The organism is Undibacterium sp. GW821-FHT07F11 (assembly GCF_059418665.1).
In genome coordinates this window covers 1-57,671 of sequence record NZ_JBWKQH010000002.1, presented here as the reverse complement: position 1 = coordinate 57,671, position 57,671 = coordinate 1, and the positions used below count along the sequence as shown (strand labels likewise).

The window sequence follows — 57,671 nt, the reverse complement described above, 5'->3', positions numbered from 1 at the left end:
CTGAGGCCATCGCTCAGGCACAGCAAGATTATACCGACGCGAAAAAACTCATGTACATGTTTGGTGTTGCGGCCTTGCTGGTTGGCATGCTGGCAGCATGGCTCATCGTCAGGAGTTTGCTGAAACAATTGGGTGGCGAGCCACGCCATGCAGTGCAAATAGCCGAAAGAATTGCTGCGGGCGATTTGTCTGTACCCATCAACCTTGCTGATAAGGACACACATAGTCTCATGCATGCCATGCATGAAATGCAAAAAGGATTGGCAGACATTGTTGGTATGGTGCGTTCAGGTACTGATACGATCGCTACCGCGTCCAGGCAAATTGCTTCAGGCAATATGGATTTATCTTCCCGTACCGAGGCACAGGCTGGGTCTCTGGAGGAAACGGCATCCTCAATGGAAGAGCTGACCTCGACCGTCAAACAAAATGCCGACAGTGCCAGGCAGGCCAATCTCCTGGCGCAATCTGCCTCTGACGTTGCTGTCAAGGGCGGTACTGTGGTTTCTGAAGTTGTTCAGACCATGGGTTCCATCAATACTTCTTCCCGCAAGATTGTTGACATTATCGGTGTTATCGATGGCATTGCTTTTCAAACCAATATTCTTGCCTTGAACGCCGCTGTAGAGGCTGCCCGTGCTGGTGAGCAAGGTCGCGGTTTTGCTGTGGTTGCCACCGAGGTCAGGAATCTGGCTCAGCGCTCTGCCGAGGCTGCGCGTGAAATCAAGCATCTGATTGATGACTCGGTCACAAAAGTTGATATCGGGGCCAAATTGGTCGATCAGGCTGGGCTGACCATGGATGAAATTGTGGTCAGCATCAAGCGTGTTACCGGCATCATGAGTGAGATCATGCTGGCAAGCCAGGAGCAAACTGTAGGGATAGAACAAATCAATGAAGCCATCGTGCAGATGGATGACGTCACCCAGCAAAATGCTGCCTTGGTGGAAGAAGCTGCTGCTGCCGCTACGGCTTTGCAAAATCAGGCGGATGACTTGTCTGAACTGGTCAGCACCTTCCAACTGGCGACTGAGAAAAATGCTCAGCCTGCTTGGCGCGAGCCTGTCATGGCTGATAAGAAAATTGTCCCACTCATAAAGAAAGCCGCACCGCAGGATAAAAATAAAAGTGCTGTGAAACAGATTAAGCGTGTGGCGAATGCGAACAGTAATCCTCAACCAGGCAATGCTGATTGGGAAGAGTTTTAATGAACTGAATCAAGTTGGACACCGTAGTAAAACCAGAGGCAGTAACAGTACCAGGAGCAACATATGCAAGCGAATACGAGCATATTGGAAAGCAAGCCTGAAGTTGAGCAGACGACGGTCAGGGTAGAGCGCAGAACGCAATTTGGCCGTTTTGTGCAAAGCCCCCACACTAGTGGAGTGGATATCAAATGGCATTACGGTGTTGTCAATTCCAATGCACGTGAACGCTTGATGCGCCAAAGCCCGGCTACTTTGTGGCTGACCGGCTTGAGTGGAGCAGGAAAATCCACCTTGGCCTATGCTTTGGAAAAAATATTGCTGGAACGTGGTCATTGTTGTTTTGTTGTCGATGGCGATAACCTGAGACATCATTTGAATAGCGACCTGGGGTTTTCTGCCCATGACAGACGCGAAAACATACGCAGGGCCGCTGAGGTCGCGCATCTCATGAATGAGGCAGGGATTATTGCCATCACTGCGTTTATTTCACCGTTTCGCGATGACAGGGCAATGGCGAAAGAAATCATAGGGCAAGAGCGTTTTGTCGAAGTACATGTCAGCACACCAGGAGTTGTCTGCGAAAGGCGCGATCCCAAAGGCCTGTATGCCAAAGCCCGCAGAGGCGAAATACCTGAATTTACCGGCGTTTCAGCTCCATACGAAGCACCGCTGGATCCTGACCTTGAAATCAATTCTGAGCAACACACCATAGAGGAAGCGGCAGAGAAACTCTACAAACACCTGATAGGATTATGCTATATCAAATAGCGATAAATAGTGGAAAATTCATGTCAGCCGAGATCAATTATTCAGTGCAAGCCTATGATGTGTTTAATGGTGACGCCGATGGCATTTGCGCCTTGCACCAACTCAGACTGGCTGAACCCCGTGCTGCAGAACTGATCACTGGTGCCAAGCGGGATATTGATTTGCTGAGTCGCTTCGCTACCAAATCAGGTGACAGAGTGACAGTTCTGGATGTTTCACTTGACAGCAATATTGCAGCATTGCGCAAGCATCTTAATGCCGGTGCAGAAATTACTTACTTCGATCATCACAATGCAGCACAGGCCTTTGAGCATGAACATCTGCATTTGCATTGCGACATGGCTGCCGATGTATGCAGCAGTATTCTGGTCAATCGCCATCTGAACCATCAGCATTGGAAGTGGGCCGTAGTGGCGGCTTATGGTGATAACTTGCCGGCAGTCGCAACTGCGATGGCAAGCGACGCTGGCATGAATGAATCGCAACGCGACCAGTTGCAAGAGCTTGGTACTTTGCTCAACTACAACGCTTATGGCGAATCAGTGGATGATTTGCATTTTCACCCTGCTGCTTTGTACCTGGCTGTACATGAGTATGTTGACCCCTTTGATTTTTTGAATGGGGCTGCGCAATTTGTAGTGCTGCGTAGTGCCTATGCCAGTGATATGGCATTCATGCAAGGTTTGCGGGCTTACAGGCAAAGTGAATTAACGTCCATCTATATCTTGCCTGCACAGGCATGGGCCAGAAGAGTCTCAGGCATTCTGGCAAATCAATTGACGCAAGAGCAGCGCGGAAAATCTTTCGCGGTGCTGACCGCAAAATCAGATGGCAGTTATGTTGTCAGCATACGCTCGGGTGATGCAGATAATTGCCCGGCCAGTCAATTTTGCGCAACGTTCGCTACAGGTGGTGGGCGACGTGGTGCAGGGGGCATCAACAATTTACCCGCATCAGATGTAGATGGTTTTATTCAAGCTTTTATAGCTTATTTCGACAAAATGGAAAAACCTCAGCTCAGTCTGTCCTGATCTGACAGGATAGCAAGCTGGATCTTCCAGATTCGTACCTTCAAGCACGGGGAGAGCATCATGGCAGAATCAGATAGTGTGACAAGTGTAAAAAAAGTGGCTACTGACAGTAAGCGACCGACCCCCGTCCTGATGATACCCTTGCGCCGCTGCGGCAGCCATGCCCTGCGTCTGCGCCTGAATAACAGCAAGGAATTTTATTCGCCTTATCCCTTGCATATTGTCGATTTCATGCCTCTGGTGCCGCGCTATGGCGATTTGAACGATGATGAATCTTACTTCAGGCTCGTCGTTGATGTCATCGGTTTGCAGGCCGCCAGCATGGTGAAATGGAAAGGCATGGTATTTGATCCGGTGGATGTGTTTGAGTCTATCAAGAATGATCAACGCAGTGTCCACAGGATATTGTGGGAATTGTTATTACGCACTGGTGAGCACCATCATGCCAGTATCGTCATGGATAAATCACTCGATAGCGTGCATTATGCTGAGGAGCTTTTGCAGCTTTTCCCAAATATGCTGTTCCTGAATGTGGTCAGGGACCCGAGGGCGCAGGTTGCGTCGATGAACAAGGCAATTATTCATGATTATGATTCGACTTTGAATGCCATGGCCTGGCTGGAAGCTCATCAACTGTCGCGCGATATTGTCAAACTCCACCCAGATAGAGTGCTGACCATACGTTATGAAGATTTTTTAAGTAACCAGGAAACAGTACTAAGGGCGATTTGCGATTTCTTTGGCATACAGTTTTTACCAGAGATGCTGGATGTCACCCATTCCAGCGAGGCACAACAAATTTCTCAAATGTCAGCCTTATGGGCAACCAACCGTTTCCCGCCTGTCATGGCAAACAAGGATAAATTCAAGCAGCAATTGAGCATGCAGGAAATCGAAGTCATAGAAAGCCTGACCAAAGAATTCATGCAACTGTATGGTTATGAAATGATGACGGATGCCAGTCTGGAGTTAAGTCCAGAAGTGCTTGCAGCGGCTAAGGACAAATCCAGCAAAGGCAGGGTAGAAGCCTGGGATAGCCTGAAGCATGACAATTACAAGGACTATGTCTTGCGCCGCTTCAGGGCAGATTACCTGGCAAGTCTGAACCAGCGCCTGCCTGTGCATGCATAGAAATTAAAAACGAAGAGGTTGTTGCGAAATTAAGATGGCTATGCGTTGCTGACGCAGACAGTACTTTAGTACCGGGTTTTACATTTTGGAGGCGCAACAACGCCAGGTTAATTTCGCAACAACCTCTAAACCAGTGCAACCATGATGCCAGCACCTGTCACAAGGGTGCCGGCTATTCTTTCTGTGATCACCGCATACCTTTCCTGGGTTGCCCAGTGACTGGCTTTGCTGGCCAGCATGCCATATCCCAACAGAATAAAAAATTCAGGGATGATGGAGCAGGCTGCCAGTATCAGCATCTGCACACCTACCGGTTCCCTGGGGTCTATGAATTGCGGCAATATCGCCACAAACATCAACAGGGTTTTGGGATTCATCAATTGCAGTATGAGTGCGCTGCTGAATATTTTCCTGCCACTAAGTGCTACGCCATCCAGTTTGGATATGGTCAATGGCGATGGTTTGCCAAAGATGGCAGACAAACCAAGATAGACCAGATAAGCCGCACCCAGGTATTTAATCGCCACAAATACTTGTGGCGAAGCCAGTATCAGTGAACCTATGCCTGTTGCCGATACTGCAAAGTAAATAGCATTACCCGTCAATATACCTAACGTAACAAACAGGGAGGTGCGCCAACCCCTGGCTATGCCATAGGCAACCACCATCATGACTGCCGGGCCGGGTGATAGCGACAAGGCAGCTTCTGTCGCGGTAAACAAGGCCCAGCTTTCCAGATTCATTGCCATCGCTGCTTATGCCTTCACAAAATCGTGAATTGCCGTCAGAACCTGATCGGCCTGTTCTGACATCAGAGAATGACCACAATTGTCTATGATCTTTTGCTGGCTGTTTGCGATGGCTTTGCTCAAGGTCAGGCTGGCCTTTGCTGGTGTCATCATGTCTTTTTTACCGAGTATGAACAAGCTGGGGCAGGTTACTGATTGTGCGGCTGCTTCGCCATTGGCATATGCATTGCACGCAGCAAAATCAGTATAAAAAACCTTGTCAGGATTGATGGCAGAAATACGCTGCATCAGGCGCTGGCTGACACCCATGACATAAAAGCCCGGCCCAGGACAGGATGGTTTGTGCGCGATGGAGGTATGCGACCAGATATTTACCATATCAATTGCGGCCTGCTCTTCATCGCGGGCGGCATTGAGCAAGGTGTCTGATACTTTCATGGGGTAGGCTGTACCAACCATGATGAGTTTGCTGACACGTGAGTTCGCTTTGAAGCAGCTCTCCAGCGCGATCAGGGAACCCATACTATGCCCTATCAGCGTGGCTTGCGCTATGCCTGCTACATCCAGCAAAGTAAGCAGCCAGTTTGCCATTTGTTCTACGCTGGTCAGCGCCTGGCCTTTGCTGCGGCCATGACCGGGCAAGTCGACTGCCAGTACATTAAAACCGTGATGTGCCAGGTAGCGGGTCTGCAAACCCCAGACCGAGTGATCGTTTTGTGCGCCATGGATGAACACCAGCGTCGGCAGGGCAGGGTTGTAAGCCTTGCCACCGGTATAGCAATAGGCTGCATGGCCATTGACTTCGAATAACATCTCAGGCTCCTTTCTGTGCAGCTTTGAGACCACGGGACAGGTCTTCGATCAGGTCTTCGACATTTTCAAGCCCTATCGACAGACGCATGGTTCCCTCGGTAATGCCGGATGCCAGCAATTGTTCTGCTGGTACGCGGAAATGCGTGGTTGAGGCTGGATGGATGGCCAGCGACTTGGCATCACCGACATTGGCCAGGTGAGAGAAGATATTCAGTGATTCAATAAAGCGTTGTCCGGCAGCGCGGTTACCCTTGATATTGAATGAAAATACTGCACCGCAACCTTTGGGTAACAAGGTTTTTGCGAGTTCATAGTCAGGGTGATTTGCCAGTTCAGGGTAAGAGACAGAATCGACTGCAGGATGCGCAACCAAAAATTCGACGACTTTGCGGGTATTAGCCACATGTCTATCCATGCGCATGCCCAGGGTTTCTATGCCTTGCAAGATGGTGAAGGCATTGTGCGGGCTCATGCAGGCACCGAAGTCGCGCAGGCCTTCACGTCTGGCCCTGAGTGAAAATGCGGCGACTGTCGATTCTTCGCTGAATACCATGCCGTGGAAGCCGTCATAAGGCTCACAGAGCTCGGCAAAATGCCCGGTCTTTTCATAGGCTGCCTGCCAGTCAAACGTGCCGCCATCGACCAGCAAGCCGCCTATGGCCGTACCGTGGCCACACAAGAACTTGGTCGCGGAGTGGAACACCAGGTCAGCGCCATGATCAAATGGCTTGAGCAGGTAAGGCGTGGTGAAGGTCGAATCCAGCATCAGTGGCAAATGATGTTCATGCGCAATCTCTGCAACTGCCGGGATGTTCAGTACGTCCAGACCCGGGTTACCCAGGGTTTCGGCAAACAAAACTTTGGTATTAGGGCGTATCGCGGCACGCCAGGCATCCAGGTCACGCGGGTCCACAAAAGTCGTTTCTATGCCAAAACGCTTCATCGTATAGGCAAGCAAATTTTGCGAGCCACCGTATAAGGCGCGCGACGCAACCACATGAGAACCTGCACCAGCTATCGTTGTCAGGCCCAGGTGCATGGCAGCTTGCCCGCTGGCAACTGCGATGCCAGCGACACCACCTTCCAGTGCTGCAATTCTTTCTTCCAGTACTGCATTGGTGGGGTTGGAGATGCGTGAATATACGTGGCCCGCTCTTTCCATATTGAAGAGCGAGGCAGCATGATCTGAATCCTTGAACACAAAAGAGGATGTCAGGTAAATGGGGGTCGCTCGTGCGCCTGTGGCTGGATCAGGCGCAGCGCCCGCATGCAGGGACAAGGTGTCAAAGCCGTGGTATTTAGGGCCGCTCATTGGTCAGAGTCTCCATATTGTGAGGCAGCAATGCTACCATCGCTGACACCGAAGGTGCAAAAGACAGGCAAAATGCACGTGAATTCAAGAATAAAATATTTTACATGCTGGATTTTTTGCAAGGCTTGCGATACATTGCAATGAAGGTTCACATAAATGCATAGAGGAGGGGCATCATGAAAGTTTCAGAGATACTTCAAGTGAAGGGTAATATCCTTTTCACGATCACACCTGATATCCCTATTACCGAAGCTGTCAGCGTCATGGAAGAGAAAGACATAGGTTCTCTGGTCGTGATGGAATATGGCGATCTGGTTGGCATACTGACTTTCCGCGAAGTCATACGTGCAATTCATAAAAACCAGGGCTCACTGGGTACTGGCACCGTACGCAAATACATGGACGACCACCCTCTGACTGTGACACCAGAGACTGAAGTCAATGAAGTGCGCCGCATGATGCTGGAAAAGCATTCACGTTACCTGCCTGTCATGGATGCAAAAACCTTGCTGGGCGTGATCTCATTCTATGACGTAGCCAGGGCCGTACTCGAAGCGCAAAGCTTTGAAAACAAGATGTTGAAAGCCTATATCCGTGACTGGCCTGTTGAAGAAAATGAGCAATGATCGCCAGTGACATCACTTGTGACTGAGGTGATTGAAGTAATGGATTAAATACAGTACGTTGATCTCTATTTCAGGATAGCGAATGAAGCCAGACAGTTGCACAGCAGAGCCAGACTTGTACGGCACCCGTTGCATGGAGGTCATGTCACGTGAGCTGGATTCCAGGGTTTGCAGTGTGTTGCGTCTGGCCAGAGGCAGTATTCCTGACTGCACATCACGCCGCGCCAGCCTGCATGGTCGTGAGAACGCTGTCCCTAAAGTAGATATCAATATGCACTAAACCAATTGACGCCCGCAAGCTTGTATAGCGGGCGTTTTTTATTGTCTGTTTGGACGCTAGATAAGGAAAATAATATGCATATCGCTGTTGTTGGTGCCGGATTAGCAGGTTTGACAGTTGCGCGCCAGTTGCAGGCGCAAGGTCATCATGTCACTGTGTATGAAAAGAGCATGGGCGTCAGTGGCCGCATGAGTACCAGACACACAGAGTTAGGTGGTTTTGATCATGGGGCGCAATACTTCACCGCCAGCTCGGACCGCTTTAAAAAAGAAATTGCAGACTGGAAAAAATTTGGCTGGGTTGTTCCCTGGACGGCCAAGCTGGCAACGCTGGAAGCTGGTAACAGTAAACCGGCAGGGCGCAGCGGCACGCGTTATATTGCCGTACCCGGTATGAGTTCTCTGGGCAAGCAACTGGCGCATGGTCTGGATGTGCGTGCAGAGCAACAGGTCAGTGCTCTCGAAGTGCATGGCAAGCAATGGTTGCTGTCCATCAGATCAGCAACCGTACCTATCGCGGCAACTGCAGGGCCGTTTGATGCAGTGATACTGGCTATTCCAGCCGATCAGGCAGAACCCCTGCTAAGTGTGGCTCCTGCCCTTGCCAAGCAGGCAAAGCAGGCGCACCTGGCGCCATGCTGGACCTTGATGCTGGGCTTCCAGACTTCACTGGACCTGCCATATGATGGTGCCTGGATCAATAATTCCCGCCTTGGCTGGATAGCGCATGATGATGCCAAACCTTTGCATAGAGCTGGTGAACGCTGGGTTTGCCACGCAACCCAGGCATGGAGTGTTGAGCATCTGGAAGATGACGATGAGAGGGTAAAAGAAAAATTGACCAAGGCCTTCCACGAAGCTACGGGTTCATGGATACAGCCCATCCATGCTGTCGTGCATCGCTGGCGTTACGCTGAGGCGGTAAAGCCAGTTGATTCTGATTTCTTATGGAATGGCAAGCAGGGAATAGGTGTCTGCGGTGACTGGTTTGCTGCTGGTCTTGAAGGTGCAGGGAAGGTGGAAAATGCCTTCCTTAGTGCGTTGGCACTGGCGAAGGCAATTTCCTGACCGATTGCCAGCTTATTGCTGGCTTTATTTGAGTAAACTGGCAAGCCCGCGTGCGGGTTTGCCAGCATCATGCAGGGTCCAGCTCTTGCGTATGCCTTTGGGTACATTCCAGAGTGCGGTGGTGCCAGCACGGAAGAGTACGGTATCACCCGGCTTCAGGGAAAACTTTTTCCCTTCATATTCAATGTCCACGCCGCCTTCCAGAACGTAGATACTTTCATCAAGCTGGTAATGCCATTCAAAAGTAGATGGGCCATCGCACTCAAAAATGCCTGAACTGGTGTCGCCATCATGGGATTTGAAAAATTCAGCGGCACGAAAATTCGGCTTTCCTTCCTTGATCCAGGAGGGATCAACCTCAAAGGGTTTGACGGGCAAGTTGACAGCAGTTGCACTTGCGGGCTGTGCCTGCGTGACATAGGCGATAGCCTGGTAGGACGTGACCCCCAGCAAGGTAAGCAAAACTGCTGCTGCGCCTATCGTCAGTGATTTTTTCATGCTCTATACTCTCCTTGCCATAAGAGTAACACTGAGTTTTAATCCAGGATGAAAAACAAGGTTAAATTGCAGTGGATTGCTTAGTATTTTTGCAATTTTTGAATTAACTCAAGTTATACATGAGCACGTTCACCGGTTTGCAAACGCCATAATGCCGCATACCCTGCATCCAATGCCAGCAATTCGTCATGCGTGCCACTCTCCATGATCTTGCCAGCTTCCAGCAAATGTATGCAATCTGCCTGACGTACCGTGGATAAGCGATGGGCGATGACGATGGTGGTGCGGTTGCGGCTGACGACATCCAGACTGCGTTGTATCGCTGCTTCAGTCTCGTTATCGACGGCACTGGTGGCTTCGTCTAATATCAGTATAGGAGGATTTTTCAAAATTGCCCTTGCCAATGCCAGGCGCTGGCGCTGGCCACCAGACAGTTTTTGCCCGCGCTCACCTATGCGTGTGGCAAAACCCAGCGGTAGTTTTGAAATGAATTCCATAGCTTCTGCTGCCTGCGCTGCATCCCGGATGGCTGCGTCATCAGCAACCTGCATGCCATAGGCGATATTGTCGGCTATCGTGCCATCGGTCAGGAAACTGTCTTGTGCGACATAGCCTATGCAGCGGCGCAGATCTTGCAGGTTGATGTCATTGATTTCTGTGCCGTCCAACGTGATTTTTCCTGCTTGTGCAGAGTAGAAGCGCAAAAGTAGTTTCACCAGCGTCGATTTACCTGAACCGGTGGAACCGACAAAAGCGACAGTCTTGCCGGCTGGTATATGCAAGCTGATTTGCTGCAAGGTTTTCTGGTCATCGTAAGCAAAATCCACTTGATCAAACTGCAGCTCACCTTTGATCTGGGAAGGTGCAACATGTTTGCCTTCGTAAGGGATATTGATCTTGGTATCCAGCAAGCCCATGGCACGGTCTATGGCGGACATCGAACGCTGGTACATGTCTGCAACTTCAGCCAGGCCTGTCATAGGCCACAGCAGGCGTTGCGTCAGGTACACGAGTACAGAATATGCGCCAACTGCCAGGTCGCCCTGCAAAGTCAGCCAGCCACCGTAGACCAGGGTTGCTGTAAAGCCAGCCAGAATCGCCATGCGTATGACAGGTGTGATAGCAGCACTGATGGCAATGGCATTGCTGTTTGCCTCGCGATAAGTATTGCTTGCCTCGGCGATATGATTTTTTTCAAAGGTCTCCGTCGCAAAGGCTTTGATGGTTGCCAAGCCTAGCAGATTATTATTCAAGCGGGCACTGACATCGCCAGCCGCTTCACGTACTTCAGAGTAGCGTGGTGCCAGGCGTTTTTGAAACCAGAATGCACCTATCAATATCAATGGTACTGGCAACAAAGAGATAACTGCCAGAGATGGTTGTAAGGCGAAAAATACTGCACTCACCATGATGGAAGAGCAGATAACCTGGATGATCTGGTTTGCCCCGCCATTGAGGAAGCGCTCCATCTGGTTGATGTCTTCATTGAGGATGGACATCAGATTACCAGTGCGCTGGTTTTCAAAATAAGCCATCTCCAGTTTTTGCACATGGTCGTAAGTATCGAGGCGTAGATCATGTTGCAGGTTTTGTGCCAGTTTGCGCCACTTGATCGACAGCAGATATTCAAACCAGGATTCACCAGCCCAGATCAGTGCATTCACCGCACCAAGGAACATCAGTTGGTGCCAGGTGTCGGTAATGCCAAAACCACCCAGTACCCGCTTGGCCAAAAAGCTCTTGTCGCCATTGATGACGATGTCGACTGCGACACCAATCAAGACCTCTGGCAGGACATCAAAGAATTTGTTCAATATCGAATAAATGGTCGCCAGGCGAAAATCTGTTTTATAGGCCCTGGCATAATTCAGGAGTTTTTTAAGCGGGTGGACTGATGGCATGGCAGAATTTACTTAATGGCAGAAGATGGCAAAAAACAAAAGGGACTGCAAATTCTACAGTCCCTTCGTTATTTATGCTTGACTATGTCAATTATTAATCTTCCCGGCGCAGATGCGGGAACAGGATCACGTCACGGATATTAGGTGAGTCAGTAATCAACATCATCAAACGATCTATACCTATGCCGCAACCACCAGTCGGTGGCAGGCCATATTCCAGGGCGCGGATGTAGTCTGCGTCGTAGTACATGGCTTCTTCATCGCCAGCATCTTTTGCCGCAACCTGTGCCTGGAAGCGTGCTGCCTGGTCTTCTGCGTCATTCAATTCCGAGAAACCATTGGCGATTTCACGGCCTGTCATGAACAGCTCGAAACGCTCGGTGATGCCTGCAACTGTGTCAGAGGCACGCGCCAGTGGTGAAACTTCGACCGGATAATCGATGATATAGGTCGGGTCCCACAATTGTGCTTCTGCGGTTTCCTCAAACAAGGCCAGTTGCAATGCACCCAGACCAGCTGTAGCGAAAGGTTTGACGCCAAACTTCAACAGTTCTTTTTTGATGAACTCAGCATCATGCAGTTGTTCGTCGGTGTAACCCGGTGCATATTTATTGATGGCACCAACGATAGTCAGACGCTGGAAAGGCTTGCTCAAATCCAGTTCGCGACCCTGGTAAGTCAGTACGGCTGTGCCGTGCGCATCTTCAGCGGCTTTGCGGATGACTTGTTCAGTAAAGTCCATGAGCCATTTGTAATCGACATAGGCTGCATAGAATTCCATCATCGTGAATTCTGGATTGTGGCGTGGTGACACACCTTCATTGCGGAAGTTGCGGTTAACTTCAAACACACGGTCAAAACCACCGACGACCAGACGCTTCAGATACAGCTCAGGCGCGATACGCAGATACATTTGCATGTCCAGCGCATTGTGGTGGGTGATGAAAGGCTTGGCTGCCGCACCGCCAGGTATGACATGCAACATTGGCGTTTCCACTTCCATGAAATCATTACTGTTCATGAATGTGCGGATAGAGTTCATGGCGGCGGTACGTGCCTTGAACGTACGGCGTGTGTCTTCACTCATGATGAGGTCGACATAGCGCTGGCGGTATTTGGTTTCCTGATTGGCGAGGCCGTGGAATTTGTCCGGCAAAGGGCGCAGGGACTTGGTCAGCATGCGCAAGGTCGTGACCTTGACTGTCAATTCATCAGTTTTTGTTTTGAACAGGACGCCTTCTATGCCCAGGATGTCGCCCAGGTCATAGTGACGGAAGGCTTCCATTTCGGCTTCGCCGGTTTTGTCTGTGGTGACATACAACTGTATGCGGCCATCAGCCTTGATGCCTGAAGCATCTTGCAGTGTCGCGAAGGCTGCTTTTTTGCCAGCTTCACGTTTCAACATCATGCGGCCAGCGACACTGACTTCAACATTCAGTGCTTCCAGTTCTTCGCGGCTCATTGCGCCGTATTTCTCTGCCAGTTCCGCTGCCTTGTGCTGTGGGCGAAAATCATTGGGAAACGCTACGCCTTTGGAGCGTATAGCATCAAGTTTGGCGCGGCGTTCGGCAATAATGGAATTTTCATCAACAGGCAATTCACCTGCTGTCGTGTTATTGATATCAGACATAATTTTCCCTAAGGGAGGGCAGGCATATGGCCTGCGGGTTTTGATTCTTTAAGGCTGCGCAGGCGGTCGCCTGCGCACTGCACAAAATAATTACACGCCTTGCTTTAAGGATGCCGCGATGAATTCATCCAGGTCACCATCCAGAATTGCCTTGGTGTTGCCTGATTCAAAATTCGTGCGTAAATCCTTAATGCGGGATTGATCCAGTACATAAGAACGGATCTGGTGACCCCAGCCTACGTCGGTCTTGGAATCTTCCAGATTTTGTTTTTCACTCATACGCTTGCGCAGCTCGAGTTCAAACAACTTGGCCTTCAACATTTCCCATGCTTCTGCGCGGTTCCTGTGCTGGCTGCGGTCATTCTGACATTGCACGACGATGCCGGAAGGGCCATGTGTCAAACGAACAGCAGAGTCGGTTTTATTAATATGCTGACCACCAGCACCAGAGGCGCGGTAAGTATCGGTACGCACGTCCGCCGGATTGATGTCGATCTCAAACGAGTCATCGACCTCAGGGTAGACAAACAGGCTGGAGAAAGAAGTATGGCGACCATTGTTGGAATCGAATGGAGACTTGCGTACCAGACGGTGTACGCCTGTTTCCGTGCGCAAGAAGCCATAGGCATATTCGCCTTCGACCTTTAAGGTGGCAGTCTTGATGCCGGCGATGTCACCGTCAGACTGTTCCATGATTTCGACTTTGAAGCCCTTGCGCTCGCAATAACGCAAATATTGACGCAACAGCATGGATGCCCAATCCTGCGCTTCTGTACCGCCAGCACCAGCCTGGATATCGATAAAGCAGTTATTCGGGTCCATGGGGTTGTTGAACATGCGGCGGAATTCCATGCCTTCAACCAGCTCACGCAGGCTCTGTGCATCAACTTCTATGGCTTCCAGGGTGTCGTCGTCGTTTTCTTCGCGCGCCATGGCGAACAGGTCATTGGCATCGCGCAGGCCGCTATCCGCTTTGACGAGCGTGTTGACGACATTTTCCAGGGATTTTTTTTCTTTGCCTAATTCCTGGGCGCGTTTTGGATCATTCCAGACGGCGGGGTCTTCCAGCTCGGCGTTGACTTGTTCGAGTTTCTCTGACTTGATATCGAAGTCAAAGATACCTCCGGAGTTCGGCTTCGCGGACTGTCAGGTCGGCGAGCAGGGCGGACAGGCTATTGAGGCGTTCAGCTTCCATGATAGGTATACTTTTCTAATGCAATCAAACCTTGCATTATACCTTGCTGCAGCGCGCTTAATGTAAATTGGGCACCAGGATATGCTCAAATCGGATAAAACCCCGACAAATTTGCCAGGGTTTAATTGATCATTTGCTAAAACAGTGTTTAGTTCGGTACTCAACTCATAAGGCACCAAGGTCAAGCATGGTATTACCAGACCGAATTGGTGATGGTTGGCTTGGATTCCCTGTGGCTTTCCATCCACTTCGCCAGGTGGGTTTTGAAGCAGGATGGACAGATATGGTATTGCGTCTGGGTAGACTGACCACCATGGGGGAAAGATTCTTCCTCTTCAAGTTGAAGGGTGGTGATGGATTTTTCATGCTCTTTGGCTGCCCAGTTCTCATCCCACTTGGATTCCGCACCACAGACATCACAGGTGAGCTTGTCAAAAACCTCTTCAGTATGCTCAAGTATTAATACTGTTTTCATGTGTTTCATACTTCCTCCCTGTAGTGTTGATGACCTGAGTTTGGTGGCAAGTGATGATTTGATTCTACATCAGTGGCAGAGCATGAAAAGAGTCAGATCAAAAAAAAGCTGTGTTGACCGGTGCGGGCCAGCACAGCTTTTATTCTTTTGTCAGATTCCCCTTACTTTATCAGCGTCTGCCGGTCTTGCTGGCGGCAGCTTTAGGCTTTGCTGACTTGTATGTCAGGGCAGGTCGTGCTGGTGTGGTGGCCGATGTTTTGCCTGGTGTCGTTTTGGCATTTGCTGCAGCGCGCGCATATGATTTTTTGCCAAAAGTATCAATTTTGGGCGCAGCTACGCGCTTGCCATTGGCAACACCACTTTCATCTATGGTGATAGGGATATGCGGCTGGCGCAGCGGGATCAGATGTCGTGGTCCGCTACCTATCAAGTCACGCCTGCCCATGCGTACCAGGGCTTCATGAATGATTTCCCAGTTTTCTGGAGCGTGATAGCGCAACAGCGCCTTGTGCAACTTGCGTATCTTGCCTGAACGTGCTGTCTCCACTACTTCAGAATCCGCAGTGACTTTCTTGAGTGGATTCTTGCGTGTGTGGTACATGGTGGTTGCCAGCGCCATAGGAGTAGGCATGAAGGTTTGTACCTGATCCAGCTTGAAATCATTTTTCTTGAGCCACACAGCCAGGTTCACCATGTCTTCATCGGTAGAGCCAGGATGGGCCGCGATAAAGTAAGGGATCAGGTATTGTTCCTTGCCAGCTTCTTTCGAATACTTCTGAAACATGGCTTTGAACTCATCATAGCTGCCTATGCCGGGCTTCATCATCTTGGACAAAGTATCAGCTTCGGTATGTTCAGGTGCGATCTTCAACAAGCCGCCGACGTGATGGGTGACCAGTTCTTTTACATATTCAGGGGAGCGTACTGCCAGATCGTAGCGCAGGCCGGAACTGACCAACACTTTCTTTATGCCGGGAAGGGCGCGCGCCTTGCGGTAAATTGATATCAGCTTGCTGTGGTCGGTGCCCAGATTGGAGCAGATGCTTGGGTACACGCAGGACAGGCGACGGCAGGATTCTTCTATCTTCTTGTCCTTGCAGGCCAGGCGATACATATTCGCTGTCGGGCCGCCCAGATCAGAGATGGTGCCAGTAAAGCCTTTGACCTTGTCGCGGATTTCTTCTATCTCGCGCAAAATCGATGGCTCGGAGCGGCTTTGTATGATGCGACCTTCATGCTCGGTAATCGAGCAGAAAGTACAACCGCCAAAGCAGCCACGCATGATATTCACCGAGAAACGTATCATTTCCCAGGCTGGTATGCGTGCCTTGCCATAAGCAGGGTGGGGCGCACGTGCATAGGCGCGGTCATACACGCCATCCATCTCATCCATAGCCAGTGGCAACGGTGGCGGATTCAGCCAGACATCACGGTCGCCGTGGCCTTGCACCAGTGCCTTGGCATTGCCTGGATTGGCTTCCAGATGGAATACGCGCGAGGCATGGGCGTACAGGACCGCATCTTCCTTGACTTCGTCAAAGGAAGGCAGGCGTATCACGGACTTGTGCTGTTTGTTGCGCAGCATGAGCTGGCGCTCTTCACGACTCATGATGCGTATGGCTTGCAGTTGCACGACGTCAGCCTTGGTTTCGACTTTCACTTCGGGCTTGGCTTCCGCAGAGACGGCAGTAGTTGCAGGCGCATCGCCCGTGGAGCATTTGGCTTCTTTCTCTGGCACCATAGCATACGGATCGGTATGCGCTTCTATCTTACCCGGAGTATCAATTTTGACAGAGTTGATTTCTGTCCATTCTTCGTCTGGCAGCCAGCCTTTTGGTGTCATGAAAGCAGTGCCGCGCAAATCGCGGATGTCCTTGATCGATTCGCCCTGAGCGAGTCGGTGCGTCAGGTCAATGAGGGCGCGTTCGGCATTGCCAAACAACAGGATATCTGCTTTCGAGTCAGGCAGGACGGAGCGCCTTACCTTGTCAGACCAATAATCATAATGGGCAATACGGCGCAAACTGGCTTCGATACTGCCAGCGACGACATTGGCATCAGGATAAGCTTCACGGGCACGTTGCGCATACACCACCAGGGCGCGATCCGGTCGCTTGGTGCGGTCACCATCTGGCGTATAGGCATCTTCTGAGCGTATCTTGCGGTCGGCAGTGTAGCGGTTCACCATGGAATCCATATTGCCGGCGGTAACGCCAAAATACAGATTCGGCTTGCCCAGTGCACGGAAAGCATCGGCAGATTGCCAGTCTGGCTGACTGATGATGCCGACGCGGAAACCATGATGTTCCAGCAAGCGGCCTATCAGGGCCATGCCAAAGCTGGGGTGATCGATATAGGCATCGCCAGTGACGAGGATAACGTCGCAACTATCCCAGCCCAGCGCATCCATTTCGGCGCGTGACATGGGGAGGAAAGGTGCAGTATTTTTCCCGCCAACTTCTGGTCGGAAACGAGGAAAAGAGAAAAGATTTTTAGGCTGAGCGTTCATTGGCGGAATTGTACCGGAAAGCTGCTGGTTTTGCGCGATGATAAGGAAATTCTTCTGAAAAATCAAAAGCTTGCATGCACATGCGATGACATATTTGTTAATAATTTATTTTGGTGATTCAAAGCACTGGCAAGCCTTGGCCGATTTTGGATAATTGCCAGAGTTGCTTTAAAACTGTGCTGCAACCAGTCTGCATAGATGGATTGATGCGTTTTTTTTCGAATTTGTTTATCTTTTTAAGAGCTAATTCCATATTAGATATAGCTGTTTTCGCGTAAAATCGCGCCAATATCAATTTGGCAGGAGAAGTATATGAGCATCAAGTCAGACAAGTGGATACGCCGTATGGCAGAACAAACCGGCATGATAGAGCCGTTTGAACCTGGCCAGGTGCGTGAACGTGATGGCAATCGCATTGTCAGCTATGGTACATCCTCTTATGGTTACGATATACGCTGCGCCGATGAATTTAAGATTTTCACGAACATCAACAGCACTATTGTCGACCCCAAAAATTTCGATGAAAAATCTTTTGTCGATTTCAAGGGCGATGTTTGCATCATTCCTCCAAATTCATTTGCGTTGGCACGCACGATGGAGTATTTCCGTATTCCGCGCAGTGTATTGACAATTTGCCTGGGTAAATCCACTTATGCGCGTTGTGGCATCATCGTCAATGTCACGCCGTTTGAGCCTGAATGGGAAGGTTATGTGACTTTAGAGTTTTCTAATACCACGCCATTGCCAGCCAAGATTTATGCAGGTGAAGGTTGTGCCCAGGTGTTGTTCTTTGAAAGTGATGAAGTTTGCGAAACATCCTATAAAGACCGTGGCGGTAAATATCAGGGACAAGTTGGCGTAACTTTGCCGAAAACCTGAATTCAAGACTGAATACGAGACTCAATACAAGACTCAATACAAGACTCAATACAAGAAATTCATGCAGCCGGATTACGCAGCCATACTTCAGACCATTTTTTCTGAAGTCCAGCCTTTATTGTCTCAGGGGGAAGTGGCTTCTTATATTCCTGAGTTATCCAAAGTGTCGGCCCAGCATTTTGGTATGGCCGTGTATTGCCTGGATGGTAGCACGTACAACATAGGCGACAGCCAGCAAAAGTTTTCTTTGCAAAGCGTCACCAAACTGTTCGCGCTGGCGCTGGCATTTTCCCGTGAAGGTGATGCGATTTGGGAGCGCGTGGGGCGTGAGCCTTCCGGCAATCCCTTCAACTCCCTGGTGCAGCTGGAATATGAACGTGGCAAGCCGCGTAACCCATTTATCAATGCGGGCGCGCTGGTCATTGCTGACATCTTGTCGGCCCGCTTTGTGCAGTCGGATATTGCCGTCCAGCAGTTTGCCAGGACCATATCGGGCGAGCCCACCATTGATTTTGATATAGCAGTCGCGCAGTCTGAGCGCCAGACCGCGCACCGTAATTATGCGATCGCGCATTTGATGAAAGATTTTGGCAATCTGCACAACCCCGTCAAAACCGTTATCGACAGCTATTGCCGTCAATGCTCGCTGACCATGACTTGTGCTGAATTGGCCAAGGCAGGCAGCTTCCTCGCCAATCATGGCAGCGTACCCTGGAGTGGGCAGCAGATTCTGGATGCCAGCTCATCCAAGCGCCTGAATGCACTGATGCTGACTTGCGGCACCTATGACGCAGCAGGTGATTTTGCTTATCGTGTGGGTTTGCCAGCCAAGAGTGGCGTTGGTGGTGGTATTTTGGCGCTGGTGCCAGGAGAGCTTGCTGTAGCTGTCTGGTCACCAGGGCTGGACGCAACAGGCAACTCGCTGGCAGGCACTTATGCGCTGGAACGTTTCACTACCCTGACAGCCAGATCCATCTTTTGATTTGCAGCATTTCATGCTCTTCAGCATGAAGTGCTGCATTGTGGACCAGGCCACATATCAAGCAATAGTATCAGGCCACAGCACTAGGCCATAAACCCCAGATTGCGATTTGAAAAATTCACGATATTCGGGAAAATATCATTGATTTGAGTTGTGCTCAGTCCAAACCAGTTCGCCAGGGTAGCACCATACTGATCGACAGAAATCTGCGGCAGCAAACTTCCTGAACCTACGTCCAGACTATGCTTGAGCCCTGTGACTGGGAATTCACCATAAATACCATTGCCTTTGACTGCGCCACCCACGATAAAATGGTGTGAGCCCCAGCCATGATCCGTGCCATCACCATTGCTGGTAAAGGTTCTGCCAAAATCCGAAGCCGTGAACAAGGTCACCTGCTTGCGCATATCAGTACCCTGCAAGTTACCCATGACACCGTCAAAATAACTGATGGCATGCGCAAGCCTGGCCATCAGATCTGCATGGGCAGTGCGCTGGACATCGTGAGTATCAAATCCGCCCAGACTGACAAAAAATACTTGCCGTTGTGCGCCCAGAGCGCTGCGTCCGGCGATGATCCTGGCAATTGTTTGCAATTGAGATGCCAGGCCATTATTGGCCAGATTGCCATTGTTCGGATTGGTGTATTGTGTGGGGTTGGGGACGCCAGTAGCACCTGCGGGTGCCATCGCAGGACTGAGCAGGCTTTGTGCATTGATGGAGCGATTGGTGACTGCTGCATGTTCTTTCTGGAACAGATTGGCAGTGTCCGATGCAATGATATTTTTTAAGGGATTGCCAGCTGCGCTGGAACCAAACAAGCTGCCGGTCAGGCCCCCGATAGGCACTGCACCTGACGCGCTGACCTGATATTGATTGACAGTACGGCCAGCGAGGAAAACGGCATTGCCAGAAGTCGATATCGCCGTAAACACCGGATAGGCATTGCTGGAAGCCAGCATGTCACCCATACGCCCACCCCAGCCATAGGCTGCACCTTCTGGTGCATAGGCTTGCCACAGTGATTGCTGGTCATTGTGGGAAAACAATTTTGGTGGCAAGGGTACACTGCCAGCCTTGTATTGCGCCAGAGTAGTTGGCACGATCAAAGGACCGACATTGCTGAGTATGGCGGCACGGCCACTGTCAAACAGGCTCTTTAGCGGCCCCAGTTGCGGGTGTAGCCCAAAGCTGCGGCCAGCCTGGGATGTAGTCGGGCTGAGAGGCAAGACACCACCGCTACTGCCGACAGCGGGCAAGGCAATGGAGCCTGCCTCATTGGTCGTGCGTACAGTCAGGTACTGATTCCACGACGTGCTGTCAGTTGCCAATACGGTGTTCGCATGATCGTTGGCACCATACAGGAACAGGCACACCAGAGCCTTGTAGCCGCCGGATGAAGTTTGTGCAGCGGCAGAACCCATGGTCGCCAGGTTAATGGCAAAGGGCAGGCTGGCGCTACCTGCGGCGCCAGCAGCACCGAGGGCAGTAGAGACGCGTAAAAATTCGCGGCGCGAAGCATTCACTTTAGTCATGATGGATCCCGTTCATTTTTGGACCAGATATTCAGGTGAAGCCATAGTCAGGAAAATTGACAGGTAGACGCGATTCTTTTTCGCTGTATCTGCATTGGCTGTGTTGTTGGTCGGTATGGTGACCGAATTTGCCGCTGTCAAAATCTGGCTGCGTAAATTGCTGCTCATCTGATTCGACATCAGTGTCAAATTCAATTGGTCAACTAATTGATCTGGAGTTGCGGCCAAAGCGATCAGACTGCTGTAATCCGCTTTCACGTCACGTGACGAGCCTGTGCCATTCGGAATCACATCGCGCATAAAGTTCAGATAGCCGACGACAGAAGTCTCACCAGTGATTTGCATTTCTGGTGACACCAGACCAGCGTTGGCGATGCCAGAATTTGGCGGTACATAGCCTGGGCGATAGAAATTGAACACCGTAGGCGAACGCATAGGTGTTTCTGATAAGCCGCTTAATGGATCGTCCGTGCTGGTCAACAGGAAGCGACCAGAAGTGGAGTTCACATTAAATGCCCGCATCCAGTTCGCCAGTCGCAATACCGGCTCCCTGAGTTTGCCAGTATTGGCGAATGTCAGGGTTGTGTCATTGCGGGCTTCATTGTCCAGCAAGATCGCCTTGATGACAGCACGCATGTCACCCCGGACACCTGAACCGTTGTTGTTGAAGGCTGCAGCAACCCTCGAAATATATTGTGGACTTGGGTTGCTGGTCACCAGGCGTTGTATCAGTTGCTTGCCTATGAAGGGGCCGACATTTGGATGATTGAAGAGGGTATCCAAAGCGATTTTTAAACTGGCGTCCGGATTGGCTGGAGATTGCGCAGGGATGGTCACGCCCAGGAAGGTCTTGGCAGAAACAGAGTGATACTTGGGGTAGCCTTGCATGGGCAACCAATCGCGGTTGGCATCAGGATTGCCACCAAAAAAGCGGTTGTCATTCTTGTCGGGGCCAGCCCAGCTCCAGCCTGTAAACACTTTGGCCAGGCCCGCAATATCTGCACTGGAATATGTCTCTACTGGTTTGCCACCGTTCAGGACGTAAGTGCCATCCTGATTCAACTGGTACAGGCCAATAGTGAAGAGCTGCATGACTTCACGGGCATAATTTTCGTCGGGAACCTGGGTTCCGGATTCTTTTTGATTGCGCAAAGACGTCAGATAAGTGCCCATCATTGGATGCAGACTGACAGATTCCAGCAAATTGCGGAAGTTGCCAAAGGCATTGGCACCCAGCGTATCGTAATAACCAGCGACACCACGCGGGTAGTTGGCAACATTACTATCCTGGAAGGAAACGACAAATATTTGCGAAAGCGCAAAGGTGACACGTTGCCTTAACTGGTCATCTCCTTTGATGGCCTGCTGCCAGAATGATTCGAAGAAATTATTCTGACTCAAATCACTCAGGCCATTGATGAAGCCGGCGGCTTGCGCATCCATGTAACTGCGATGCAACTTCTGTGGCATCGCCAGTTGTTTGTCTATCCAGGCACTATAGCTGCTGCCGGTCAGACTATTGATTTCTGTTGTGTTAGCGCCAAAGCTGGCTTGCGCCAAAAAGCGTGATGCCTGTGCCGGAGTAGGGGCATTGCTATTGGTGGCCTGAAAGCCCACCAAGGCCTGTATCATGCCATTGGCAATGCTGGAATCTGTAGGCGTGACAGTTGAGGCCAGCGCCATTCCCTTGGTGATGGAATCTTCTTTGCGAAGATAGGTGAAGCCCTGCTGTATCGCAAAATTCTTGGCAACATTGGTTTTATTGTCGAGCAGGCTGCTTACCCAGCCATTGACTGCGTCACCCGCGTAGCCATGGGCGGCAATCAGCATGGAGCGTACTACAATACCACGCGTTACCGTGCCATTGGCCAGGCTATTTACCCAGTAATCCAAGCCAGCCTTGTCGGGTGGTGTGCGGCTCAGTACGTTGCGATAAACATTGGTAACAAAATCAACATTGGTGGCGTTTGGTGAATAGCCTGTCAAGGCCGCATCCTGTATGGCTGCGACATAAAAAGAATCACCTATCTGTTCTATGGTCGCGCCATTTTTGAATTGAGTAATCCAGTAAGCCAGTCCATTCGCATCGGGGACGCGGTTGAAATAGGCAATATACAGCTCAATGATGTTATTCAAATCGTTGGCAGCAATGCTGGTTGACAGGCTGGCGATCTGCAGATTGACTGAGACATCTTTAAAGATCAGTTGCTGAATACTGGTGTCAACACTGGTAGTGCCATCCGTGCCAATATTGTCTTTGACTGAGTAGCCAAAACTGGTTGGCGTAATAGTGTAATTTGAACGATTGCCGCCAAAGCTGATGGTCGTACTGGTTACTACGGGTGCTGGCGCAAACAGTCGTTCTAATACCGTTGGAGGGGCAGCAGCAGGTTCGCCGGTTGTTGAGCTGGTTTTTTGATCGCCACCACAGGAACTCAGTAAGAAAACAGATAAAACAAGCAAGCATTGCCTGATTGCGGGTAGCTTGATGATTGGCATGGTGACTCCTAATTGTCCACACTCAGATAATACATTCTGGAAGGCAATTCTAATCCAAGCCCTTACCACCATTGACCATAAAGTGTAACAAACAGTTAGGCATCACATAAACGACTATTAATGGTAAGCAAATGTAAAGCTACTGCCATTTTTAGTGTCAGTTCTGCAAGCACCAAGATATTTAAAACAAGTTTATTTGGCGTGCTGGATTAATCCATCTCGGCCAGAGTCTGGTGAACAAAGGCGGACAGTATCAATTTGGATTGTGCCGAGACATCAACGAATTCAAACCCGTGCCGGTATTCCAAGCCATTTTCTGTAGGGGCCTGTGAACGTAAGATGACATTCAAAGTCAGGTATTCATCATTTCCTGCTGCACTGACTTTGAATTTTATGACACCCACATCGCCTTTTTTCCCAACTGCTTTTTTCATCACACCAGAAGCGCCGCCCATACTCAAGTCACCCAGTGTGGCTGCAGCGGTTTGTTCCGGGTCACCAATGGTAACGGATGCGATGATCTTCACGCTTGCGCGTGAACCCTGGCGTATGGTTGTACAGCGAACTTGCTTGGGGTAAGAAATATGCAGGTAAGAGTGGGGCGAGTAAACGGATTTGATGGCAGATGCGGTAAACGCATAAGCCTTCTTGCCTGGAAATGCACGTACGATGAAGGTTTGTCCGTCACGAATAATGACTGCCTTGCCATCTATGGTGGGTGCAGTCACCATGATGGACATATTTTTGACGAAGCCGATCAACTTGACCGTGTAGCGTACGGCAGTATGATCGTGGACCTGCAGATACAGGATTTCGCCCACGTTCCAGCGTACGCTGTCTAATTCCATTAATACATCTTTGTGTGCGTCTTGTGCAGCAGGGCCTGAGCTTGTTGCAGTAGATTGCGATGCCTTGGAAATGGGTGTGAGTTTTGATGGTATGGTGTCCCACATGGCATCTGGGTTGCAATAGCCATGTTCAAGCAAGCCTTCGAGCTGATGCTGGCTTTCAATTTTGACGCCGGATGCCATCAGCAAGTGGCCCTGCTCATCATAGATAGGCCAGGGCGCAGTTTGACCTACGCTGATTTCAGCATGCTTGATCGGCATTAGTCCTGTTGCACCACCCATTTCCCGTATCCATAATCTTAATTATCGATCTGATTGTATATCGAAAATTGGAGCAAATTAAGCGACTTGTTGTGCGTTTGTATAATAAAAAGCACTTATTGCCAGCGAATGGCAATAAGTGCTCTGTCAGACTGAAAAAGCCAGGCTTGGTGTGACTTGCCAAGGCCAGTTAAAGCTTTATTGATTGATAGCCTTACTTACCGCTTTCTGCTGTGGATTTGACACAGTCAACAAAATAGCCGCGTTTGCCTTCAACTTCTGCCTTGACCAGACCATGGCAATCAGTTTCAAAGCCGGGGAACTTCTCATTGAAGTCGCGTACGAAGCGCAGGTAATCAACAATAGTCTGGTTGAAGCGTTCACCAGGAATCAACAAGGGAATACCTGGTGGGTAAGGTGTCAACAAAATCGCCGTGACGCGACCTTCCAGCTCATCAATCGATACACGCTCGGTTTCACGGTGAGCCATCATGGCGAATGCATCTGATGGCTTCATCGCTGGCTGCATGTCTGACAAATACATTTCTGTCGTCAGACGTGCCACATCATGGCCTTTGTAGGCTTCATGTATGCCCTGGCACAGATCTTTCAGGCCCACGCCCTCATAGCGAGGGTTGGCCGCAGCAAATTCCGGCAAGATGCGCCACATAGGCTGGTTCTTGTCGTAGTCATCTTTAAACTGTTGCAAGGCAGTCAGCAGGGTATTCCAGCGGCCTTTGGTGATGCCGATGGTGAACATGATGAAAAAGGAATACAGGCCGCACTTTTCAACAATAACACCATGCTCAGCCAGATATTTGGTGACGATAGAGGCTGGAATACCTGTCTCGCCAAATTTACCCTCCAGCGACAGACCTGGTGTGACGATAGTGGCCTTGATAGGGTCCAGCATATTGAAGCCTGGTGCCAGTTTGCCAAAACCATGCCAGTCATCTTCGGCACGTATCATCCAGTCTTCGCGTGAACCAATTCCATCCGCTGCAAATTCTTCTGGCCCCCAAACCTGGAACCACCAATCCTTGCCCCATTCCTGATCTACCTTGCGCATGGCGCGGCGGAAATCCAGGGCTTCGAGGATGGATTCTTCTACCAGTGCCGTGCCGCCAGGCGCTTCCATCATGGCTGCTGCGATATCACAAGAGGCAATGATCGAATATTGTGGCGAAGTCGAAGTATGCATCAGATAAGCTTCATTGAAGCTGTCACGGTCCAGCTTGCGTGTCTCGGACTCGCGTACCAGAATTTGCGATGCCTGTGAGATACCAGCCAGCAGTTTATGCGTGGACTGGGTAGAGAAAATCATCGATTTCTTAGCACGTGGCCTGTCTTTGCCGATTGCATGCATGTCTTTGTAAAAGTCATGGAAGGTTGCGTGTGGCAGCCAGGCTTCGTCAAAGTGCAGGGTGTCGATTTCTCCATCCAGCAAGTCTTTCAATACTTCGACGTTGTACAGCACGCCATCGTAAGTTGATTGCGTGATGGTCAGGATGCGTGGTTTCTTGTTCTTCGCTTCGCGTGCAAAAGGATTGGCTTCTATCTTCTTTTGTATGCTTTCCATGCTGAATTCTTCCAGCGGGATAGGGCCGATAATGCCCAGGTGATTCCTTGTAGGCATCAGGAAAACCGGTATCGCACCACACATGATGATGGAGTGCAAAATGGATTTATGGCAGTTACGGTCCACCACGACGATGTCGCCAGGTGCAACCGTGGAATGCCAGACCATCTTGTTGGAGGTCGAGGTGCCATTGGTCACGAAATAGCAGTGATCCGCATTGAAAATGCGTGCGGCATTACGTTCAGACGCGGCAACCGGGCCGGTATGATCCAGTAATTGTCCCAGTTCTTCAACCGCATTACACACGTCGGCACGCAGCATGTTTTCACCAAAGAACTGATGGAACATCTGGCCTATAGGCGACTTCAGGAAGGCTACGCCACCGGAGTGGCCCGGGCAATGCCAGGAGTAAGAGCCATCATTGGCGTAATGTACCAGCGCGCGGAAAAACGGTGGTGCCAGGCCATCCAGGTAAGAGCGTGCTTCACGGATGATATGACGTGCCACGAACTCTGGCGTATCTTCAAACATGTGAATGAAACCGTGCAATTCGCGCAGGATATCATTCGGAATATGGCGGGAAGTACGGGTTTCACCGTACAGGTAAATCGGGATGTCCGCATTTTTGTAGCGAATTTCTTCGACGAAGGCACGCAGGGACTTCAGGGCGTAATCTGTCTCTTCATCAGTGCCATCGCCAAATTCTTCATCGTCAATCGACAGGATGAAGGCAGAGGCGCGAGATTGTTGTTGGGCAAACTGGGATAAGTCACCATAGCTGGTCACACCCAGTACTTCCATGCCTTCTTTTTCTATGGCGTCTGCAAGTGCGCGTATGCCCAGGCCGGAAGTGTTTTCAGAACGGAAGTCTTCGTCGATGATGACGATGGGGAAGCGGAATTTCATGGAGGTCTCCAAAAAAGCTTGTTACAAGGGAGACGCCTGGGCAAGTTAAATCAACCGCTTGCGCGCCGAAAATTCAAAGAAGCGAATTCTCTCAGATATGTGAGGGCTGATGTGAAAAAATCGCAGGATTCTGACATGAAATGCAAAATTTCATCTGATTGTCATCAAATTAGTAATAGCACCATATCTTGCATCGCTAAATGTGGCTCAAGATGAATTTTATTTAATTAATCAGCTTCGCTGCGCAATCTGACTATGCAACATAAACAAAAAGAGTACTTTTGCAAGTACTCTTTTTGTGATGAATATTGCAATAATAGTCGTCAGAAGCGATAACTTGCTGCAGAGAAGATGGTGACAGGATTTTTCTGGAACACAAATGGGCTTCTGCCAGCATCGCCGTTCAGGCGGCTCACCGATGCGCCAGTAGTCAGTGACCAGTTATTGTCGATATTCCAATGCCAGCTGGCACCAAGTTTGATGTCAGAGATACCTGAGGATGGGGTGTACTGCGCATAACCGCTGGAGACAGATTGTGCCGCCGTCACGCCGAAGTAAGACTGCATATAGGCAGAATTAACCCAGTTGGCACCGATGCTGGCAGATAGCCTGTGTTGTGGGCTCAGCAAGGTAGTTGCACGCGCGCCAAAGCTGACTTGTACGCCATTGTGATCCACCCCGGAACCATAACGTACAGACGATGCCAGAGAAAAGTTCTGGTCTATGTTGTAATTGAGGAAGGCACCGGGTTCAACTGCCATGTTGACATCACCCAAGCCACGCAATTTGCTGGAGCGGGACTCATCACGTGCGGCTTCCAGCGACATACGCAGGCCGTACTGCAGACTGGCGTTCTTTGAGAAATTATAGCCAAGACCATTAACGGCGCTGAAGAACGCACCATTTTTCCATTGCGCATCAAACATGGGATAAGCAGCCAGGCGACGCTCATCGGAACCAGTATATTTAGGCAGACTGAGCGCAGCGGCACCCAGAGAAAAATTTACATCCTTGGGCAGGTAGCTAGTGGGAACCAGTTGCACAAATTGTGAGGTCTGCGCCCCTGCGGAGCAGGCCATCGCCAACAATGTGATACCGAGTATTTTTTTCATTATGTTCTCGTCTTTGTTATATATGGCGTGCAGCAAGTCCCGCCAGTACTACACCAACTCCAGCCACGCCGTATGAGGCATATTGCAACCACTTTTTCTTGGTCAGCAAAGTGATTGCTGCCAGGGATATGGCAATTTGCACAGCTGTCATCGCCTGGGCCCAGCGATGATGCTGATGCAAGGCTTCTTCGGATTTTTTTTCCCAGGCCAGGCTTTCTTTTTCCAATGCTTCAGCTTTTTTCTTGATATCTTCTTTTTCTAGCTTATAACGCTCAACTTCTGCTTTGTATTTTGCAGCATCAGAGCCAGGGATAACCATTGCCAGCTCAGCCAGATTTTGCTTGCTGGATTTGGACTGATAATAATTCCATTGGTTCGATGCTTCTGTTTTTTTAATGGCAGAATCATTCTTGAACATGGCGGCATCATTTTGTGTCGCACCACCTTCGTACCCAAACAAGGCACCTACAGTTGCCATAATGGCAGTCATTACTGCGATTTTGCTGGCGAAATCATCATTGCCGTGGGCTGCATGCTCCAGCTCATGATCATGCGGCCCGTGTACGTGAAACCCGTGTCCTGACATAGTAATCCTAAATCTTTTTATAAGTGACAAATGCAAAGTGTAAATTTTTTGCTTCAGAGTAATGTTTTTCTCTCTTTGTCTCTTTCCATAGTAGCGGATTGATCGCAGGGAAAAAAGCATCACATGCAAATTCCTGTTGTATCTCAGTCACGACCAGTTCATTGGCCAAGTCCATGCTTTGCTGATAAATCTCTGCCCCACCAATAATGTAGGCCAAGTCATCATTCAGCAAAGCGCGGGCAGCATCAAGTGAAGTCACGGTTTCTACGTCAGCATGCTGCCATTCATGATTACGCGTAACCACAATATTGCGCCTGTCAGGCAATGCCCGGCCTATGGATTCAAACGTCTTTCTGCCCATGATGATGGCGTGGCCGCTGGTGGTGCGTTTGAAATGGGCAAGATCCTCCGGCAAATGCCAGGGCAATTTATTATCCACGCCTATACCCAGCTTGGAATCGGTTGCAACAATAATACTTAAAGATGACATGTTCATGAATCCATGACTTAAACTGCAACAGGCGCTTTGATCGCGGGATGGAACTGGTAATTGGCAAACTCAAAATCATCAAATTGATAATCAAAGATGGATTCAGGTTTGCGCTTGATGACCAATTGACCCAGTGGCAAAGTGCTACGTGATAACTGTTCGTTAACTTGGTCCATGTGATTGGAATACAAGTGGCAATCACCACCAGTCCATATAAAATCACCAACTTCCAGACCAGTCTGTTGCGCTACCATATGAGTCAGCAAGGCATAGGATGCGATATTGAAAGGCACACCCAAAAAGATATCGGCACTGCGCTGATATAACTGACAGGACAGCTTGCCATCGGCGACATAGAACTGGAACATCATGTGGCAGGGCGGCAGTTTCATCTGCGGGATGTCGGCGACATTCCACGCAGAGACAATGAGGCGGCGAGAATCAGGATTATTGCGTATCTGATCAATGACCTGTTTGATCTGGTCTATGTGCTCGCCTGTTGGTGTAGGCCAGTTGCGCCATTGTGAACCGTAGACCGGGCCAAGGTCACCATTGGCATCTGCCCACTCATTCCAGATCGAGACGCCATTGTCGGTCAGGTATTTAATATTGGTGGAGCCCGCCAAAAACCAGATGAGTTCATGGACAATGGACTTGAGATGTAGCTTCTTGGTTGTCACCAGAGGGAAACCCTTGCTCAAGTCAAAGCGCATCTGATAACCAAAGACAGACACTGTGCCAGTGCCGGTTCTGTCGGTTTTTTGAGTGCCGTGTTCTTTCACATGGCGCATGAAGTCAAGGTATTGGTGCATGGTACTTAATAAATTGCTATGTAGAAGTGCTATCTTGAGTTGCTATCTTTGCTAAGGCAATAGTATACCTTAGGGCAAGAGAAAACACTTGATTGCATTGTAAGTAATCTGAGTAGTCTGGCCTGAAGTATGCGTAGGCCAGACTTTTGCGGAGCAGTTTTTTGGTTTAGCGCTTGCTCAGTAGAGGATTGCTGGATTCAGGCTCGCCTGGCGCTACCAGTGGTAATTTGATTTCAAATCTGGTTCCCTGGCCAACTACACTGCTTGCATGAATGCTGCCGCCGAGCACATTGGTAATGATATTGAAAGTAATGCTCAGACCCAGGCCACTACCGCCCTGGCCAAATTTGGTGGTAAAGAAGGGTTCGAATATCCTGTTGATAATCTCTGCCGAAATACCTTTGCCGTTGTCTTCAAAAATGATGATGACGTACTCACCTAATTGTGTGGCAGTGCAGCGCATATGACCTTCTTCACGTCCTTCCAGTCCATGAGCCACTGCATTATTAACCAGATTGGTAAAAACCTGGCCTAATAGACCCGGGTAGCTGTCCAGCTGTATTTCGCCAGGGATATCAAGTTCCAGTGTAAAGGGGGTTTTGCGTAAGCTTGAATGCAGCAGGGCAGTGAGTTCCTGCAACATGACCAGCAAGGCAAATTGCCGACGCTGGGCACTGGACTGATCAACTGCCACTTGCTTGAAGTCGCCAACCAGATGGGCAGATTGCTGCAGGCCGCGCAACAATAACTTAGTGGAGTCTACCGCCGTGGTTGCATAACGTGTCAGGTCAGAGCGTTTCATCTTGCCTTCTTCTACCATCCTGACCAGATTACGGGTTTCTTCTTCCAGGGTGCTGGCAACCAGCAGACAATTACCTAGCGGAGTATTCAATTCATGCGCCACACCTGCCACCATGGAACCCAGTGCTGCCATGCGCTCGACCCGAGCCAGTTCTGCCTGTGCAGAATTCACGTTATTCAGGGCAGCTTCCAGATTTTGATTGACAGTTTCCAGCTCTTGCGTGCGCTGACGCACCTTGGATTCCAGCGTGCCTGAGTATTCAAGCAATTGCTGATTCTTGATTTCCAGCTCGCCAAAAGACCTTTGCAAGGCCTGACGAGTGGCTTCCAGACTGGTTGCCAGATGGCCCAGTTCATCTTCACGGTTCAAGGCAATAGGGTCATTCAGTTCACCATTTGCCAACCGGTCAGATTCACCCATGAGTATCCTGACTGGCTGAACCAGGCGCCATTGCAATACCACCAGAATAAACAGGATAGCCAATATCAGTGAAAGCACAGCTGTGGTGACATAACGCCGGAAATCAGATGCCAGGCTTTCTTGCAGCAAGTCTTCAGCAAGGGTAAGTCTTACTTGACCTATTACCTGTCCACCATGCTTGATCTCTCTGACCATACTGGTGAAAGGACCTTTCTGGGTCTTTTTCCTGGTGTCGTTCTTGATGAATTCCTTGCGGTCGGGCAGGGTGATGACTTCTATGGTTGCTACCCTGGGGTCGGAATACACCACTTCGCTGGAGATATTGGCAATCTCGGGCGTGATTTGCCACAGAGGTTCACTCAAGATGACGGAAAGGATTTCGACCAGGCGATTATGGTCTTCTGCGTTCCTGAGCTGGGCCGCAGTTTCTATCGTATGCAGGTGATAAGGAATGAGTATGGCAGCGGGGACGGTCAATCCGAATACAACAGCCAGAATAATCGCCAACCTTAGCGTGATTCGGCTGCGTAGTGCAGATAAAAGATGTCGAAACTGCATTGCGAGGTCCTTGTGCAACACTTCCCGGAGGGTATAGTCAGGCGGTGCAGAATGCATTTTCTCACCAGACATTCATTTACAGATCAGACATGGATAATTACGCTCGATGATCGCACAAACAATTCTAAAATACTAAAAGGTTTTTTGCGTTTCAGCAAGTTATGATTCTTGAGTGTTCACTCTGTGTGTCCAAATGTCCAAAAATGGGCAAATTGTTATTTGAAGCGGTGGTTGGAGTGCGCCTGCAGGAAGGGTGTATCCGGAGTTATTTGGTTTCGTCTATCCAGGCCATTTGTATGGCTTCAAGTATCTTCTCGCCACCGCGTGCATGGTCGTCATCAAATTCTTCCAGATCGACGACCCAGTTGTGCAGGTCAGTGAAGCGTACCGTCAGTGGGTCAACGCCAGGGAATTTATCGCAAAGTGCTTCGGCGATTCTGAAGGTGTCAGTCCATTTCATGTTGAGCTCCACGTTTACAAATGCTAAGGGCAGGTGCGTAAGAAATGCTTAATGATCAATGATTTTCACGCGCGTGGTTGATGGTGTATTTGGGGATTTCGATGGTGATATCTTGCTTGCCCAGTTTGACCTGGCAGGACAGGCGTGAAGTTGCTTCCAGTCCCCAGGCAGCATCGAGCAAGTCTTCTTCATCATCAGTAGATTCATTCAATGAATTAAAACCTTCGCGCACGACCACATGGCAAGTGGTGCAGGCACAAGACATTTCGCATGCATGCTCGATTTCCACATCGCTTTCAACCAGGGCTTCGCACAGTGATTTGCCTTCCGGCGCATCAATAACGGTTCCTTCTGGGCAAAGCTGGGGGTGTGGCAAGACAATAATTTGTGGCATGTTGTTCTCGTAATCTGGCTATTTCAATATGTATTAATGTTGTCTGGATCGGTATGAAGTAATATCGCTCAGGTAATCTCATCCAGTTTTTTTCCGGCCAATGCACTGCGCACGCTTTGATCCATGCGACGTGCAGCAAATTCTTCCGTGCCGTCGGCGAGTGCAGTGATGGCAGCGTGGAGTAACTGATGATCTTTGCCATCCTTCAGTTTGATGACCTGATCCATCAATGCTTTGATCTGTTCTTGCTCTGCATCATTCAGCAATTGGGCGTCGCCGTTCAAGGCAGATTGAGTGGCCAGTAAAATACGTTCAGCTTCCACACTTTCTTCACGCAAGGCACGTTCTTGCATGTCGGCATCTGCTGAGGTGAAAGAATCCTGAAGCATGCGTGTGATTTCGTCATCGGCCAGGCCATAGGATGGCTTGACGGTAATCGCTGCTTCTACGCCTGAGCGCAGTTCACGCGCCGAGACAGACAGCAGTCCATCGGCATCGACCTGATAAGTAATGCGTATGCGTGCAGCGCCGGCAGCCATGGCAGGAATGCCGCGCAATTCAAAGCGCGCCAGCGAGCGGCATTCGCTGACCAGCTCACGTTCGCCTTGCACGACATGGATAGCCATGGCGGTTTGTCCATCTTTGAAGGTAGTAAATTCTTGTGCGCGGGCGCAGGGGATGGTGGAGTTGCGCGGAATGACCTTCTCAGCGAGGCCCCCCATGGTTTCCACACCCAGCGACAGTGGGATCACATCCAGCAGCAACCAGTCATCACCAGGGGCGCGATTGCCTGCCAGCAGATTGGCCTGTATCGCGGCGCCAAGTGCCACTACCTTGTCGGGATCAATATTGGCCAAGGGTGTAGTCTGGAAGAATTCGCCGACAGCCTTGCGCACATGTGGCATGCGGGTTGCACCGCCAACCAGTACTACACCATCGATATCATCCACCGTCAGGCTGGCATCGCGCAGGGCTTTGCGGCAAGGCGTAGTCGTTTTCGTTACCAGGTTCTGCGTCATTTCGGCAAATGCTGCTGCGCTGATTTGCAAATGCACGGATTCGCCAGAATTGAGCTTTGCATCAATAAAAGTACTGGGCTTGCTGGACAAAATTTCCTTGGCTTCGCGCGCTTTCACCATCAGTGCACTGGTATCTTCGTCAGACAAAGGCGCAAGTTTTGATTCTTGCAATATCCAGCAAAAAAGGCGGTGATCAAAATCATCGCCACCCAGTGCAGAGTCGCCACCGGTGGACAAGACTTCAAATACACCCTTGCTCATTTTTAAAATGGAAATGTCGAAGGTGCCGCCACCCAGATCATAGACGGCATAGATGCCTTCTGATGAATTGTCGAGGCCGTAGGCGATTGCTGCTGCAGTAGGTTCATTCAACAGGCGCAAGACATTCAGCCCAGCCAGTTTGGCTGCATCTTTGGTTGCCTGTCTTTGCGCATCATCAAAATAAGCGGGAACGGTAATGACTGCACCAACCAGGTCATCGCCCAGTGCGTCTTCTGCCTGCTGGCGTAAAGTGGCCAGAATTTGTGCTGATACTTCTACCGGGCTCTTGATGCCAGCCACGGTCTTGATTTGCACCATGCCAGGTTCATCATGAAAATCGTAAGGCAGGTTTTCAGCGTAGGCGATGTCTTTCAGGCCGCGGCCCATGAAGCGCTTCACTGAGGCTATCGTATTTCTTGGGTCATTGCTTTGCTCAGCCTGCGCCTTGAAACCGATATGTGCGTGACCATTTGGCAGGTAGCGTACAACCGAAGGCAGCAGAGGGCGACCTTCTTCATCATTCAATACTTCAGGGATGCTATTGCGTACGGTTGCAACCAGGGAATTGGTGGTGCCCAGATCTATGCCTACTGCCAACCTGTGCTGGTGTGGAGCTGTGGACATGCCAGGTTCAGAAATTTGCAGTAATGCCATGATGAAATGGGGGGATGGCTAAGCATCTAAAAAATGGCAAATCGGCATAGCCGCATTTACCGGGTTATTTGAAATTACTCTTCGAGAGCAGCGATATCGGCAATAAATTTTTCCAGAAACATGCAGGTGCGGATTTGCAGCGCAGCTTCTTCAAAGTTTCCCAGGTCTATCGAGTTGCCAACCGCATGCAATTGCGTTCTTAAGGCGCTGTTCAGTTCGCGCTCCAGACGTAGCAAGGCAGCTTCATTATTATCCTGGCGTGCGTCGTCAAAGGATTCACGCCATTCCATCTGTTGCATCAAAAACGCACCAGGCATGGAGGTGTTGGATTCTGTCTGTAGATCCACACCCTGCAATTCACATAGATAGCGTGCGCGTTTCAGCGGTTTTTTCAATGTTTGATACGCCTCGTTGGCCCTGGTTGCCCATTGCATGGCGACGCGTTTTTCAGCTTCACTGGCTTGCACGAACTTGTCCGGATGCACCTGATTCTGCACCTCACGATAAGCTGCATCCAGTTGTCCCTGATCAAGTGCAAACTGCTGCGGTAACTGAAACAGCTCAAAATGATTCTGCATCTGCGCCAGCCTTAAATCCTGAAACTTTCGCCACAACCACATTCGTCCTTGACGTTGGGGTTGTAGAATTTAAAGCCTTCGTTCAAGCCTTCGCGGGCAAAGTCCAGCTCTGTACCATCAATATAAGGCAGGCTTTTAGGGTCAACAAATACCTTGACGCCATGCGATTCAAAAATCTGGTCGTCGTTGCCGACTTCATCCACATACTCAAGCTTGTAAGCCATGCCTGAGCAGCCGGTTGTACGTACCCCAAAGCGCAGGCCTATGCCTTTGCCGCGACGTTCCATATAACGGGTCACATGTTTTGCCGCTTTTTCTGTGAGTGTGATAGCCATATTTATTCCAGTTTTTTGCTACTAAACTTTTGTTGCCGGTTTTCTTGAAACGAATCTTGAAACTAGTTTCAGGCGCTTTGTTCGGCGCTGTGCTTGTTTTTGTAATCGAGCACAGCAGCCTTGATCGCATCTTCCGCCAGGATGGAGCAGTGAATCTTGACCGGTGGCAGTGCCAGTTCTTCAGCAATTGCCGTGTTCTTGATTTCCAGGGCTTGATCCAGCGTCTTGCCCTTGACCCATTCAGTCACCAGGGAAGAGGAGGCAATTGCAGAGCCGCAACCATAAGTTTTGAATTTCGCATCCTGGATAACGCCATCAGCGCCTACCTTGATTTGCAATTTCATGACGTCGCCGCACGCAGGTGCGCCGACCATGCCGGTACCTACGGTGTCATCACCTTTTTCAAAGGCGCCGACATTACGTGGATTTTCATAGTGATCCAACACTTTTTCAGAATAAGCCATTTTGATACTCCTTGATATTTCTTAATTACGTTTTTCAAATGCGCAATGAATATAAATTAATGCGCGGCCCACTGGATAGTGGAGATATCGATACCGTCCTTGTACATATCCCAGAGCGGCGACAATTCGCGCAACTTGGCAACTTTGGTTTTCAGCAGGTCTATCGTAAAGTCGATGTCTTCTTCTGTTGTGAAGCGGCCGATGGTAAAGCGTATTGAGCTGTGCGCCAGTTCATCGCTGCGACCCAGTGCGCGCAGTACATATGATGGTTCCAGGCTGGCAGAGGTACATGCAGAGCCGGACGACACTGCAATATCCTTGATTGCCATGATCAGGGATTCGCCTTCAACATAATTGAAGCTGACATTGAGGTTGTGCGGTACACGGTGTTCCATGTCGCCATTGACATAGGTTTCTTCAATTTCTTGCAGACCTTTTGCCAGGCGGTCACGCATGGTGCGGACGTGTGCCAGTTCGCTTTCCATTTCTTCTTTGGCAATGCGGAAAGCTTCACCCATGCCAGCGATTTGATGCGTAGCCAGTGTGCCAGAGCGGAAACCGCGTTCGTGGCCGCCACCGTGCATTTGCGCTTCCAGACGTACGCGCGGTTTGCGGCGGATATACAGCGCGCCTATGCCTTTTGGACCATAAGTTTTATGGGCCGAGAAAGACACCAGGTCAACCTTGGTATTTTCCAGGTCAATATGCACCTTGCCAGTGGCCTGAGCTGCATCTGAATGGAATACGATACCTTTTTCACGGCACAATTCACCAATTTCAGCGATAGGCTGGATGACGCCAATTTCATTATTAACCCACATGACGGACACGAGAATGGTGTCTGGTCGGATAGCTGCTTTCAACTGTTCTACCGTGATCAAGCCATCATCACCTGGTTGCAGATAAGTGGCTTCAAAACCCTGGCGCTCCAGTTCACGTACGGTATCCAATACAGCTTTATGCTCGGTTTTTACCGTGATGATATGCTTGCCCTTGGCCTTGTAGAAGTTTGCAGCACCCTTGAGTGCCAGGTTATTGCTTTCCGTCGCGCCGGAAGTCCAGATGATTTCACGCGGATCAGCATTGACCAGGTCAGCCACTTGGGCACGCGCATCTTCTACAGCTTTTTCAGCATCCCAGCCATACATATGGCTACGCGAAGCCGGATTACCGTACTGCGCACGCAAGTAGGGAATCATCTTGTCAGCAACACGTGGGTCAACCGGCGTCGTCGCCGAATAATCCATGTAGATAGGGAAGTGCGGTGACTTCAAGGTGTCGAGCAGGCTTTTTTCCAAGGGGGCGTTCATTCAAAACTCCAAATATTCAAGAGGCAATGTGGCTGGCATGCGTATGGTGCATGACGACTACATGGTTTTCTGATGCTTTCTGTCTTTGCTGATTGACCAGGTCCTGGAGGGAAACAGAGTCCAGGTAATCGACCATTTTGGCGTTCAGCGTCGCCCACAGGTCGTGTGTCATGCAGTGCAAGCCATTTTCATGGTCGCTGCCATGACAATTGCCTTTGCCACCGCACTGCGTTGCATCAAGGGGCTCATCAACTGCAATGATGATGTCGGCAACGGTAACATTTTGCGCCTTGCGGGCAAGATTGTAGCCGCCGCCAGGTCCACGCACGGATTCAACGATTTCATGGCGACGCAGTTTCCCAAACAATTGCTCAAGATAGGAAAGGGAAATGTCCTGACGTTGGCTGATACCGGCCAAAGTCACTGGTCCCTTATCCTGGCGCAGAGCCAGGTCTATCATTGCCGTTACGGCAAAACGTCCTTTGGTGGTCAGTCGCATATATTACTCCGGGGTACTCCACGCAAGAAAAAGCTGAATGCCCTGAGTTGTTGAGCATTTTAGTCAAGTATAACAAACTTGAGTAATCTTGTCAGGAATAGGCTTATAGTAAGGAGGGGGATGCAAGATGAGCTTTACGCTCTGCAGTGTAGTGCCACCAGGCCAGAGGTGGCTCACCATCCATGAATTTTACTATGGAAATGAAAACGTCGTAGACACAGGGGTCATGCCTGACTTTGGTTGCGGTACAAAGTTCGTCGTACATCTGGTAGGGGTTGCGTCCTTTTAACTGCTGTGGCTCAGTAATGCCCAGTAGCTGTAAGTCGGCAACCGTTGCCTTGCCGACATTTGGTAACTGTTCCAAGTGTTTGATGTCTGTGCAAGTAAGTGCTTTTTTCATAAATCTTTTTGCTGTTCCTGCCAAACGCGTTCCTGAATGGGAAATTGTAAAACGAATTCTCAACGCTATAAAGTTAAAGACCGCCATTCGGCGGTCTTTTGAAGCTAATACATTTGATCTGGATCAAATATCAAAGCTGATGCCCTGTGCTAACGGCAATGAATTGCTGTAATTGAAGGTATTGGTTGTGCGGCGCATATAGGCTTTCCATGCGTCAGAGCCAGATTCACGACCACCGCCAGTTTCTTTCTCTCCACCAAACGCGCCACCAATTTCTGCGCCGGAAGGCCCGATGTTGACATTGGCGATACCGCAGTCGCTGCCAGCAGCAGAAACAAAGGTCTCAGCTTCGCGCATATCTGTAGTGAAGATCGAAGACGACAAACCTTGTGGTACTTCGTTATTCAAGCTGATGGCTTGCTGCAAATCCTTGTAACGCACGATGTACATGATGGGCGCAAATGTTTCGTGGTGCATGGACGCCGTTTGACCTGGCATTTCTACCAGAGCCGGGCTGACATAGTAGCCATTTTCATTGCCAGCAACTACTGTGCGCTCGCCACCAAATACCTGGCCTTGTTCTGATTTGGCAATTGCCAAAGCGCTTTGCATGGCATCAAAAGAGCCTGCATCAATCAATGGGCCGACCAGCGTGGTCTTTTCCAGAGGATTGCCGACTGGCAGACCTGCATAGATTTTTTTCAGACGTGGTACCAGTGTGTCATAAATACTGTCATGTACGAACAAGCGGCGCAGGGTAGTGCAGCGTTGTCCGGCAGTGCCAACAGCAGAGAAGGTGATGGCACGGACAGCCATTTCCAGATCTGCACTAGGAGCAACTATCATCGCGTTATTGCCACCTAGTTCAAGGATGGTGCGAGTCAAACGCTTGGCGCAGACTTCAGCAACCTGACGACCCATGCGGGTACTGCCAGTGGCGCTGACCAGAGCGATGCGCTTGTCTTCTACCATTTGTGCGCCAGTATCGCGTCCACCGATAATCAATTCTGCCAGGCCAGTCGGGGCATCGCTGCCAAAGCGGGCAACTGCCTTCATGAAGAGGGCGTGAGTAGCGATGGCTGTCAGCGGGGTTTTTTCAGATGGCTTCCATGTAACACTATTGCCGCAGACAAAGGCCAGTGCTGCATTCCAGGCCCAGACGGCGACAGGGAAATTGAAAGCGGAAATCACGCCAACTACGCCTATAGGATGCCATTGTTCCATCATGCGATGGCCAGGACGTTCAGAGGCAATAGTCAGGCCATACAGTTGGCGTGACAAACCAACTGCGAAATCACAAATATCGATCATTTCCTGTACTTCGCCCAGGCCTTCTTGCAGGATTTTGCCTGCTTCCAGCGTCACCAGTTGGCCCAGGGCCAGCTTGTGCGTGCGCAGTTCTTCACCAAACAGGCGCACCAGCTCGCCACGACGCGGTGCTGGCACATTGCGCCATTGCAAAAATGCTGCATGGGCGCGATCTACACGCTGTTTTACTTCCGCTGCAGTGTCAGCGCGCAGGCTGGCCAGGTTTTTGCCATCTATAGGAGAAATGCTGTGTATGTCGCTGCCCTGATAATCGCTTAAATTGATATCAAGCTCTTTCAGGATTGCTTGCAAAGTGGTGTTTTCCATCTTGTTTGCCTCGGTACGTTTTTATAAAGGCAGACTTTCTTTTGGAAAGCCTGCCTTTATTGGGTTATTGGATGGGCTTAATGCCAGTGGCCGTATTGTACGTAATTGTAGCGCTGGCAGCGATCTTGTGCCCAGTTCAGCAATACCAGCTGATTACGCGGCGTAGTATTGACCAAAACGATTTGCAAGGAAGTCAGCAAGAACAGCTTGCTCCTGACGCACCAGACCATGTTGCGGCAATTTGCCTGTAACCACCAGATCAACCATGGCGCAAATGCCAGAGGCAGTTGTCAATTGTATGGCGGACAGCAATTGGCCATTGACTTTTTGGGCATAGATTTTCTTGGCGTAGGATTCTTGCTCCAGGCGACCATCGCGCATGCCGACGACACTGACAAACACAAGTACCACGTCCTGCTTGGTCATGGGGATAGCGGTTTCCATGACTTCTTTCAAGATAGGGCGGCGCTCCAGCTTGCCCAGTTGCAGGTCGCGTATCAGTACTTTGACGATATCGCGGTGACCTGGATAGCGCACTGTCTTGTAATTCAGGTTTTGTACTTTGCCTTCCAGGCTTTCGCACAAAGTGCCAAGGCCGCCGGAGGTGTTGAAGGCTTCGTAATCTATGCCATCGAGGGAGAAATGCTCGATTTCTTCCAAGGCTGCGGTTTCACGCAATTCGCCATCAACAATCGCTTCGCAAGGATTGCAATATTCATTGATCAGACCGTCCGTGCTCCAGGTCAGGTTGTATTTCAGTGCATTGTTAGGGAAGGTAGGCAGGGCACCAACGCGCATGCTGACATCGCGCAGGCTTTCAAAACGCTTGGCAACATCATTTGCCACAATGGAGATAAATCCTGGTGCCAGGCCGCATTGTGGTACGAAAGCGCAATCTGCACCTTCAGCCAACTGTTTGACGATGCGTGTGCTTTCCACGTCTTCAGTCAAATCAAAATAATGGGAATTGGCTTCGCGCGCTGCACCAGCGATGATGGGCGTCAAAAAGTAAGGGCAGGCTGACATGGTGACTTTATGACCGCGTATCAACTCGGTGACCGCCGCCTTATCACCCAAGTCAGCCTGGACGATGCGGGTATTCGGGAAGCCGGCTTGTTCTACATATTTCAGGCGTTCCGGGTCACGGTCTGCCACTGTGATTTCGTAATCGCCGGTGTGGGATAGCAAATTGAGAATAGCATCACCGATTTTGCCTGCACCCAGAAGTATTAGTTTGGTTGTCATGTTTGTCTCCAGTATCTATTTGTGTTGTAAATGAGTTGCAAATGAAAATATAAGATTGATACTGAAGTCTAGGCCCTAGTTTTGTCAGTTAATAGCAGCAAAGTTATCGTCATATTGTGTATTTACGAGATAATATGTCTAAATAATTAGACAAAATGACGATATGAAACCTGATCTTGATGAGATAGATGACAAAATCCTGGCTTTGTTGATGGATAACGCCCGCCTGCCAGTCACCAGTATCGCGAAATCAGTGGGTATAGCGAGAACTACCGTGATCGCCCGTATTGCTGCGCTGGAGAAGCGTGGCGTCATTGCCGGCTATGGTCTGAAGTTGAACCAGAAAATGGTGCAGCCGGCTGTCAGGGCCTATGTGGGCCTGTCGGTAGAGGCGCGTTATGCGGCTGGTTTGATTAAATATTTGCAGCAATTGCCTGAAACTGAGACGCTATGCGCAGTCAGTGGTGCAATCGACTATATGCTGACCTTGCGCTGTAGTAATACAGAAACCTTGGACAAGTTGCTCGATCAGATAGGGGCACTCGATGGCGTCAGACAGACTTCCACCTCGGTCATATTAAGTAAAAGGATAGATCGAGGAGCGCTGTAGGAATGGAGATGTACCCGAATAAGGCAATATCCGGGATGACCGGGGAAGGATTAAGTACTGCTGGCCGACTTTGCTTGTGATTTCTTATCTTCTGATGCTGTCTTTTTAGCCGCAGCAGGTACTGGTTGCGGATTGTCAGTAAAGCGCTGATTCGATTGCTGCAGTATTTGTAAATGCACGGATGCGCGGTCAACTCCGCTTCTGTCCAATTGCAATGGGGCGGGGCTTGCCGGTGTTTGCGCTGGCGCTTCTTGCATCACTTCTGTTGTCTTGTCCTGATCTTCATTCTGGGTAGGAATAGAAGGTGCAAACATAAAATCTTGTGAAAAAGCGATGCCAGCCAACAAGGTGGAGGATAGCACGCACAAGAAAATAGATTTTTTTAACATGATTGCCTGCAAATTAATAAGTGCTGCGGGTGTCAAAACCATTATTACTACAAACACTCAATAAGCTGTGAGTGAGCTTTATGCCAATTCTTGCAAAAGTAAATCTTTTGGATGATAGGAGATGTTAAACAAGCAATTGCGGTTTTTTATGTACACGCACTTTTGCCTGTTGAGTTTGTCTGTCTTGCTGGTCAAGTGCGAATTTTTCTTCAGTGCTGAGGCGTTTCGCTGCAATGAAGACAGTTTGCATCGTGTTACCAACTTGTTCGACATCAAAAGCTATCTTCTGTTGTTCTGTCAGTCTTTGCGCTGTTATTGTGACTGTGGCGATACTTGCTTTTGCAGCAAGTTTATTAATATATGTAGCCACTGGCACTATGGTAGCAGCAAATACGCAAATGGTTAAGAGTGTTAAATTGGTTTTCTTGACGATATTCATTTTTTTCTCCCAGGTTCTTCATGTGGTCTTGCGATGTAAGCACTTTAAGCAAGTTGCACTGTGCTTGCCATGCGTTTGCGATGAAATGCAGAAAGCAGGGGACGAAATTCAAGAATTGAAACATGAGCAGTGAAGCCTGTCCTAAAAAAGTAGGTGATTTTTGCAATTTTATGCAGGTGTGATGGATACTGTAGTCCTGTCAGGAAATAGAGGCTTGGAGCCGGCATGCTAGCAAAACAGAATATAAAACAGTTTTTATTGATACTCGGCATTTGGCCAGTATTTGCCTATGCTCAGTTGCAAGCCTGGGGTGATTACCCGGCCTTACCCAAGCAGGTGGCTACCGGGCAAGCAGATGCAGCGGTTGATACGTACCGGTCTCTGGAGTCCTTAAGTGACGCGCAAGTCCGCGCCTGGATGAAGAGACAGACAGATTTTAGCAATGCGGTACTGGCACGTATCAGCGGGCGCGATACCTTGCTGAAGCGTCTCAAGGTTTTGCAAAGTACAGAATTCGGTGCGGGCAGGTTGATCGAAGTGCGTGGCATGCAGTTTTTTACCCGCACTACGGCTGATAATCGGCAGCAGTTATTCATGCGTAACGCTGCCACCAGTGCCGAGCGCCTGCTGCTGTTGACAGAGCCAGGGCAGGGCATAGGGTTTTTTACGCCTGCTCTGGATGGTAGCATGGTTGCTGTCGATTTGTTGAGTAGCGGACGCCAGCGGCATAGTTTGCGTATTATCAAGACGAATGATGCAAGCATGCTCAAGGATAATCTGGATACGATCGCGCCTGACAGTAAGGAAATTGCCTGGAAACCTGATTCGACTGTTATTTACTATCGCAAGTCTCCAGTCAAACCTGGTGCCGATCGTGGCGCGATCTGGCAACATGTATTGGGAAGCAAGCTGGAAACTGATACTCCTTTGATAGGCCCAGGCGTCAGCAAGAACCGGAGGTTTGCAGCCAGCGATGTGGTGACGATCAAAAGCAGCATGAATTCTTCTTATCTGTTGGCCGAGGTTCAGCATGGGCAAAGCCAGGATCGTAGCTTGTATCTGGTCAAGCAAGACCAGCTAAAGGGGGCGGCAACTGCCTGGCAAAGATTGGCTGCGCCAACAGACAAACTCAGGAATGCTTGGCTGACAGGTGAACAGCTTTATCTGCTATCAAGCAAAAAGAAGAGCACAGGAGCGATCCTGAAGCTGGATTTAAAAACCCTACAATTGAACATGGCAAAGGAAATACTGTCTGCCAGTAGCGATGAATTGCTGGATATTGCAGTAGCAAAAAATGCTTTGTATGTCCATGTTGCTGAGGCGGGCTATAGCAAGCTCATCAAGATGGAGCTGGATGGCGGGAAAAAAGAAGAGCTGGCTTTGCCTTACTCTGGCCGTGTCAGTGAGCTGAATGCCGATGCAGAAACAGATGGTGCCTTGTTTGTATTGGAAGCTGCAAATGCAGCACCGCTATCTTATCGCGCTTTAGCCGGTGGGCAAATCAGGAATGTAGAAGTTTTCCGTTCGCCGCAAGTTGGCTTTCATCGCGTCGCCAGCAAAAACCTGAACATCACGAAACCGGGCAGCAATAAACAAATTGCGTTGACGCTGTTATACCCGCAAGGTATGGAGCTTGATGGTAAGCATCCATTATTGCTGACCATGGAAACTGGTACTGGTTTGTCGAAGTTGGCGAAGTTCGATGCCTTGCGCCTGGCCTGGCTGGAGCAGGATGCTGTGATGGCGATTGTCTATGTCCCTGCAAATGAGAATCTTAAGCAAAAAAACACTAATGATGGCCTTGATGAGTTTCTTGCAGCAGCTGATTATCTGGTGAGTGAAGGCTATACAAGTTCCGGGAAGCTGGTCACGCAAGAGCCAAGTCCGGGTAAACGCTGGTTGGCGCAAGTTATCAGTCAGCGCCCGGATTTATTTGCTGCTGCACAAAGTGCGGCCATACAGTCTGAATCGCTCAATGTTGGTAAATCCAAAAAAATGACTGCTGCAGATAAAACCAGGCTTGCAAGTGCCAATCCCTACATGAACTTGCGTGATGGTCAGTCTTATCCTGCAACCCTTATCTCTGCCCGTTTTGGTATTGCTGATACGCCGATCTGGATGAGTAGTAAATTTATTACCCGCTTGCAGGTAGCTAACGCCAAGAAATCCAGGCCAGCACTATTCCGTACCGACTTTGCCAATGCCTGGAAGTACGATGCACTCGCGGAACAAGCTGACAATTGGGCATTCTTGCTATGGCAGACCGGGCAAAAGGGCTTTTCTCTGATGCCCTGAATTAGCACTGCGATCATCAACTTCGTCTTCGGTAGCTTGTCCGCAAGCTGCCAATGTTACTAATGTCACCCCAAGGCTACACTTGGGGTGATATTTTTTTGTCTATATCACATTTATTGTATTATCTACATTGAAATTATGAGAATGATAAATTTGTGGAGCCATGGATTCCTTGCCTATTCCCAGTCCCCTTTTCTGTGTTTTTGCCTTATTTTTTTTCAGTCTTGCTAATCAGGCAAGGGCTGCAACTGAAATAATCATTAGCCCCCCAGTGGAAATCATAGGCATCACCGCCTTGCCTGGTACAGGTTTAAGCAAGCAACAAATCCCGGCCTCCGTACAGACTGCCAATAGCAAGGACATGGAGAAGAGCGGGGCACTAAATATCGCTGATTTCTTCAATCGCTATCTGGGTAGCGTGCATGTCAATGATGTGCAGGGCAATCCTTTTATGAATGACGTAAACTACCGTGGCTACACGGCATCGCCATTATTAGGAACCCCGCAAGGATTATCTGTTTATCTGGATGGTGTGCGTTTGAATCAGCCATTTGGCGATGTAGTGATGTGGGATTTGATTCCAAAATCTGCTATTTCTTCCGTGACGCTGATGTCGGGATCGAACCCTTTATTCGGCCTCAATACACTTGGCGGTACTTTATCGCTGCAAACCAAAGATGGCCGACATGATGCTGCAACTTCGCTGGAGCTAGGTGCAGGCTCATACGCACGTCGCAATGTTAGCATTGAGCATGGTGGGGCAAATCAGCAAGGCCTGGACTGGTACTTTACCGCCAATAATTATCAGGAAGATGGCTGGCGGGATGTTTCACCATCAAAACTCAGGCAATTCTTTGGTAAGCTGGGCTGGCATGACAACAAAAGCGAACTCAAGCTTGGCTATGCATGGGCTAGCAGCGAGATGACCGGTAATGGATCGCAGGAGCAACAGTTACTGGACAATCGCTATGCCAGCGTGTTCACCGTGCCAGATGTGACAAAAAACCGGGCCAGTTTTGTCAACGTGGAAGCCAGAACTAATCTTGTTGGCACTTTGCAATTATCGGGAAATGCCTACTACCGCAGCACCCATACTGCCACCACGAACGGTGACCTGAACGAGGAGGCTCTAGGTGAATCCCTGTATTACACTGGTCAAACGGCGGACAAGAACTGGTTGCTGGCGCATGCTTATAATCCGGTGATTGAAAGCAGCAACAGCAGGACAAGTTCTACTTTTTCCTTCCCCAGTTTGCGCTGTATTGCCCAGGCAGGGACGAATACTGAGCCCAACGAAAAATGCACGGGCATTATTACCAATGCCAGCACCCACCAGCAAAATTATGGCCTCAGCGCGCAATTGAGTTCACTAAGCAAAGCGCCTGGATATAGTAACCATGTGGTCTTCGGTGCTGCTTATGATGCCAGTCGCACCAGCTTTAATCAGGCCAGCCAGTTTGGCTACCTGAACCCTGATCACAGCATCACTGCCGTCAATGCTTATGCAGACGGCACACAAAATTCTGAAAATGCTTTCGACCAGCGCGTCAATCTGGATGGGCAAACAAGAACCTGGAGCATGTTTGGCAGTGACACCCTGACGTTGGCAGACGCCTGGCATTTGACGGTGTCCGCTCGTTACAATAACACCAGGCTAAAAAATACTGACCGACTCTATCCCTATAACAACGCCACTACCAAGGGCGCTCAGCGCGGTTCTCTGGATGGGGATCATGTTTTCAGGCGTTTTAATCCAGCTGTTGGTGTTAGTTATGTGGCAAATCCCGCCTTGAATATCTATGCAGGTTACAGCGAGGGCAGCAGGGCGCCAACTTCCATAGAACTGGGCTGTGCTGACCCTGACTTTGGCTGTCGCTTGCCAAATTCAATGGCGGGCGACCCGGCATTAAAGCAGGTCATTTCCAAAACATGGGAAGCTGGCCTGCGTGGCAAGTTGCCAGGAAAGATTGTATGGAGCGCAGGTGTTTTCAGAGGAACAAACGAAGATGACATCCTGTTCGTGGCCAATTCTACTGCAACTGGTTATTTCAAGAACTTTGGGCAAACCAGGCGGCAAGGATTTGAGGCAGGCATTGCGAGCAATCAGGATAATTTCAGTTATGGACTGAACTATACCTGGATGAAAGCAAGTTACCAGAGTGCAGATATCCTGGGTTCGCAAAATAACAACCTGGCAAATGCCAGTGCCAATATCAGCGTCAAGCCCGGAGACCAGATGCCGCTGATCCCTCAGCAAATTTTTAAAGCCAATGTAAATTATGAATTCAATGCACAAATCTCGGCAGGCATTGAAGTATTGGCTGTTGGCAAGAGTTTTGTGCGGGGTAATGAAAACAATGCTCATGTACCTGATGGACTGACAAATTTGGGGTCGGGTAATATGTCAGGGTATGCAGTAGTCGGCCTGTCTGCGGGCTACAGACCAAACCCGCAATGGAAATTCTCTGTCAATGTCAGCAATCTGTTTGATCGGCGTTATTACACGGCTGGACAGCTTGGTCCATATGCAATCGCCGCCAATGGTGGTTACAGCAATTCTGACAGCAAAGGAACGACTTTTTACACTCCAGGCGCGCCACGAATGATATGGCTGGGCGTGCGTTATAGTTTTGGAGTCAAGGCCAAGGAATGAAGCACTGTTGCAGTGCTTCATTTGACTTCGAGATATTAGCAGGCTGCGTAGTTAACGGTAACCACATGCACGGCCAAGCCACCTAATGAGGTTTCCTTGTATTTAGCCTGCATGTCAAAGCCGGTTGCGCGCATGGTTTCTATCACGTCATCCAGGCTGACATGATGTGTGCCATCACTGCGCAAAGACAGCGAAGCGGCAGTAATCGCCTTGACCGCGCCCATGCCATTGCGTTCTATACAGGGGATTTGCACCAGCCCACCAATAGGGTCACAAGTCATGCCCAGGTGATGCTCAATACCAATTTCAGCGGCTGATTCGATTTGCTCATTGGTGCCGCCCAAAGCAGCAGTCAGGCCCGCTGCAGCCATGGCGCATGCCACGCCAACTTCGCCCTGGCAACCAATTTCAGCCCCAGAAATGGAAGCATTGGTTTTGCATAGCATACCTATGGCAGACGCTGCCAGCATGAAATTGCGTATACCTTGTTCCGGGTGGCTGGGTTTGCAGTCTTCTGCGTAATAGCGCAACACTGCCGGGATAATGCCAGCTGCACCATTGGTTGGTGCAGTAACGACGCGGCCACCAGCAGCATTTTCTTCATTGACTGCCATGGCATACAGACTGACACGGTGCAGGCCATCATGCGGCAATACGTCGGCAGTTTCATTGGCGGCGCGCCATAATTTGGCGGCGCGACGCTTGACGTGCAAACCGCCAGGCAATTCGCCGGATGTTTGCAGACCACGTGAAATACAGCCCTTCATGACTGCCCAAATTTTATCCAGGCCTGCATCCAGTTCCTCATCGGTGCAATAGACATTTTCATTGGCGCGCAACATGTCCGTAATGGATAAGCCCGTACGCTTGCCATGGGCCAGCAGTTCTGCCATGGTTGCAAAAGGATAGGGCAGGGGTTTCTTGTCTGTATTTTCAGCGCTATCGGTATTCTCCAGTTCTTCTGCCGAATAAATGAAGCCACCACCGGTAGAGTAATAAATTTTTTCAAAACTGCTGCCGTCATTGCGCGTCAGTATGAATTTCATGCCATTGGGGTGACCCGGCAAGACTTCTTGCTTAAACCACAGCATATCGGTGGCGGTATCGAACTTGACGGGGTACTCACCCAATAAATTCAATTTTCCTGAGGTTGCCAGGTTGGTGAGTTTTTCGTCGACACTTTCGGGAGCGACATCCTGTGGGGTCTCGCCCATCAAGCCTAGCAAAACTGCTTTGTCAGTCGCATGGCCATGGCCAGTTAATGCGAGTGAGCCATACAGGGTGACTTGTATTTTCGATGCTTTATACAGATCGGCAGATTCAAGTAAAAAACGGCGGGCCGCGAGCATGGGGCCAACCGTATGGGAACTGGACGGACCCACGCCTATTTTAAATAACTCGAATACTCGCATGTCCATCAATTCACCTCTTTTTTACTAGTCTCTGATAATTATTTATGCGGCCTGACTTAATCCCTTTAACTCCTTTTGATCGACACGAATATTTTTCAGCATGTCTTCCACCAGTTGTTGCAGGCCTACTTGTGCTTGCCAGCCCCAGTCGGCTCGCGCCACGGCGTCATCCAGGCTCTGTGGCCAGGATGCGGCGATTGCCTGACGGCTGTCAGGCGCGTAGTGTATGTCAAATGCAGGCAAATTTTGTTTGATTGCAAACGCTAATTCCCGTGGATTAAAGCTTAAACCTGCAACATTATAGGAAGAACGTATAGAAAGTTTGGCCGTTGGCGCATCCATCAATGAAATGGTGGCACGTATGGCATCTGGCATGTAAATCATTGGTAAACTGGTTTCTGACTCCAGGAAACATTCATAGGTTTCGCCACGCAGAGCTGAGTGGAAAATAGCTATCGCATAGTCTGTGGTGCCGCCGCCCGGAGGGGACTTATAACTGATAATGCCCGGGTAACGTATGCTGCGTACATCAACACCATACTTCTGGAAGTAATATTCGCACAGTCGTTCGCCTGCCAGTTTGCTGATGCCGTAAATGGTGCTGGGGTCCATTACCGTATATTGTGGCGTATTGACTGGTGGCGTGTTCGGACCGAATGCAGCAATCGATGATGGCCAGAATACTTTCAGGGGTTTACCAGCTTCATTGCGGACGCGTGCAAGTTCCAGGATATTGAGCAGGCCATCCATGTTCAGGGTCCAGGCTTTCAATGGTGCTTGTTCACCCGTAGCTGACAGCATGGCTGCCAGTTGGTAGACCTGGGTAATATCGTATTGAGCGACGACTTGCGCCAGTCTTTCTGTATTTAATACATCAATGACTTCATAGATTTTTGCGCCATACAGGCTCTCTGACCTGATGTCAGCGGCGATGACATTATTGGCGCCATGCTGGTTTGCCAGTGCTTCTACCAACTCGCTGCCGATCTGGCCATTGGCACCGATCACTAATATACGTTCCATGGATATCCCTTACTTAATGATGTTTAATTCGCGGCCAGCCTGAGCAAATGCAGCCAGGGCAGTATTTAATTGTTCAGTCGTATGTGCGGCAGACAGTTGTACGCGTACCCGGGCTTGGCCCATCGGTACCACTGGGTAAAAGAAGCCTGTCACTAATACACCAAGCTCATACAGGCGTGCAGCAAATTTCTGCGCAACTGGAGCATCAAACAGCATGACGGGGACGACAGGATGGGTGCCTGGCTTGATGGTAAAGCCTAAAGTCTCAATTTCACGGCGGAAATGCGCAGTATTCGCATGCAGGCGGTCACGCAGCTCGGTGGAATTGGACAGACGTTCCAAAACAGATAGCGAGGCACCCGCTATGGAAGGCGCGAGAGTATTCGAAAATAGGTAAGGCCGGGACTTTTGACGCAAGGTATCTATCACTTCCTTGCGTGCTGCTGTGAAACCACCCATGGCGCCACCCAGTGCTTTCCCTAATGTGCCTGTGATGATATCAATGCGACCCAATACATTGTGGTGTTCATGAGTGCCGCGACCAGTTGCGCCCATGAAGCCGGATGCGTGGCATTCATCTATCATGACTAGTGCATCATATTTGTCAGCCAGGTCGCAAATTTTGTCGAGTTGGGCTATCGTGCCGTCCATGGAGAACACGCCGTCAGTCACGATGATGCGATGACGCTTGTCAGCAGCGGAGATCAATTGTTTTTCCAGGTCAGCCATGTCGTTATGGGTATAACGGAAACGTGCTGCCTTGCACAGGCGTATGCCGTCAATGATGGAGGCATGATTCAGCGCATCAGAGATGATGGCATCATTTTCATCAAACAAAGGCTCAAATACGCCACCATTGGCATCAAATGCGGCTGCATACAGAATGCAGTCTTCTGTGCCGAGAAAGCTCGACAGTGCTTTTTCGAGTTGCTTGTGGACTGTTTGTGTACCGCAGATAAAGCGTACAGAGGATAGACCGTACCCGTATTGCTCAGTCGCCGCGATGGATGCCTGAACCATGGATTCATCACCAGACAAGCCCAGGTAATTGTTGGCGCACAAATTGATGAGCTTGCGGCCATCATCGCAAGTGACTTCAGAACCCTGGCGGGATGCGATCACGCGTTCTGGCTTGTACAGACCTTGTTCGCGTAAATTGTCCAGATTGCCAGCCAAATTGCTGATGAAGTTTGTCCTGGAAGTGTTCTGGCTCATGATGTCCCCTGATTGCTGTTGTGTTGCTGTGCGGATTGAATGTTTTCAGCCAATTATTACTTAATCACTGGCAATTTCATGCTTGCGTTTCAATGGCACTGTTACACTATTGTTGGAAATTTCTAAAATAGTTGAATAATTCAATATCTAGAACTAAAGTTCGATATATCGAATATTAAGCTAGCTTTTTTACTGATGCAAGAGTCTCTATGAAAAAAGTTTTACCCAATACCCCGCCAGAAGTGGGCGCGACTTTGCAAAAAATGCGTCTGGAGCGTGGCCTGACGCTGGAGGATTTGTCGCGCACCGCTGGCGTGTCAAAGTCCATGCTGTCCCAAATAGAAAGAGAAAAGGCTAATCCCACTATAGCCGTTGCATGGAGATTGGCAAATGCCCTGGGCGTCAGTATCGCGGAGCTGCTGTCATCAGAATCACCCAAGCTGGACACGATACGGGTACTGGAATCGCATGAAACACCTACATTGCCGGGTGAACATGCGGGTTATATCCTGCGTATACTTGGCCCTATGGAACTGGCGGGTAAATATGAGTGGTATGAGTTGACGCTGGCACCGGGTGGTGCGCTGGTGTCGAATTCTCATGACCCTGGAGCATCCGAGCATCTCACTTTACTGCATGGCAGTGTTGAGGTTGAAGTCGATGGCGTATGCAAAAAGCTGAAACTGGGGGCAACCGCACGTTATAACGCTGACAAGAATCATGCCATACGTAATCTGGGTAAAACTGAGGCCAAAGCTTTGCTGGTGGTTATTCATCGATAGCGCTCAACGGCGATGCTGAAGCATGGATTCTGGTAACATTTGGATTGAAAACTTGTTCGCCACATAATATTTTGCCACCTGGCTGCAATAATGTTGGTCGTATCAAGCCTTGGTAGTGTGGAGATTAAGCAGCATGAGTAAGAACGAAACAATTAAAGTATATGATCGGCCAGCGGGTGGCTGGGGCGCATTGAAAAGTGTTGCCCAGCAAATCATAGAACAAGGTATACCTGGCAAAGGGGCGTTGACCCTGTTGTCCGCCAATCAGCCTGATGGCTTTGATTGCCCGGGTTGTGCCTGGCCAGATGCCGATCACACATCGACCTTTGAATTTTGTGAAAATGGTGCCAAGGCAGTGGCGGCTGAATCGACTGCACGCCGCGCTACCCCAGAACTGATCGCCAGTTTGACAGTGAGTGAATTGGCAGAGAAGTCTGATCACTGGCTGGAAGCGCAGGGGCGTTTGACCCAGCCCATGCAATATGACCGCGCCAGTGACAGATATAAAGTCATTAGCTGGAATCAGGCTTTTGAGCTGATTGCGGCTCGTCTGAATGCCTTGCCAACACCTGACGATGCGATTTTCTATACCTCAGGTCGTACCAGTAACGAGGCTGCTTTCCTGTATCAGTTATTTGTACGTGAATTTGGTACCAATAATTTTCCTGATTGCTCAAACATGTGTCATGAGCCTTCTGGCTTTGCCATGCGTGAAGCCATAGGTGTAGGCAAGGGAACGGTATTGCTGTCTGACTTCCAGATTGCCGATGCGATTTTGATTTTTGGTCAAAACCCTGGCACCAATCATCCACGCATGTTGGGTGAGTTGCGTTCTGCGGCCAAGCGTGGTGCTGCCATTGTGTCTTTCAATCCCTTGCGTGAGCGCGGCCTGGAGAAATTTCAGAACCCGCAAAATGCGCTGGATATGCTGACAGATCAGTCGTCGACCATTTCATCTGATTATTTCCAGTTGAAAATTGGCGGGGATCTGGCAACCGTCAAGGGCATGATCAAATGTGTGCTGGAAGCAGATCAACTGGCGCAAGCTGAAGGGCGACACAGAGTTGTCGATGTAGAGTTTATCTCTGAACATACCGCCAATTTTGAGCAATTTGCCGCTGAAGCATTGGCAGAACCTTGGGATGTTATTGTCAGAGAATCTGGCCTGGACCGTGCGCAGATACAACGTGCGGCCGATATCTATATGGGTGCTGGCAAAGTCATTGCCTGCTGGGGTATGGGCATCACCCAGCACAAACATTCTGTGGCAACCATACAGATGATTGTTAACTTACTGCTCTTGCGCGGCAATATAGGCCGCCCTGGTGCGGGCCCATGTCCGGTGCGTGGGCACAGTAATGTGCAGGGTGATCGTACCATGGGCATCATAGAAAAACCAAAGCAAGCATTTCTTGAGCGTCTGGGGCAGGTATTTGATTTCACGCCGCCGCAAAAACATGGCCATGACACTGTAGGTGCTATTGAGGCTATGTTGCATGAAGGTGGTAAAGTATTTTTTGGCATGGGCGGGAATTTTGCCACGGCAACGCCAGATACAGAAGTCACTCACAAAGCACTGAAAAATTGCGCGTTGACCGTGCATGTGACTACCAAGCTCAACCGTAGTCATTTGATTTGCGGTCATGAAGCCATCATCTTGCCTTGCCTGGGACGTACTGAAATAGATATCCAGGAAACTGGACCACAGGCAGTGACAGTGGAGGATTCCATGAGTATGGTACATCTGTCATCTGGTATCAATCCACCAGCCTCTACAGATTTACTGTCTGAAGTAGCCATTGTTGCGCGTCTGGCGCAAGCTACCCTGAAAGACCGTAGCAAAACACCGTGGGCCTGGTTGCTGGCTGACTATAGCCGCATACGTGACAAGATCGCTGCTGTATTTGATGACTTTGCTGACTTTAATGCACGCGTCAAAGTGCCGGGTGGCTTCCATTTGCGTAATACCGCGGCCGAAAGACTATGGCTAACAGCAACCAGCAAAGCTAATTTCAATACTCATGCTGTTCCGGTTGACTTGCCGATACATCAGGCTAGAAGGAGCAGGCAGTCACCCGTTTTCAATCTGGCTACCATGCGTTCGCATGATCAATATAATACGACTATCTATGGCATGAATGACCGTTACCGTGGCGTATTCGGTGAGCGTCGCGTACTGTTCATAGCTCAGGAAGATATCAGTGCTTTGGGCATGCAGGCAGGTGACTGGGTAGATATGGAAAGTCTGTGTGACGACGGTGTAAGGCGTCAGGCAAAGCGTTTCATGCTGGTGGCCTACAACATTCCTCAGGGGTGCCTGGCTGCCTACTTCCCAGAGACGAATGGCCTGGTACCTTTATCAAGTTTTGCTGATCATGCACGTACGCCCACATCCAAATCGATACCCGTGATCATCCGCGCGCATCAAGTACAGGTTTAATGCGGGTTTCAATGGAATCGCTAAATTATTCGCAGGATCAACTTAGCCATGCCTTGATGGCAGAACTGGCCCAGCATACAGAAGCTTTGTCATTGCCACGTCTGTGCAAAAAGCTAGGGGTGCGACAAAGTACTTTGCTGCGCTGTATAGCCTATCTGGGTGAAGAATCTATTGGCCAGCACACGGGGGCGGGATGGGTCCATCTGCAGCAAGATGGTGAACGCAGCTTGCTCAGCCTGACTAAAGAAGGACGAAGGGTTTGCGAAGCGGCGACGGGCCAGTCTGATGGTGAGCCTGCGACGCTGGCGGGCGTTGTAAGTCGCAAGGTGCAAAGGCATGCATTCTCCAACCATATCGCCGAGGACTTGATGGACCATATTGCACAGGAAGTGCCGGTTGCTCTGGTCTATAACGGTATTTCTCATGCAGTCATGCTGGCTACCCCCTTGGATCTGGAAGACTTTGCGCTTGGCTTCAGTTTGTCTGAAGCTATAGTCGATGATGTTAGTGAAATCTATGACATGGAGTGCCAGTCAAATCCAGAAGTGCCGGGCATAGAGGTGCAAATGCAGATATCGGCAGCGAGGTTTGCTGCGTTAAAAGAGCGTCGTCGCCATCTTGCAGGCAATACTGGTTGTGGCTTGTGTGGCAAAGATAGTTTGCAGGCTTTGCAAATGGATCTGACAATGATCAAGATTGAGTCTCCTCAGCAATTGTCGCGAGCCAGTTTGCTAAAAGCACTGGAGGGCTTGAGTTCTTTGCAGTCTATTAATTTACAAACGGGTGCTGTGCATGCTGCTGCCTGGGTCAATATGCAGGGTGAAATTCTGGTATTGCGTGAAGATGTCGGCCGACATAATGCCCTGGATAAATTACTGGGTGCTTTGGCAATTGCAAAAGTAAAAACCAAGTTGCAAGTTGAAGGTTTTGTCCTGATGAGTAGCCGGCTTAGTTATGAGTTGGTACAAAAAGCAGCACGTGCCAATATTGCCATATTAGCCGCATTATCTGCGCCAACTGCGCTTGCGATTGATCTTGCAGAGCAGGCGGGCATTTGCCTGATAGGCTTTGTGAGACAGCATGGTTATGTGGTTTACTCGCATCCCGAAAGGCTGCTGGCCGAATGAAGCAGGGATGAAATTGGATTTTCGCCAAATTTACAGAGGTTTTAAGCCTGCAAGAAAGTTATAATAGAAAGAATATTCGTTCTATCCTTCCAATCAATTTTCCAATTCATCCTGTCGACTTATGCAATACGCTTCAACACGCGGGCATACCGCAGCACAAAATTTCTCGGAAATACTCTTAGGTGGTTTGGCTCCCGATGGTGGCCTTTATCTGCCAACAACTTACCCTCAGGTAACTGACGTCGAGCTGGATGCCTGGCGCAAGCTGTCTTATGCCGGGCTGGCATTTGAAGTCTTGAAGAAATTTGCCACAGATATTCCCGAAGCTGATTTAAGGATGCTGGCAGACAAGACTTATACGTCAGATATCTACAAAAATGCACGTAATGATGAGTCTGCGGCGCAAATTACCCCCTTGCGTGTATTGCAAGACAAGGATGGCCGCAAGCTGGTATTGCAGGCATTGTCGAATGGCCCAACTCTGGCATTCAAAGACATGGCTATGCAATTACTGGGCAATTTGTTTGAATACACACTGGCAAAGAATGGCGCAGAGTTGAATATCTTTGGCGCCACTTCTGGTGACACTGGCAGTGCTGCTGAATATGCGATGCGCGGCAAGAAGGGGATACGTGTTTTCATGTTGTCTCCGAACAAGAAAATGAGTGCTTTCCAGACTGCCCAGATGTTCAGTCTGCAAGACCCGAATATTTTCAATATCGCCGTTGAAGGCGTGTTTGATGATTGCCAGGATATGGTCAAGGCAGTGTCAAATGATCTGGAATTCAAGAACCGCCAAAAAATAGGTACGGTCAATTCGATTAACTGGGCACGTGTGGTAGCGCAGGTGGTGTATTACTTCCGAGGTTACCTGAGCGCGACTACCAGCAATGAGCAAAAAGTTTCATTTACTGTGCCGTCTGGTAATTTCGGTAATATCTGCGCTGGCCATATTGCCCGCATGATGGGTTTGCCTATTGATAAGCTGGTTGTGGCGACCAATGAAAACGATGTGCTGGATGAATTTTTCCGCACCGGCATTTATCGCGTGCGCAAATCGGCAGAAACCTGGCATACGACCAGCCCATCCATGGATATCTCCAAGGCGTCGAATTTTGAACGTTTTATCTATGATTTACTGGATAGGGACGCTACCCGCGTTACGGCCCTGTTCAGGAAAGTTGAAACCGAAGGTGGCTTTGATTTGTCAGGTAAGCCAGGCAGCGATGGCGATGAATTCAACAAGATTGCCAGGTTTGGTTTTGTATCAGGTAAATCTGTGCATGCAGACCGCTTGCAAACCATACGTCAGGTAGAGAAAGAATTTAACATCACCATCGATACGCATACTGCGGATGGCATTAAAGTCGCATTTGAGCATCTGCAAGAGGGTGTGCCCATGGTAGTGCTGGAAACAGCCTTGCCAGCCAAATTCAACGAAACGATCAAGGAGGCATTGGGTCGTGATGCTGAGCGCCCGGCTGGCTTTGAAAATATAGAAGCACTGCCGCAACGATTTGAAGTCATGGCTGCCGATGTGGATGCAATGAAAGCTTACATCGCAAAAAATACCGGTCTGTAATGAAAGTGTTTTGATCGTAACACCCAATATACCTAATAGATATTCAATAAAAAAACCGCTTGATGCGGTTTTTTTATTGGGTGTTGGAAAAGCAATTCATTATTGTTTATTGCAATTAATCTTCTGCATAGGGAAATCGATTCCCTTTTCCTGATCTTTCATCTTGCCTTCTATGCGCCCGAGCAAGCTGCCGTCTGCATTCAATTGATAGATGACACGCTGAGGGAATTCAGGCCTGGGATTTTCAAAAACCACCCTTTGCTTTTCCAGTGACAGTAATTGAAAACTGGCCTCTTGTTTACCTGAGGGGAGGGCTGTAAAAATCAGGCTATCTCCATTTTCTTGTATGCGCATGAATTCCCATGCGACGGTTTTGGATTTGCGCACCGTACGGCCCATGCCCAGCATGGAACCACCTGCGGGTACCAGCCAATGTTCTTCCGATCCCGTCTCGGCACCTGCTGCCTGCCAGCAACCTTGTAACCATTGCATATCTTGTATGTTATTGGCAGCCCAACTGCAATTGGTAAGCAATATTGCGGTACTAATAGCTAATTTGATTTTTAATTGCATACTGCTCTCCAATATAAGTCTGGCTTTGCATGGTATGGTTTTCGAGTTCTAGTATAGATGCAAGATAGGCTTTTTATGTTGATTATTACGTGATTAATACTTGGCGCAACACATTGAAGCAATGTATAAAAATCATAAGGTGATTGCAGAAAAAGAAATAATTTAAACAATCCATTTAAAAGTCTCGTAAATATTTTTCACATTTTCAGTTAATGTGATTTGTGTCACATAGAAAAACAATCTCACATGCTAATCTGCGGTCGCTAAAAAGAATCAGCTCTAAAGAAATTTAGAATTTTTATGTTTCATACCAACAATTAATAAACAGGAAACTTCACATGGCCAACACAGCAGCAGACATCCAAAAGCTTTACATCGCCTACTTCAACCGTCCAGCAGACCCAAATGGTCTGGC

General features: G+C 49.5%; 51 protein-coding genes (1 of these 51 running past the window's edge). 16 read left to right on the top strand and 35 right to left on the bottom strand.

All coding sequences use genetic code 11. The features are described from left to right. The 4 genes from AC07OI_RS04060 to AC07OI_RS04045 form a co-directional block, all read left to right on the top strand. Window positions 1–1,208: the 3' portion of a methyl-accepting chemotaxis protein gene (locus AC07OI_RS04060; RefSeq protein ID WP_495256375.1), read on the top strand. 538 nt of this gene lie to the left of the window's left edge; 1,208 of the gene's 1,746 nt are visible here — the last part of the coding sequence; the start codon falls outside the window, past its left edge; it ends in the stop codon at window positions 1,206–1,208. 63 nt (window positions 1,209–1,271) lie between these two features. Next, window positions 1,272–1,976: an adenylyl-sulfate kinase gene (gene cysC, locus AC07OI_RS04055; protein WP_492703035.1), complete on the top strand. Its 705-nt coding sequence runs from the start codon at window positions 1,272–1,274 to the stop codon at window positions 1,974–1,976. 20 nt (window positions 1,977–1,996) lie between these two features. After that, window positions 1,997–3,007, top strand: a complete 1,011-nt coding sequence (locus tag AC07OI_RS04050) for a hypothetical protein (protein ID WP_495256374.1) — start codon at window positions 1,997–1,999, stop codon at window positions 3,005–3,007. Between the two features lie 60 nt (window positions 3,008–3,067). Further along, window positions 3,068–4,138, top strand: a complete 1,071-nt coding sequence (locus AC07OI_RS04045; RefSeq protein WP_492703038.1) for a sulfotransferase family protein — start codon at window positions 3,068–3,070, stop codon at window positions 4,136–4,138. A gap of 125 nt (window positions 4,139–4,263) precedes the next feature. On the opposite strand, the gene AC07OI_RS04040 is transcribed toward AC07OI_RS04045, so the two are convergent. Genes AC07OI_RS04040 through AC07OI_RS04030 form a run of 3 tightly spaced genes read right to left on the bottom strand, consistent with a single transcriptional unit; the run spans window position 4,264 to window position 7,012 of the window. Then, window positions 4,264–4,881, bottom strand: coding sequence for a LysE family translocator (locus AC07OI_RS04040; protein ID WP_495256373.1), 618 nt, complete (start codon window positions 4,879–4,881; stop codon window positions 4,264–4,266). A 12-nt stretch (window positions 4,882–4,893) separates the two neighbouring features. After that, window positions 4,894–5,700, bottom strand: coding sequence for an alpha/beta fold hydrolase (locus AC07OI_RS04035; RefSeq protein ID WP_492703041.1), 807 nt, complete (start codon window positions 5,698–5,700; stop codon window positions 4,894–4,896). A 1-nt stretch (window position 5,701) separates the two neighbouring features. Beyond that, a complete protein-coding gene (locus AC07OI_RS04030) occupies window positions 5,702–7,012 on the bottom strand; it encodes an O-acetylhomoserine aminocarboxypropyltransferase (RefSeq protein WP_492703043.1) in 1,311 nt (436 codons plus the stop codon). A gap of 176 nt (window positions 7,013–7,188) precedes the next feature. Here AC07OI_RS04030 and AC07OI_RS04025 point away from each other — a divergent pair, with 176 nt between their 5' ends. The 3 genes from AC07OI_RS04025 to AC07OI_RS04015 all read left to right on the top strand — a co-directional run bounded on the left by AC07OI_RS04025 (window position 7,189) and on the right by AC07OI_RS04015 (window position 8,985). Then, entirely contained in the window at window positions 7,189–7,638 is a 450-nt protein-coding gene (locus AC07OI_RS04025) for a CBS domain-containing protein (RefSeq protein ID WP_110253649.1), read from the top strand. 82 nt (window positions 7,639–7,720) lie between these two features. Then, window positions 7,721–7,918: a hypothetical protein gene (locus tag AC07OI_RS04020; RefSeq protein WP_495256372.1), complete on the top strand. Its 198-nt coding sequence runs from the start codon at window positions 7,721–7,723 to the stop codon at window positions 7,916–7,918. Window positions 7,919–7,992: 74 nt separating this feature from the next. Further along, window positions 7,993–8,985 carry an NAD(P)/FAD-dependent oxidoreductase gene (locus tag AC07OI_RS04015; RefSeq protein WP_495256371.1) on the top strand — a complete coding sequence of 331 codons (993 nt, stop codon included), beginning with the start codon at window positions 7,993–7,995 and terminating at the stop codon, window positions 8,983–8,985. A 24-nt stretch (window positions 8,986–9,009) separates the two neighbouring features. On the opposite strand, the gene AC07OI_RS04010 is transcribed toward AC07OI_RS04015, so the two are convergent. The 6 genes from AC07OI_RS04010 to AC07OI_RS03985 form a co-directional block, all read right to left on the bottom strand. Continuing rightward, the gene (locus AC07OI_RS04010) at window positions 9,010–9,483 is read right to left on the bottom strand and encodes a cupin domain-containing protein (RefSeq protein ID WP_495256370.1); all 474 of its coding nucleotides are present in this window, start codon (window positions 9,481–9,483) and stop codon (window positions 9,010–9,012) included. Between the two features lie 113 nt (window positions 9,484–9,596). After that, on the bottom strand, window positions 9,597–11,384 hold the full coding sequence (locus AC07OI_RS04005) for an ABC transporter ATP-binding protein (RefSeq protein WP_495256369.1): 1,788 nt from the start codon (window positions 11,382–11,384) through the stop codon (window positions 9,597–9,599). Window positions 11,385–11,478: 94 nt separating this feature from the next. Next, complete coding sequence (gene lysS, locus AC07OI_RS04000; RefSeq protein WP_495256368.1) at window positions 11,479–13,014, bottom strand: lysine--tRNA ligase; 1,536 nt, start codon at window positions 13,012–13,014, stop codon at window positions 11,479–11,481. 90 nt (window positions 13,015–13,104) lie between these two features. Further along, window positions 13,105–14,209, bottom strand: a protein-coding gene (gene prfB, locus AC07OI_RS03995; protein WP_186951525.1) for a peptide chain release factor 2 whose coding sequence is annotated in 2 segments (ribosomal slippage) — window positions 13,105–14,127 and window positions 14,129–14,209 — 1,104 coding nt in all. Because the reading frame shifts where the segments join, the coding sequence is not laid out codon by codon here. Between the two features lie 193 nt (window positions 14,210–14,402). Next, window positions 14,403–14,684 carry a hypothetical protein gene (locus AC07OI_RS03990; RefSeq protein WP_492703051.1) on the bottom strand — a complete coding sequence of 94 codons (282 nt, stop codon included), beginning with the start codon at window positions 14,682–14,684 and terminating at the stop codon, window positions 14,403–14,405. Between the two features lie 169 nt (window positions 14,685–14,853). Next, window positions 14,854–17,109 carry a YgiQ family radical SAM protein gene (locus AC07OI_RS03985; RefSeq protein ID WP_495256367.1) on the bottom strand — a complete coding sequence of 752 codons (2,256 nt, stop codon included), beginning with the start codon at window positions 17,107–17,109 and terminating at the stop codon, window positions 14,854–14,856. Window positions 17,110–17,505: 396 nt separating this feature from the next. Between AC07OI_RS03985 and dcd the strand changes: the two genes are divergently transcribed. Together dcd and AC07OI_RS03975 are read left to right on the top strand one after the other, a co-directional pair. After that, window positions 17,506–18,072 carry a dCTP deaminase gene (gene dcd / locus AC07OI_RS03980; RefSeq protein ID WP_186945400.1) on the top strand — a complete coding sequence of 189 codons (567 nt, stop codon included), beginning with the start codon at window positions 17,506–17,508 and terminating at the stop codon, window positions 18,070–18,072. Window positions 18,073–18,133: 61 nt separating this feature from the next. Beyond that, window positions 18,134–19,054 carry a glutaminase gene (locus tag AC07OI_RS03975; RefSeq protein ID WP_492703053.1) on the top strand — a complete coding sequence of 307 codons (921 nt, stop codon included), beginning with the start codon at window positions 18,134–18,136 and terminating at the stop codon, window positions 19,052–19,054. An 83-nt stretch (window positions 19,055–19,137) separates the two neighbouring features. Here AC07OI_RS03975 and AC07OI_RS03970 read toward each other — a convergent pair whose 3' ends face one another. The 20 genes from AC07OI_RS03970 to AC07OI_RS03875 all read right to left on the bottom strand — a co-directional run bounded on the left by AC07OI_RS03970 (window position 19,138) and on the right by AC07OI_RS03875 (window position 40,716). Continuing rightward, window positions 19,138–20,589, bottom strand: coding sequence for a DUF1501 domain-containing protein (locus AC07OI_RS03970; protein WP_492703054.1), 1,452 nt, complete (start codon window positions 20,587–20,589; stop codon window positions 19,138–19,140). A gap of 12 nt (window positions 20,590–20,601) precedes the next feature. Then, complete coding sequence (locus AC07OI_RS03965) at window positions 20,602–23,088, bottom strand: DUF1800 family protein (protein WP_495256366.1); 2,487 nt, start codon at window positions 23,086–23,088, stop codon at window positions 20,602–20,604. 209 nt (window positions 23,089–23,297) lie between these two features. Then, window positions 23,298–24,218, bottom strand: coding sequence for a flagellar brake protein (locus AC07OI_RS03960; RefSeq protein ID WP_492703057.1), 921 nt, complete (start codon window positions 24,216–24,218; stop codon window positions 23,298–23,300). A 193-nt stretch (window positions 24,219–24,411) separates the two neighbouring features. Beyond that, complete coding sequence (locus AC07OI_RS03955; protein WP_495256365.1) at window positions 24,412–26,682, bottom strand: Orn/Lys/Arg family decarboxylase; 2,271 nt, start codon at window positions 26,680–26,682, stop codon at window positions 24,412–24,414. A 323-nt stretch (window positions 26,683–27,005) separates the two neighbouring features. Then, entirely contained in the window at window positions 27,006–27,794 is a 789-nt protein-coding gene (locus tag AC07OI_RS03950) for a MipA/OmpV family protein (protein ID WP_495256364.1), read from the bottom strand. Window positions 27,795–27,810: 16 nt separating this feature from the next. Continuing rightward, window positions 27,811–28,380 carry a DUF4337 domain-containing protein gene (locus AC07OI_RS03945; RefSeq protein WP_492703061.1) on the bottom strand — a complete coding sequence of 190 codons (570 nt, stop codon included), beginning with the start codon at window positions 28,378–28,380 and terminating at the stop codon, window positions 27,811–27,813. 7 nt (window positions 28,381–28,387) lie between these two features. After that, window positions 28,388–28,870, bottom strand: a complete 483-nt coding sequence (locus tag AC07OI_RS03940; protein ID WP_495256363.1) for a dihydrofolate reductase — start codon at window positions 28,868–28,870, stop codon at window positions 28,388–28,390. Window positions 28,871–28,887: 17 nt separating this feature from the next. Then, window positions 28,888–29,682, bottom strand: coding sequence for a thymidylate synthase (locus tag AC07OI_RS03935; protein ID WP_492703064.1), 795 nt, complete (start codon window positions 29,680–29,682; stop codon window positions 28,888–28,890). A gap of 166 nt (window positions 29,683–29,848) precedes the next feature. After that, window positions 29,849–31,462, bottom strand: a complete 1,614-nt coding sequence (locus AC07OI_RS03930) for a sensor histidine kinase (protein WP_492703065.1) — start codon at window positions 31,460–31,462, stop codon at window positions 29,849–29,851. A 265-nt stretch (window positions 31,463–31,727) separates the two neighbouring features. Further along, the gene (gene iscX, locus AC07OI_RS03925) at window positions 31,728–31,922 is read right to left on the bottom strand and encodes a Fe-S cluster assembly protein IscX (RefSeq protein ID WP_492703067.1); all 195 of its coding nucleotides are present in this window, start codon (window positions 31,920–31,922) and stop codon (window positions 31,728–31,730) included. 55 nt (window positions 31,923–31,977) lie between these two features. Continuing rightward, window positions 31,978–32,316 (bottom strand): ISC system 2Fe-2S type ferredoxin, encoded by a 339-nt coding sequence (gene fdx, locus AC07OI_RS03920; RefSeq protein ID WP_422952628.1) that lies wholly within the window; start codon window positions 32,314–32,316, stop codon window positions 31,978–31,980. 68 nt (window positions 32,317–32,384) lie between these two features. Further along, a complete protein-coding gene (hscA, locus tag AC07OI_RS03915; protein WP_495256362.1) occupies window positions 32,385–34,250 on the bottom strand; it encodes a Fe-S protein assembly chaperone HscA in 1,866 nt (621 codons plus the stop codon). Between the two features lie 74 nt (window positions 34,251–34,324). Then, window positions 34,325–34,828 carry a Fe-S protein assembly co-chaperone HscB gene (gene hscB, locus AC07OI_RS03910; RefSeq protein ID WP_423011923.1) on the bottom strand — a complete coding sequence of 168 codons (504 nt, stop codon included), beginning with the start codon at window positions 34,826–34,828 and terminating at the stop codon, window positions 34,325–34,327. Between the two features lie 11 nt (window positions 34,829–34,839). Next, window positions 34,840–35,163 carry an iron-sulfur cluster assembly protein IscA gene (gene iscA, locus AC07OI_RS03905; protein ID WP_110253627.1) on the bottom strand — a complete coding sequence of 108 codons (324 nt, stop codon included), beginning with the start codon at window positions 35,161–35,163 and terminating at the stop codon, window positions 34,840–34,842. 68 nt (window positions 35,164–35,231) lie between these two features. Next, window positions 35,232–35,627 (bottom strand): Fe-S cluster assembly scaffold IscU, encoded by a 396-nt coding sequence (gene iscU / locus AC07OI_RS03900; protein ID WP_186951509.1) that lies wholly within the window; start codon window positions 35,625–35,627, stop codon window positions 35,232–35,234. Between the two features lie 56 nt (window positions 35,628–35,683). After that, the gene (locus tag AC07OI_RS03895) at window positions 35,684–36,937 is read right to left on the bottom strand and encodes an IscS subfamily cysteine desulfurase (protein WP_495256361.1); all 1,254 of its coding nucleotides are present in this window, start codon (window positions 36,935–36,937) and stop codon (window positions 35,684–35,686) included. Window positions 36,938–36,953: 16 nt separating this feature from the next. Continuing rightward, window positions 36,954–37,436, bottom strand: coding sequence for a Fe-S cluster assembly transcriptional regulator IscR (gene iscR / locus AC07OI_RS03890; protein WP_423004543.1), 483 nt, complete (start codon window positions 37,434–37,436; stop codon window positions 36,954–36,956). 103 nt (window positions 37,437–37,539) lie between these two features. Next, window positions 37,540–37,923 (bottom strand): helix-hairpin-helix domain-containing protein, encoded by a 384-nt coding sequence (locus AC07OI_RS03885; protein WP_495256360.1) that lies wholly within the window; start codon window positions 37,921–37,923, stop codon window positions 37,540–37,542. Between the two features lie 36 nt (window positions 37,924–37,959). Then, the gene (gene amaB, locus AC07OI_RS03880) at window positions 37,960–39,471 is read right to left on the bottom strand and encodes an L-piperidine-6-carboxylate dehydrogenase (protein WP_492703075.1); all 1,512 of its coding nucleotides are present in this window, start codon (window positions 39,469–39,471) and stop codon (window positions 37,960–37,962) included. Window positions 39,472–39,624: 153 nt separating this feature from the next. Next, a complete protein-coding gene (locus tag AC07OI_RS03875) occupies window positions 39,625–40,716 on the bottom strand; it encodes a saccharopine dehydrogenase family protein (protein ID WP_492703077.1) in 1,092 nt (363 codons plus the stop codon). A 163-nt stretch (window positions 40,717–40,879) separates the two neighbouring features. Here AC07OI_RS03875 and AC07OI_RS03870 point away from each other — a divergent pair, with 163 nt between their 5' ends. Further along, window positions 40,880–41,326, top strand: coding sequence for an Lrp/AsnC family transcriptional regulator (locus tag AC07OI_RS03870; RefSeq protein ID WP_492703079.1), 447 nt, complete (start codon window positions 40,880–40,882; stop codon window positions 41,324–41,326). A 50-nt stretch (window positions 41,327–41,376) separates the two neighbouring features. On the opposite strand, the gene AC07OI_RS03865 is transcribed toward AC07OI_RS03870, so the two are convergent. After that, window positions 41,377–41,715, bottom strand: coding sequence for a hypothetical protein (locus tag AC07OI_RS03865; RefSeq protein WP_492703080.1), 339 nt, complete (start codon window positions 41,713–41,715; stop codon window positions 41,377–41,379). 124 nt (window positions 41,716–41,839) lie between these two features. Then, window positions 41,840–42,154, bottom strand: coding sequence for a hypothetical protein (locus tag AC07OI_RS03860; RefSeq protein ID WP_495256359.1), 315 nt, complete (start codon window positions 42,152–42,154; stop codon window positions 41,840–41,842). 225 nt (window positions 42,155–42,379) lie between these two features. On the opposite strand from AC07OI_RS03860, the gene AC07OI_RS03855 reads away from it, so the two are divergent. Together AC07OI_RS03855 and AC07OI_RS03850 are read left to right on the top strand one after the other, a co-directional pair. Next, window positions 42,380–44,449 (top strand): prolyl oligopeptidase family protein, encoded by a 2,070-nt coding sequence (locus AC07OI_RS03855; protein ID WP_495256358.1) that lies wholly within the window; start codon window positions 42,380–42,382, stop codon window positions 44,447–44,449. 271 nt (window positions 44,450–44,720) lie between these two features. Then, a complete protein-coding gene (locus tag AC07OI_RS03850; protein WP_495256357.1) occupies window positions 44,721–47,102 on the top strand; it encodes a TonB-dependent receptor in 2,382 nt (793 codons plus the stop codon). 35 nt (window positions 47,103–47,137) lie between these two features. Here the strand turns inward: AC07OI_RS03850 and AC07OI_RS03845 are convergent, their stop codons facing one another. From AC07OI_RS03845 to kbl, 3 genes are read right to left on the bottom strand one after another with little or no spacing between them, the layout of a single operon-like run. Next, entirely contained in the window at window positions 47,138–48,520 is a 1,383-nt protein-coding gene (locus tag AC07OI_RS03845) for an L-serine ammonia-lyase (RefSeq protein ID WP_495256356.1), read from the bottom strand. Window positions 48,521–48,556: 36 nt separating this feature from the next. Further along, a complete protein-coding gene (locus AC07OI_RS03840; RefSeq protein ID WP_495256355.1) occupies window positions 48,557–49,537 on the bottom strand; it encodes an NAD-dependent epimerase/dehydratase family protein in 981 nt (326 codons plus the stop codon). 9 nt (window positions 49,538–49,546) lie between these two features. Continuing rightward, window positions 49,547–50,752, bottom strand: coding sequence for a glycine C-acetyltransferase (gene kbl / locus AC07OI_RS03835; protein WP_492703090.1), 1,206 nt, complete (start codon window positions 50,750–50,752; stop codon window positions 49,547–49,549). 209 nt (window positions 50,753–50,961) lie between these two features. On the opposite strand from kbl, the gene AC07OI_RS03830 reads away from it, so the two are divergent. The 4 genes from AC07OI_RS03830 (at window position 50,962) to thrC (ending at window position 56,683) form a co-directional block, all read left to right on the top strand. Further along, window positions 50,962–51,534 carry a helix-turn-helix domain-containing protein gene (locus AC07OI_RS03830; protein ID WP_423022116.1) on the top strand — a complete coding sequence of 191 codons (573 nt, stop codon included), beginning with the start codon at window positions 50,962–50,964 and terminating at the stop codon, window positions 51,532–51,534. Between the two features lie 133 nt (window positions 51,535–51,667). Further along, window positions 51,668–53,974, top strand: a complete 2,307-nt coding sequence (locus AC07OI_RS03825) for an FdhF/YdeP family oxidoreductase (protein WP_495256354.1) — start codon at window positions 51,668–51,670, stop codon at window positions 53,972–53,974. Window positions 53,975–53,985: 11 nt separating this feature from the next. Then, entirely contained in the window at window positions 53,986–55,101 is a 1,116-nt protein-coding gene (gene fdhD, locus AC07OI_RS03820) for a formate dehydrogenase accessory sulfurtransferase FdhD (protein ID WP_495256353.1), read from the top strand. 121 nt (window positions 55,102–55,222) lie between these two features. After that, window positions 55,223–56,683 (top strand): threonine synthase, encoded by a 1,461-nt coding sequence (gene thrC, locus AC07OI_RS03815; protein ID WP_495256352.1) that lies wholly within the window; start codon window positions 55,223–55,225, stop codon window positions 56,681–56,683. Between the two features lie 99 nt (window positions 56,684–56,782). Here the strand turns inward: thrC and AC07OI_RS03810 are convergent, their stop codons facing one another. Continuing rightward, complete coding sequence (locus AC07OI_RS03810; RefSeq protein ID WP_495256351.1) at window positions 56,783–57,175, bottom strand: DUF6265 family protein; 393 nt, start codon at window positions 57,173–57,175, stop codon at window positions 56,783–56,785. Window positions 57,176–57,671 lie beyond the last annotated feature (496 nt).

Coding starts and splice junctions, on each gene's coding strand:
- AC07OI_RS03885 (WP_495256360.1), bottom strand. CDS start 37,923: ATGGCGGTCTTTAACTTTATAGCGTTGAGAATTCGTTTTACAATTTCC.
- AC07OI_RS04015 (WP_495256371.1), top strand. CDS start 7,993: ATGCATATCGCTGTTGTTGGTGCCGGATTAGCAGGTTTGACAGTTGCG.
- AC07OI_RS03875 (WP_492703077.1), bottom strand. CDS start 40,716: ATGACAACCAAACTAATACTTCTGGGTGCAGGCAAAATCGGTGATGCT.
- hscA (WP_495256362.1), bottom strand. CDS start 34,250: ATGGCATTACTGCAAATTTCTGAACCTGGCATGTCCACAGCTCCACAC.
- AC07OI_RS03975 (WP_492703053.1), top strand. CDS start 18,134: ATGCAGCCGGATTACGCAGCCATACTTCAGACCATTTTTTCTGAAGTC.
- iscA (WP_110253627.1), bottom strand. CDS start 35,163: ATGGCTATCACACTCACAGAAAAAGCGGCAAAACATGTGACCCGTTAT.
- amaB (WP_492703075.1), bottom strand. CDS start 39,471: ATGGAAAACACCACTTTGCAAGCAATCCTGAAAGAGCTTGATATCAAT.
- AC07OI_RS03870 (WP_492703079.1), top strand. CDS start 40,880: ATGAAACCTGATCTTGATGAGATAGATGACAAAATCCTGGCTTTGTTG.
- AC07OI_RS03825 (WP_495256354.1), top strand. CDS start 51,668: ATGAGTAAGAACGAAACAATTAAAGTATATGATCGGCCAGCGGGTGGC.
- AC07OI_RS04050 (WP_495256374.1), top strand. CDS start 1,997: ATGTCAGCCGAGATCAATTATTCAGTGCAAGCCTATGATGTGTTTAAT.
- AC07OI_RS03930 (WP_492703065.1), bottom strand. CDS start 31,462: ATGCAGTTTCGACATCTTTTATCTGCACTACGCAGCCGAATCACGCTA.
- AC07OI_RS03985 (WP_495256367.1), bottom strand. CDS start 17,109: ATGTCACGCGCCGAAATGGATGCGCTGGGCTGGGATAGTTGCGACGTT.
- AC07OI_RS04035 (WP_492703041.1), bottom strand. CDS start 5,700: ATGTTATTCGAAGTCAATGGCCATGCAGCCTATTGCTATACCGGTGGC.
- AC07OI_RS03970 (WP_492703054.1), bottom strand. CDS start 20,589: ATGACTAAAGTGAATGCTTCGCGCCGCGAATTTTTACGCGTCTCTACT.
- AC07OI_RS04045 (WP_492703038.1), top strand. CDS start 3,068: ATGGCAGAATCAGATAGTGTGACAAGTGTAAAAAAAGTGGCTACTGAC.
- iscU (WP_186951509.1), bottom strand. CDS start 35,627: ATGGCTTATTCTGAAAAAGTGTTGGATCACTATGAAAATCCACGTAAT.
- thrC (WP_495256352.1), top strand. CDS start 55,223: ATGCAATACGCTTCAACACGCGGGCATACCGCAGCACAAAATTTCTCG.
- fdhD (WP_495256353.1), top strand. CDS start 53,986: ATGGAATCGCTAAATTATTCGCAGGATCAACTTAGCCATGCCTTGATG.
- AC07OI_RS03895 (WP_495256361.1), bottom strand. CDS start 36,937: ATGAACGCCCCCTTGGAAAAAAGCCTGCTCGACACCTTGAAGTCACCG.
- lysS (WP_495256368.1), bottom strand. CDS start 13,014: ATGTCTGATATCAATAACACGACAGCAGGTGAATTGCCTGTTGATGAA.
- AC07OI_RS03940 (WP_495256363.1), bottom strand. CDS start 28,870: ATGTCATCTTTAAGTATTATTGTTGCAACCGATTCCAAGCTGGGTATA.
- AC07OI_RS03810 (WP_495256351.1), bottom strand. CDS start 57,175: ATGCAATGGTTACAAGGTTGCTGGCAGGCAGCAGGTGCCGAGACGGGA.
- AC07OI_RS04025 (WP_110253649.1), top strand. CDS start 7,189: ATGAAAGTTTCAGAGATACTTCAAGTGAAGGGTAATATCCTTTTCACG.
- fdx (WP_422952628.1), bottom strand. CDS start 32,316: ATGCCACAAATTATTGTCTTGCCACACCCCCAGCTTTGCCCAGAAGGA.
- AC07OI_RS04030 (WP_492703043.1), bottom strand. CDS start 7,012: ATGAGCGGCCCTAAATACCACGGCTTTGACACCTTGTCCCTGCATGCG.
- AC07OI_RS03845 (WP_495256356.1), bottom strand. CDS start 48,520: ATGGACATGCGAGTATTCGAGTTATTTAAAATAGGCGTGGGTCCGTCC.
- iscR (WP_423004543.1), bottom strand. CDS start 37,436: ATGCGACTGACCACCAAAGGACGTTTTGCCGTAACGGCAATGATAGAC.
- kbl (WP_492703090.1), bottom strand. CDS start 50,752: ATGAGCCAGAACACTTCCAGGACAAACTTCATCAGCAATTTGGCTGGC.
- AC07OI_RS03945 (WP_492703061.1), bottom strand. CDS start 28,380: ATGTCAGGACACGGGTTTCACGTACACGGGCCGCATGATCATGAGCTG.
- AC07OI_RS03855 (WP_495256358.1), top strand. CDS start 42,380: ATGCTAGCAAAACAGAATATAAAACAGTTTTTATTGATACTCGGCATT.
- dcd (WP_186945400.1), top strand. CDS start 17,506: ATGAGCATCAAGTCAGACAAGTGGATACGCCGTATGGCAGAACAAACC.
- AC07OI_RS03950 (WP_495256364.1), bottom strand. CDS start 27,794: ATGAAAAAAATACTCGGTATCACATTGTTGGCGATGGCCTGCTCCGCA.
- AC07OI_RS03990 (WP_492703051.1), bottom strand. CDS start 14,684: ATGAAAACAGTATTAATACTTGAGCATACTGAAGAGGTTTTTGACAAG.
- AC07OI_RS04010 (WP_495256370.1), bottom strand. CDS start 9,483: ATGAAAAAATCACTGACGATAGGCGCAGCAGCAGTTTTGCTTACCTTG.
- AC07OI_RS03840 (WP_495256355.1), bottom strand. CDS start 49,537: ATGGAACGTATATTAGTGATCGGTGCCAATGGCCAGATCGGCAGCGAG.
- AC07OI_RS04005 (WP_495256369.1), bottom strand. CDS start 11,384: ATGCCATCAGTCCACCCGCTTAAAAAACTCCTGAATTATGCCAGGGCC.
- cysC (WP_492703035.1), top strand. CDS start 1,272: ATGCAAGCGAATACGAGCATATTGGAAAGCAAGCCTGAAGTTGAGCAG.
- AC07OI_RS03960 (WP_492703057.1), bottom strand. CDS start 24,218: ATGGGTGGTGCAACAGGACTAATGCCGATCAAGCATGCTGAAATCAGC.
- AC07OI_RS03955 (WP_495256365.1), bottom strand. CDS start 26,682: ATGAAATTCCGCTTCCCCATCGTCATCATCGACGAAGACTTCCGTTCT.
- AC07OI_RS03935 (WP_492703064.1), bottom strand. CDS start 29,682: ATGCACCAATACCTTGACTTCATGCGCCATGTGAAAGAACACGGCACT.
- AC07OI_RS03860 (WP_495256359.1), bottom strand. CDS start 42,154: ATGAATATCGTCAAGAAAACCAATTTAACACTCTTAACCATTTGCGTA.
- iscX (WP_492703067.1), bottom strand. CDS start 31,922: ATGAAATGGACTGACACCTTCAGAATCGCCGAAGCACTTTGCGATAAA.
- AC07OI_RS03830 (WP_423022116.1), top strand. CDS start 50,962: ATGAAAAAAGTTTTACCCAATACCCCGCCAGAAGTGGGCGCGACTTTG.
- AC07OI_RS03965 (WP_495256366.1), bottom strand. CDS start 23,088: ATGCCAATCATCAAGCTACCCGCAATCAGGCAATGCTTGCTTGTTTTA.
- AC07OI_RS04020 (WP_495256372.1), top strand. CDS start 7,721: ATGAAGCCAGACAGTTGCACAGCAGAGCCAGACTTGTACGGCACCCGT.
- hscB (WP_423011923.1), bottom strand. CDS start 34,828: ATGCAGAATCATTTTGAGCTGTTTCAGTTACCGCAGCAGTTTGCACTT.
- AC07OI_RS04040 (WP_495256373.1), bottom strand. CDS start 4,881: ATGAATCTGGAAAGCTGGGCCTTGTTTACCGCGACAGAAGCTGCCTTG.
- AC07OI_RS03865 (WP_492703080.1), bottom strand. CDS start 41,715: ATGTTAAAAAAATCTATTTTCTTGTGCGTGCTATCCTCCACCTTGTTG.